This is a genomic window from Corynebacterium sp. H113 (genome assembly GCF_037572315.1).
Classification (GTDB): Bacteria; Actinomycetota; Actinomycetes; order Mycobacteriales; family Mycobacteriaceae; genus Corynebacterium.
Map to the genome: position 1 here is coordinate 230,687 of NZ_JBBHKZ010000001.1, position 46,807 is coordinate 277,493.

Here is a 46,807-nt window from a genome sequence, read left to right on the forward strand (position 1 = left end):
ACCAAAGTCCTTGGTGACATTCTGAATCTGGACGGCATACTGTGCATCGACTTCGCGCTGCAGCTCAGGAGTCAACATGAGGAAAATCCTTCGACTAGATGGTGGCTACGAAACTGCTTCGCAAGCGTCTGCCTTGGTGACCTTGCAGATTTCACGAATGGAATCGAAGTCAGAGTCGTTGACCTCGAGGTATCCCCACTCGATCTCTTCTGGCAGGGTGCAGTCTTCCTCAGACGTGCAGATTCCAGCTTCAACCAGCGCAGGCTTGTTTGCCTTTTCACGGAGCGCCTTGGTGATGATGTCTGCAGTTTCAGCATCGACAGTGTCGGTGTTGACAGCGATCGGGTCTTCGGTGATCGGGTCAGATTCCCAAATCGACTTCAGCGAGCCCTTGTCGACCTGGCCGGACTTCTCAAGCGTAGAGAGCATGGTGTCATGAGCGAATGCAACGTCACAGCCACCGTCGTTCAAGGTGATCAGCGAAGCATCGTGGCCACCGGCCATGATGGCATCCAGGTCGGAATCCATATTGATCTTCTCGTCCATCAGCCCCTTCATTGGCACGAGGTAGCCCGACGTCGAACCTGGGTCGACGAAGCAAACCTTCTTGCCCTTGAGGTCCTTCAGGGACTTGATGTCAGAATCCTTCTTGACGTAGGCGAGAGAGGTGTAAGCAGGAGCCTTAGATTCGTCGCTGGTCGGAGCCGCAATTGGACTAATTGGAACTCCGGAGTCCTTTGCGATGACGTACGAGAATGGGCCATACGAGGCGAGATCGATCTTGCCTGCGCGCTGTCCCTCGATGACCGCTGCGTAGTCAGAGGCGTTCTGGAACTCAACCTTCTTGCCAGTTTCCTTCTCAATCAGCTTGGCAAGGTTCTCGAAGTCAGACTGGAGGGACTGGGAGGATTCAGCGGGAACTGCAGCGAATGTGATGGTGTCATCTCCTGCAGCGTCATTGGAGCCGGAGCCACATGCAACGAGAAGTGGCGCGGTGATTGCGAGTGCGGCGAAAAACTTGGTGAACTTCATGATGGACCCTTCGTGGAGGCGGGGAGGGGGAGCGGAACAGCGAATAGTCGGTCGGTGGGCGTTCCATACAACAGTGATTCTTGCCTGGAACTTTTAACTTGTCTAGTCGAGTGGCGAGAATTCATATACAAGTAATCCGGTGTTCATTTAGGCTCTGGTTGGGATCTGCCCATTGAGGGCGAGATCGGCTACGCCAAACGACATCGTCATACCAATTCCAGACGTAACTACGAGGACAGTTGTCTGGGGGTCGGGTTGCTTTAGCACCAGGTTTGTTGAGCGGGAATCTGAATAGCGACCCTGCCAGCGCTGAATCACACGTGGATTCTTAATGCCGAAATATTCGGTGGCTTTATCAATGAGAAGTTGAGATTGCTCCTGGTCAATGAAAGGTTCGGGCGAAAGATCGTACTCGTGTGAGTCTCCGATAAAGAGGCCTTCTGTAATGCCCGTTGCCATCAAATTTGCGATGTGGCCGACCAGCTCGGGTTCCCGCTGGGCGAGCTCAGATTTGAGTGCGTCGATGCTGGTCATCGTGGAGAAACCGTCATAGCGGGCAAGGGATGTGCCCGTGAAGAGGGCAATGTCTGAGCGAATGCGTTCAGGTCGCTCAATGAGAGCCATTGTCAGGGTGCAGATGCGAACTTCATGCTCATCAGCTAGTTCAGGGAAGAGTTGAGTGAGGAAGTAATTTGGGCAGCAAATGACGCGCTCAGCTTCGAAGTCGCCGCGGTTTGTGTGTGCGATTCCGTGGGCGGTGCTGCGCACCTCGTGTCGCCAATTGAAGCTGACACCTTGCTCTTCGAGCCAGTTGGCGATACGTGGCGCTGCTTCGCGGGGGTTGACGCGCATGTCGAGCGGCAAATGGGCACCACCTAGGCATTGCAGTTCGGGGTTTCCGATTGCCCCAGCAACTGAGGTGGAATCCAGCAAGGTTACCTGTTCGGAACCACGGTGATCTGCGAATTCCTCAAGTACTTGCATTTCGGTTTGGGTCATTGCCGGGATGTAGGTTCCGGATTGAGCGGCCCACAGTCCAGTTTTCTCTGCCGCCTGGAGCCAGCCATTGCGGGAGGTCAGAGCGATATCCTGAACGTCGTCAGCCTGACCTGTAAAGCAGGCGTGGCCAAAATTCATGATGGAGGAGCCGACAGGGCGTTCGGATCGGTCAATCACGCGCACTGAAAGACCTTGATTGTGGGCTAGGAAGGCGGTTGCAAGTCCAATGATTCCGCCACCAATGACGATGAGATCTGTTTTCACATCTTCTATTGTGGCTACTTGTGTACCCGCATGTCTATACCTGACTAGACAAGTTGGTCAACTGTTAACCAAAATGTAACCTAGTTTGTCTGAGGTTTGATTAAGATAGTAGCGAGATAGGCCAGTTTGGCAAACAAATTCTTGGCCCCGGAAAGGCTTGTACAGAGTAGTGTCTAGACGTCAACAGCATCAGGAGATCGCCGCGCATCTGCGGAAACAGATACGTGCCGGTGAATTGGCTCCAGGCTCTGCCATTCCATCGGAGTCAGAGCTGTGCAGACAATTTGATTGTGCGCGGGGCACTATTCGGCAAGCGATCTCGACGTTAAGAAACGAAGGACTTGTTTCATCAGGGCAGGGCCGGCGCACCCGTGTGTTAGACACCGTCCCCACGCAGTCGTTCGATGGTGTTATCTCGTTTTCTCAATGGTGTCAGAATTCCGGTGTTGAGCCTGGTCAGCATACGCAATGGGTAACTCGACGGCGAGCTGGAGCTGAGCTCGCTGCACATCTTGAGATTTCGGATTCAGACCAGATCGTGTCGGTTTTTAGACTGCGATTGATGGATGGCGAGCCAGCAATGGTGGAGCGCCTTAATTACCCGCTCGAAGTTGGCCAACATGTTTTGACGTTTGATACCGATTCCGGTTCTATTTACCGTCACCTCACGGAGTCGGGAGTGGATATCTCATACGCCACGCGAACTATTGACGCTGTGGCTGCGAATACGGAGGACGCAGAGCTTCTTGGAGTGCAAGAGGGAACTCCTTTACTGCGAGTACGTCGTCGAGCGTTTGCTCTCGATGGCACTCCGGTCGAAGCATCTGACGATCGATACCTTTCTCATATGGCCAGCTTCACGGTCACGACTGTGCGAGGTAACCCATCTCCCATTTCGATGGTGACCGCTGGAGAAGAGTAGGGAGGCGGAACTTCGCGCCCTACTTTTCATATGCCTTTTGCTTTACGACGCCCGTCGCCCAAGCTGCCCGCCGAGACTTGGTAGGCCGTCTGCGATGTAGTAGCATCGGAGTCCGGATCCCATGTGGCGTCCATCTCGTGAACTCCCCCAGGGCAGGAATGCAGCAAGGGTCAGCGGGCTCTGGCGGGTACGTGGGGTCCCCTTTTTTGTTTGGGTCCCGTTTCTTCGGTTTCCGGCTTTCTTGGCCTGCTGTGTCAATAATGTGTCATTTGCTCTATCTTTTAGGGTGCAGTGGTTTTTATTTGACGCAGTTCATTCGCGCAGCTCGTCTAGCTACGAGCTCATCCAACTCGCGTCTTACTTTGAACCTCGCAGCCACGTACATGGCAATCCCGATTGTTAGAAGTTAAGGAAGCGTGACATGAAGCTCGATTCGTTTGATTCGCACGAACTCGCTGCTCAGAAGGATGAGCTGCTCAAGCAGTACGAGGACCTGAAAGCTCGAAATCTGAAGCTGAATCTCACGCGCGGTAAGCCTTCCGCAGAGCAGCTCGATTTCGCTAACGACGTGTTGTCCCTGCCTGGGGCGGACTTCACCACTGCTGCAGGCGAAGATGCCCGCAATTACGGCAACGCCGAGGGCATTATCGACATCCGTCAGATCTGGGCAGACCTCATGGGTCTTCCAGTCGAGAACGTGCTGGCAGGCGACGCTTCCAGCCTTAACATTCAGTTCGACCTGATTTCCTGGGCAATGCAGTTCGGCACCCAGGACTCGGAGCGCCCATGGGGCGAGGAACCAGTTCTGAAGTGGATTTGCCCGGTTCCTGGTTACGATCGTCACTTCTCCATTACTCAGCACTTCGGTTTCGAAATGATCACCGTGCCTTTGCTCGAGGATGGACCTGACATGGACATCGTCGAAAAGCTTGTTGCTGCGGACCCGCAGATCAAGGGCATGTGGAACGTTCCTGTGTTCTCGAACCCAACGGGTGTGACGTACTCGGAGGAGACCTGCCGCCGTCTCGCGGAGATGCCAACGGCTGCGCCTGATTTCCGCCTGATCTGGGACAATGCGTATGCGGTGCACACGCTTACCGACGAGTTCCCGGAGAACTACAACGTCATCAAGATGGCGGAGGAAGCCGGTAATCCGAATCGTTTCTGGGTGTTTACGTCGACGTCGAAGATTACGTTGGCGGGCGCGGGCGTGGCGTTTTACATGTCCTCGCGCGAGAACTTGGACGATTACCTGAAGCACTCGAATATTCGTGGCATTGGTCCGAACAAGATCAATCAGCTGGCTCATGCGAAGTTCTTTGGCGATGTGGAGGGTGTGAAGGCGCAGATGCGTCGTCATGCTGGGTCGCTGGCTCCGAAGTTCGAGAAGGTGTTGAGCATTCTGGATGAGCGCCTGTCTGCGTACGGAGTTGCCGAGTGGACGAAGCCTGCTGGTGGCTACTTCATTTCATTGGATGTCGTTGATGGCACGGCTGCTCGTGTCGTTGAGTTGGCGAAGGAAGCGGGCATTGCGCTGACGGGCTCGGGTTCGTCGTTCCCATTGAAGGACGATCCGAACGATCGCAATATCCGCTTGGCTCCATCGCTGCCTCCGATGGAGGAGTTGGAGGCTGCTATGGATGGCGTCGCTACCTGTGTGTTGTTGGCGGCTGCAGAAAAGCTGTCGGAATAGCGATTAGACTCGGCTCACAATGAATTTCGAAGAGACGAAGTACTGGTACGGTCAGATTTTCCCGGGTGACATGCAGCTTTCAGAGCATGCCGGGCGCGTTTTCGGCGTGGGTCGTTTCGATGTGTGGGGCGACGCGGCTCCAGTGCAGATCGCCGAGTTTTCGGTGAGCGACACTGATTCCGCCGTTGCTACCGCGAATTTGAGTCGAGTTGATTACGAGTTGCGCACGCCTGATCAGCAGGATGTGCGTGTGGAACTCGTGATGGTGGGGTCGAAGGAACTGCCGTTACACGAGATTCTTGCGACCGCTGCGGGCATGATTTCGGAAGCTCCGACGCAGTGGTATCCGCAGCCTGGTCGTGTTCTCACGCATGCGATCACTACGGCGGTGAGCGCGTTGCTCCATGCTGATGATGAAGTTCGTGGCAAGCATGGTTCTGGTGCCAGCGATGATGACGCGGTTGCACCTCTTACTCCCATGGCAGCTCCAGATGCTGCGCAGACTGGTGTCACCACACCACATTTGCTCTGCATCGTGCCGTCGCTGTGGAGCCAGGGTGCCCCGCAGGTGACTGAAGTTCCCGGCCAGGTGTCGATGAGCGTGGGTGATTCGAAGTCACCAGGTGGTCGCATTACGACGATGTCGCAGCTCATCCCCATCACCAACGATGAGGCCGAGTTCTTGGCTCACCATCCATCGGTGACAGCTGCGGAGGGTAGTGCGGAGGCTGATCCGTTAGCGAAAGCTGGCGTGTATTCGATGGCTGCGCAGGATTTGATGCACAAGTTTGTCGCTGCGGGCACTGACCTGCGCGACCTTACGCGTGAGAGTGTCACTGACCTATAACTGTTCGAGCAGTCTCGGTGAGCGTTCCACGCTAACCGGTAGGCTAGGCACGTGGCTCTGTACAGGAAGTATCGTCCGTCGACGTTTGCCGAGGTAGTAGGCCAGCAGCACGTTACCGAACCGCTGTCGCTGGCTCTGGAATCCCGCGATTCTCAAGGTCGGCCTGACCGTATCAATCACGCGTATCTGTTTTCAGGTCCGCGTGGTTGCGGTAAGACGTCGTCGGCACGCATTTTGGCTCGTAGTTTGAATTGCGAGCATGGCCCTACGCCCTCGCCCTGTGGCAAGTGTGCTTCTTGTCTTGCGTTGGCTGCTGGTGGCCCGGGCAATTTGGATGTCACGGAGCTGGATGCAGCGTCGCACAATGGCGTGGAAGATATGCGCGATTTGCGGGATACGGCGATTATTCAGCCGGCCGAGTCGCGGTATCGCATTTTTGTGATCGACGAGGCTCACATGATTACGTCGGCAGGTTTCAATGCCTTGCTGAAGATTGTGGAGGAGCCGCCGGAGCATTTGATCTTTATCTTTGCGACGACTGAGCCGGAAAGGGTGCTTCCTACGATTCGGTCGCGTACGCATCATTACCCGTTCCGTTTGTTAACCCCGAATGATATGCGTGGCTTGTTGCAGAGCGTAGTCGCGCACGAGGGTGTGCACGTAGCGGATGATGTGTATCCGCTGGTGATTAGTGCGGGTGGTGGTTCGCCACGTGACTCGCTGTCGGTGCTGGATCAGCTGGTGGCGGGTGCTGGCCCGGATGGTGTTACGTACGAGGTAGCGGCGCCGCTGCTTGGTGTGACAGAGGAGACGTTGCTGTCGGAGTCGGTCGATGCGTTGGCGTCGGGCGATCGTGCTGCGATTTTCGATGTCATTGATCGGGTTGTTCAGTCTGGTCAGGATCCGAAGCGGTATGCGGAGGACATGCTAAAGCGCGTCCGCGATCTGCTTGTGTTGTCGGCGCTTCCGTCTGCGCAGGAACAGGGGCTGGTGGACGTTCCGGCTGATCTGGTGCCTGTCCTTATCGAGCAGACGAAGGCAGTGCCTGTTGGCACGCTGACTCGGTTCGCCCAAGTACTGAACGATGGTTTGTCTCGTTTCCGGGGCGCTACCTCGCCGCGGCTGTTGCTTGAGGTGATGTGCGTGCGCATGTTGCTGCCTGCTGCCGAGGATTCGGTAGAGGCGCTATGGCAGCGTGTCGAGGCTCTGGAACGGGGAATTCCCGCCGGTGGTGGGGCAAGTGCGGGTGCATCTCCGGCTGCTTCACAGGCTGCAGGATTCGGCGCCAAGGAAGAGCCAGAATCTTCAATGCCATCGATGGATGATGTGCCGACTGTCGACGAAAACGGTCGACCATTGTCGGCGTTGCAGCGTGCTCGGTTAGCTCGTCAGCGTCAGCAAGGCGGCGCAGCGGAGACTCCTAAGCCAGCTGCCCAGCCAGCTCCTGAGCCGGTGCCAACTCCTGAGCCAAAGCCAGCGCAACCAGCCCAGACCGCTCAATCAGAGCAGCTGCGAAAGTTGGCGGAGGCTCGGGAAGCAACCAAGCGGATGCAAGAGTTGGCGCGCGAACAGGAGCGTGCCGAGCGCGAACGCATGGCAATGGAGCGCGAAGCCGCAACTCGTCGTGCCGATGCGGGCGAGGCTGCTGAAATTGTCACGGAAGCAGCAGCAGAAGTAGAGGCCGTCGCTCCAGTTCAGCCCGCGCTGACTATTGACGATATTCAGGAAACCTGGTCTGACATTCTGGCCGCAACGGATGGTGAACATGCCATGCCTGTTCGTGTTCTTGCAGCTCAGGCGCGCCCCCTATCATTGGATGAAGCCAATAATCTGTTGGTCATCGCGCATCACACGGGAGCGTTGGCGAATCGCCTCAACGCCCCTGAGTATGCAGCGACCTTGGCTCGCGCGATCCAGCAGCACCACCACATCGATGTCCGCGTGCAGTGCCAAGTTGGTACGCGAGCCCGCGATCATCAGGCACCATCGACGACTCCTCCTGACGACGAACCTTCAAGAACTCAACCCGCCGCCACGCGGGAAGTGATGCCGGAAGGACTGCGTCGTCAAGTAGAAGCAGTGCGGAAGCAAGCGGCGGCTGCTGAGGCGCAACCCGAGCAGAACCCGATGCCGGCGCAGTCGGCAACTCCAGCGCAGTCGGCGGAGAAAATGCCGCGGTATAAGCAGATTCTGGAGCGTCGGCGTCAGCAGGCGGAGGCAGAGCGGGCTCAGCAGGAGCAGAGTCATGAGGCGAGGTTGCGCAAGATCGCTGAGGCGAAGGCGCGCGCTGGGCAGCCAGCGGACGATGGAGTGCCGTTGCCACCAGAACCTGTCGATGACGTGCCACCTGATGATTACGGCTACGAACAGCCCGTCGCTGAGCCACCGGTAGAAACATCAGCTGGCGATGAGGAAGCCGAGATGATCGCAGCGGCTCAGAACCCTGGCCAGTTGGACCACCGCGACATGAAGGAAGTTGTCATGGAGCTGTTGGAGCGGGAGCTCGGCGCGAAACCGATGTAGCAAGCGCGCCCTCGCACCAAATCCGCGAGGGTCGCTAGAATCAGCAGTTAAAAGCAGCGAAAGTTAGGAATTACAGTGACTCAGCCAGATATGAACGCAATCCTTCAGCAGGCTCAGCAGATGCAGGCGCAGCTGCAGGCAGCTCAGCAGGAAATCGTTGCCACCACCATCGAGGGTGAAGCAGGCAATGGCTTGGTCAAGCTGGCTATGAAGGGCTCGGGCGAGGTCACCAACATCGCTATCGATCCGAAGATCGTTGATCCAGAAGATGTCGAGACCCTGCAGGATCTCGTACTCGCAGCGTTCCAGGACGCAACCTCGAAGGTACAGTCTCTGGCTGACGAGAAGATGGGTCCACTGTCTCAGGGCTTCGGCGGCCTGGGCGACATGGGCGGCATGTTCTAAAAAATTGTTTGAAGGACCATTACAGGACCTCATCGACGAGTTTTCTCGCCTGCCCGGAATTGGACCTAAAAGCGCCCAGCGCATCGCATTTCACCTGCTGAAAGCAGATCCCGAGGACATTTCGCGCCTCCAGTCTGCGCTCGGCCGGGTCCGCGAGGGCGTCCAGTTCTGTCGCATTTGTGGGAATATTTCCGAGGATGAGGTGTGTCGCTATTGTGGCGACCATCGTCGTGAGGCTGGTTTGGTGTGTGTCGTCGAGGAAGCCCGCGATATCCAAGCTATCGAGCGCACCGGTGAGTTCCACGGCCGCTACCACGTGCTCGGTGGCGCGCTTGATCCGCTTGGCGGCATCGGCCCCAATGAGCTCAATGTGCGCACGCTACTGCAGCGCATTGGCGGGGTACTTGACGACGTCGCGGTCGACGGCGAACCCGCGAAGAGGCCCGAGATTCATGAGGTCATCATCGCGACCGACCCGAACACTGAAGGCGAAGCAACTGCGACGTATCTTGCTCGTTTGTTGAAGGACTTTCCGGGTTTGAAGGTCACTCGGTTGGCATCTGGCATGCCACTTGGTGGCGACTTGGAGTTCGTCGACGAGCTGACATTGTCTCGCGCGTTAACCGGGCGATTGACTATTTAACGACGGGGCTTCCCGGGTCAGGGCTTTCAGGGGCAGTACCGTCAGTGCCCCCGCCATTCATGATGCCTTCTTCGCCGTACAAACCCAGCCGGATGGCTTCTTCGTCGGCGGCTGCGGCCTCTGCCTTCGACCGTGCAGGCGGGCGCAATTCGGCGATGGAGTATTGCCCACGCACAGCGTCAATATCGAGAAGATGCTCGAGTGCGCCCCGTCGAATAGCTGCCGAGGAGAGCTGCGAAGCTTCGGGCAGTCGCTCCATCCGGAACCAGTGAATCGCCTGCATCAGCATTTCAGCGGGGCCGAACTGGAAGCGTGTGAAGCGGAACCACAGTGCGGTGATTGTCCAGTCTGCAAGTGCGATGAGAGCGATGAAAACCATTGCTCGCCCCCATGCCTGGGTCGATGATCCGGAGATCCCCAGATGGTCGATGATGGCGTAGCCACTGGTCCCCAGCGGTACGCGGAAGACGTTCACTGCAATGAGTGCTGCCAGGTAGTTTGTCAGGGGCGCTTTGCCGAGCACTCCGACAGTGACCATCAGCATTTTCTTCAATGGGGTCGACATCGCCACCATGACGATGAATAGATACGTAGTGCACATTACGACGCCGGCAACCGTGTTGGCAGACAGGACGTCGGACGTGACTGTCGGTTGCAGACCTAGCTCGTAGTTCGACATGATCTGCCAGTACAGCGCGGCCAATGTCATCGGGATGAGCACCAGCAGCCCCATCGCTGGAATCCATGGCCTTGTTCGCACGAACCAGGGGATTCGGAGTAGCGCCAGGCCGAAACCCACCATTAAGAATCCGGCCATCGATAGTTCCACACTGCCGAATAGGGCTGCTGTAACTGCGAGGGGTGCGCCGATGATCGTAATGGCACGTCGTTGCCATTTCATTGGCAGTAGCAGAAGTGGAATCACAAAAAAGAGCCCGGAGATTGCGAAGCCGATCATGACATTGTCAGGCACGGCGACGGCTAGCGGAATTCCCAATGTAATCAGCATCAAGATGCCTCGGTAAAGCATTTGCTCAGGGAATTTTGCCGCTCGTCGAATTTGCATCCAGACGAAAGCTAATCCGGTTCCAAGAATGAGACCCAGGAGTGGGAAAACGCGGTTGAACACAAAGAGGTCAAGGAAGCGAATGACAACGTTTCCGTCGATATCGAAACTCAAGACATCCATGATGGTGCTCATTGCGATGCCAAAGCGCTCCAACGAGCTGGCACTTGCCTGAATCCATCCATCAGCATCTGATACATGTCCAACAACTCGGTCAACTTCAAGTCCCCACAGAGCTGGGAAGGTGCCAAAGAACAGCCCGAGGATGAGGAATCCCCGAAGTACCCATGCTTCTTCGAGCTGGTACGAGGAGTCGATCAGTGCTTTACCGTCGGAGTCGAGGAATGCACGACGATCCATCATCTCGACGAAAGCGGCCTTGAACCGGGCCCACCTGCCATGCAGGAGCCGCCCTGACGACTTTTCGTCGCCAGGGGAGGTAGAACCACCTGGTACATTCCGGTCCATGACTGCGCTCTTTAAGAGTGGTTGTCGTGTCACGACAACCAGGGGGTGAACAATGCCACTCAATTATCGCACCCGGAATACGCAAAAGGGTAACGGAAGTAAATAAGTGTCCGGGCGGGCAACCCCGAATGTACTTCGATGTGTCTACATCGTGCTTAGCGCTCGCTCTTTGGACGTGGCTTGGAGTGGATGCGTTCGTCGCGAAGCTTGTCCACGACAGCGAACTCAGGCAGATCGATCGCAGCGAGCTCAGTCAATTCAACGCCCATCGCACGCGCCAATAGAACATCCGCGAGTTCAGGATTGCGCGCGAGCACCGGCCCGTGCAGGTACGTGCAGATAATCGAATCCTGCACCGCGCCTTCCGCGCCACCGGCAGCCTTCAGCTTGGCAATATCCTCGCCCGGCTGCACCTCCGGCCCCTCATTGCCCACACCACGCACAACGGTGCCCAGTGGACGTGCGTCCTTACCTAGGACAGTGCGCCCCATGTGGTTTTCGAAGCCAGTAAGTGGTTGCTTTACGACGTCCCCAAAAGGCACCGTGCAAATCTCACCAATTGCACGTGTAGCGAGGGAATCGGTCTTGCAGTCAACGAGGCCTAGTCCGTCGATCTCTTTGCCTCCGGCGCGGAATGACTCGCCCAGAATCTGGAAACCGGCGCAGATGGCGAGGATGGGACGTCGTGAAGCAGCTGCCCGAGCAAGGCCGCCGTCTGCTAAAAGGTGCTCGGCCGCAATGGACTGAGCGACGTCTTCGCCACCGCCGATGGCGTAAATGTCGAGGCTATCTGGCACGGCTTCGCCGAGGCGGATTGGCACGATTTCTGCGTCGATATTGCGGGCTCGGGCGCGCTGGCGGAGGACGAGTGCGTTGCCGTCGTCGCCGTAGGTGCCCAGGACATCCGGGAGGATAAGGCCAATGCGGAGAGTGCTATCGGTGCTCATTACTTGGTCTCCTCGGAGTCGGCGCGAACAGTGTCGACGCGGTCAGAATTCAGGCGTTCGATGTCCTTCTTCAGATCGCGGAAGGCGGTGTAGTTGGCCAGAACTTCGACGCGGGTTGGGCGGGAAGGATCGACATCGGTGCAGGTACGAATGGCATCGAGTGGATCGGCGACCAACGTGTGCTTGATGCCCGCGTAGAGGAGACGAACGGAAAGATCCGTGCCGCGCTCACCGGAGGCAAGGACCGTAATATCGCCGAAGTCTTCAAACTTGACATCCCAGAGCCAGGAGAGGTCTTCGCCATCGGCTACGTGGCCGTTGACGGCGATGACGACTGCGTCGGAGGTGCGATCCACCATCGACAGAGCTTCCTGCCAACCTGCGGGATTTTTAGCTAGCAGCATTCGAACTTCCTTGTCGCCAGCTGCGCCAATTACTTCAGCGCCACCACGGGTCTGCGTTGCGCCCGGCACGGTAACAGTGGAGTAGCGGCCAGCAACGTTGTCTACCTGCTCAGTTGCATTCAGCGCGGTCAGCGCTTCCGCACCCATTTCCACAGCGCCAGCAATGGCGAGGGTGGCGTTGCCACGGTTCGCATTACCCGGCAGCGTGAGATTCAGTGGCATGACGTTGCCGTATGGGGACTTCACGCCTTCATCGGTAATTGACCAGGTTGGGGCGGGGCGGGAGAAGGTGGAGCCGTCGTCAAGCTTCTTAACGGCGTACCAGTTGTCGCCGTCGCGAATGATTGGACCGCCGGTGCGTGGGCACGAGGTGGCATCGTTGGTCCAGCCGCCACCGGCAGATACCCAGACGACGTTTGCGGCATCCCACGCAGCTGAGGCAATCAGTGGATCGTCGCAGTTAGCGATGATCGTTGCCTGCGGGTTCTCATTCACTGCCTTGCGCAGCGTTGCCTCAATCTTGTTGATCTCGCCAACACGATCCAGTTGGTCACGCGACAAGTTGAGCAGGACGATGACCTGTGGCTTCAAGTCCTGCGCAATGTGCGCGACGTGCAGTTCGTCGACCTCAAGCACAATGCTGTCGGCCTTTGGCTCGGCCAGGAGCGCAGAAATGACGCCGGCATCCATGTTGTCGCCGCCCTCATTCGTTGCGACGACCTGCCCTGCATCGCGCAGCGCCGCAGCAAACATGCGGGTCGTGGTGGACTTGCCGTTGGTACCGGTGATGATCGCAGCTGGGCGACCCTTGCCAAGCGAAGCCATGATGCGCGGATCGATCTTCTGGGCGATCAGACCACCGATCATGCCGCCGGCGCCACGGCCGGACTTACGGGAGGCCCACGTTGCAGCGTCGGCTGCTGACGTGGCCAGGCGAGAGCGAACCTTGGACCCGAGCCCAGAGGTTAGTCCCGAAAGGAAGTTGGGCTTACTGCCATTACTCATGGCAGCAAATTTTACGCCCACACACCCACAAATCGGTGAATTACCTGTTGTGGGTGTTTATGCCTCGCGTGCCAGACGTAGAAATGCTTCATCGCTGACCAGCGGAATGTCCTTGCGGTGCGCGTGCATTGCCTTGCCAGTCAGATCTTCCGGCTTGATATTCGCGGGGTGGTTGCACACCAGAATTGACGTTTCCCGAGTGACCTTCTCCGAATACGTCAGCCCAACCGCCAGCCCCGCTTCAATGAGCTCGTCTGGATTAATGACAACCTCTGGCGCCACCGCAAACTCCATGCCCACCTTCAGCTTGCCACCAGGCGTGTACTTGCCCGGATTATCTGCCTGAGCTGGCGATTCAATCGCATCAACCCGGACAGTACTGCGCTGCAGTCCGACTCGGTCGGCACGAAGTTGGTCAGTGGGGTAGGCGGCGAGCGTGGCGTCGTCGTCGAGTCCGCCTTGTGCTTTGAATAGCGCGATGGTGGTCTGAATATCGTCCAACGTTCGGTCGCGCTCCGCCACCTCGTTATTGGAGGTACTGGCCATCGGTGACGCGCACTCGATGCCGTAGGTGCTCGCGACACCGCGCAGGCGCGTATCCGGCAGCTCGACTCCCTGCCTGCGCCCAGTTTCGAGCGTATCCACGATGCGCACCGGCGTCGGAATCTTGCCCACGCGACCACGGCTGCGCCGTCCACGTCCCCGTCGGTTGCGGTTTGCTCGGTTTGCTTGACGACGGGCTTTTCGTGCCTCAGCAACCACAAAACCCCAGGTCATCGGCGCGTTATGGGTAATGAGGGTGCGGTCGTCCAGAATATCGTTGATTTTGGACAGGACGGTGCCGAACTTCGGGGACCCCTGTAGGTCTTCCGGGGTGAGTCCGTGCAGGTGAACTGGGCCGGGATCCTCGCCAGTGGTGAGAGAGGTGTGCCAGGTGTCGACAGTATTGCCGGCCGCGTCGAGCGTCGCGATGGCGATGCTGACCATTCGCCCCGTCTTCGGATGGATGCCGTTGGCTTGAATTGCCAGAACTGCGTAGGGGGCGCGTTTGACGGCACGGGCAGTCCGACCTTGTTCCTGCTGATCAGTCTTTTCCGGTTGTGTTGCGGTTGGGGCAGTTGTCTGTGTTGCTTGCTCCTGTGAGGCCTTCTGCGAGGCTCGAGCTGGGGCCTTAGTGGCGACAGTCTGCCGAGGCGAGCCACCTTTGGTGGTGGCGCGGCGGCGGGAGCGGCGTCGTCGTGAAGAACGGGCCTCCGCTTCCTTGCGCGCAGGGTTGGGAGCATCCGAGGTCATGAGTCCAAGCGTAACTGTTGAGGTGAGTGGTGAAAATGTTAGGTTCGCGAATGTGCGTGGCGCGACCGGCGATGCCAAAATCGGCCTGCTGATCGATCTGCGCTTTCAAATCGGTCCGGTAGCTCCACTGCAGCCCACTGACAAGTTGTAAAACCCCAGGTCGCGTCCGCCAGCTCGGGGCTGCACAAGAGACACTGAGCCGATTGGAAAGCGCAGACTGCGGTGTAGGACAGAGGACAGGGCGTTAGCGAGCACTGCCGTGGAAGCAGTCACCATACGACAAAACCGGCGCTTACCCGGTGAGAGGGGCGAAGGCGCCGGTGGGATTGTCCGTCGTTAAGCCAGAGCGCGGTTGATTGCCGACGTCACGGCCTTCAGCGATGCGTAAGTAATGGAACCAGCGATGCCGCAGCCCCAAACCTTCTGGCCATTGACCTCGGCGAGGACGTAGGCAGCGGCCTCGGCGTCATCGCCAGCGGTGCGAGCGTGCTGGACGTACTCCATGACCTCGACGTCCACGTTCAGAGACTCGAGAGCATTCGCGTATGCGGCCAGTGGGCCGTTGCCAATACCATCGATGACCTGCTCCTGACCGTTGTAAACGACGCGAGCCTTGACGCGGGTGTCGTCGGTCTCGACCTGTGGTGCGTCAACAGTGATTGCGATCTGCTCCAGTGGGTTCTCGCGGTCGAGGAACTCGCCCGAGAAGATATCCCACATTGCCTTGGAGTTGACCTCGCCACCCTCTGCGTCAGTGACAGCCTGAACAACGGAGGAGAACTCGACCTGCATTGCGCGAGGCATGTTCAGACCGTGATCGGTCTTCATGATGTACGCAACGCCACCCTTGCCGGACTGCGAGTTCACGCGAATGACGGCTTCGTAGGAACGGCCGACATCCTTTGGATCGATAGGCAGGTACGGAACCTCCCAGACGACCTTCTTGAATTCTTCGTCGGTGATGTCCTTCGTGTGGGCACCTGGGCGAACCTTCTCGGCCATTGCGTCGAGGCCCTTGTTCACAGCATCCTGGTGCGACCCCGAGAATGCGGTGAATACCAGGTCGCCACCGTATGGGTGGCGCTCAGGGACGCGCAGCTGGTTGCAGTACTCAACCGTGCGACGAATCTGGTCGATGTCCGAGAAGTCGATTTGTGGGTCGATGCCCTGGGTCAGCAGGTTCAGGCCGAGCGTGACCAGGCAAACATTTCCGGTGCGCTCGCCGTTGCCAAACAGGCAGCCTTCGATGCGGTCCGCGCCAGCCAGGAAGCCCAGCTCAGCGGTAGCGACGCCGGTGCCGCGGTCATTGTGAGGGTGCAGCGACAGGATGATGGAATCGCGACGCTCCAGATTGCGGTCCATCCACTCGATGGAGTCTGCGTAGACGTTCGGGGTGATCATCTCGACCGTCGATGGCAGGTTAATAATGATCGGGTTCTCTGGAGTTGGCTCCATCACGGCGGTGACGGCGTCGACAACTTCCTTCGCGTACTCGACCTCGGTGCCGGTGTAGGACTCAGGGGAGTACTCCCAGCGCCAGTTGGTGCCGGTGTAATCGGCGGCGATGGACTTGATCAGCTCGGCTGCGTCCGTAGCAATCTTCTTAATCGCGTCCTTGTCCTTACGGAACACAACCTCACGCTGCAGAATCGACGTGGAGTTGTAAAAGTGCACGATAACGTTCTTCGCGCCTTCGCAAGCCTCGAAAGTACGGCGAATCAGGTGCTCACGAGCCTGCACCAGAACCTGGATGGTGACGTCATCCGGGATCATGTTCTTCTCGATGATCTCACGCACAAAGTCAAAGTCCGTCTGCGACGCCGATGGGAAACCGACCTCGATCTCCTTGTAACCCATCTGAACCAGCAGCTCGAACATACGGCGCTTGCGCTCCGGGCTCATTGGGTCAATCAGCGCCTGGTTACCATCACGCAGGTCGACAGCACACCACTGTGGAGCCTTGGTAAAACGCTTGTTTGGCCACGTGCGGTCAGGCAGGTTGAAGTCCTGAACCTCAACGTCGTAAGCCTGGTAGCGGTTCGCAGGCATCTGAGAGTTGCGCTGTTTGTTCCATGCAGGCTGATCCGCTGGAATCTCGCCAGCTGGAGTCTGAATCTGCGATGGTGCGGAGATGAATGCGTCTGAAGGGGTCATTGGGTGCGTACCTTTCAATGTCAACTACTTCACGACGATAGTTGCTCGGGCCTAGAAAGTCGTTTCTCTAGGAGCTGAGATTTATGGCCGGAAAACCGGATGTCGCGAGAAGTTGGGCGGGCTATGTATGGATGCTCTTTATGAGTAGGCCGGCACACCAAACTCCGCGACGGGGAGCCAGCCTTGAGCATTTAGCATCGAGCCCCGCCGCGGCACAGAAGAAGGAGTGCACGCTGCATGTGATGGAGGATACACGACTACCCGGGGTGCTTGTCCACTTAGTGGGATTATGCGTCCATTTCTGGGGGTGTGGAGTAGTGAAATCGACGTGGGAGGGTGGGTGACCGGGTGCTTTCGAATGTGTGGTGTCACACTGGTTTGGTGAATTGTCGCGGTGCTGGTGAAACATCGTGATGGCGAAAAATAGAGGGAAGCAGGGGCGTGTGGCACAGACAGAAAGCGCGATGCTGAAAAAGAGAGCGCAGACCGTTCGAGCCGTTCCAGCTGCGAAGAGCGAAGCTACGCTGGTTATCGCGGGCTATGTCGCGACTAGGGCGTTCGCGTTGCTTGTCCTGTTCGCCATGATTTTCGCTGACGCGACAAAGGATGGCGATTCGGTACCCCGTAATATCTGGCCACTCGTCTGGGACGAACTCAACGCGTGGGATGCCGAATGGCTCGCTCGCATCGCCGAGCATGGCTACTTCGACATTCCCCCGGTAGGCGACGAACCCGTCTACTGGCAGTCCCTCGCCTTCTTCCCGGGAATGCCGTATCTCATGAAGGCTGTCTCCACCGTCACGACGCTGTCGCCCCAGGTCGCCGGCATCGTGATCTCCCTGGTCAGTGGCCTGGTCTTCGCGTTCTCGGCTGCAGCACTGGTGCGCCGCATGCCGTGGGTACGGGCGTCGGCCCTCTCGCCGGTCCTCGCCGCCCTCCTCGCGACGACCGCCCCCATGACCATCACCTTCCTCATGCCGTATACCGAGGCGCTTTTCCTTGCGTTGGTGGGATGGGGGCTGGTGGCGATCGTCGATAAGCGGTGGGCGAGCGCGGCTGCCTTGGTTTTTGCGGCGGGCCTGGTGCGCTCGACGGCGCTCGGGTTGTTCATTGTGTTGGCGATCGCGGTGCTGGCGACGGCGCGGCGGAATCCGCGGGCGTGGGCTGCGGTGGTTGTCGCACCGTTGGGTTGGGCGGGGTATTTGTGGTGGTCGTCGTCGCATTTGGCGGATGTTGGCGGGTACTTCGGCGCGCAGGAGCGCGGCTGGGATTCGCGGGTTGATGGGGGCGTGGCGACGATCGCCTGGCTCACCAGAACCCTCACCGAGGAGACGCACGTCGGCTATATCTTGACGACTGCAACCATCATCGCCGTCCCCCTCACCGCTGCGTGGGCATTCGTCGGGTGGGTGCGCGCGCTGGTCGGTGCTCGATTCGAGAGCGACAAATCGTCAGTCGAAGACCTCTGGGGGCGCGCGTGGCCAGTACTGCTGTTCTCGTGCCTGGCTATCGGCCAAATCCTAGTCAGTGACGGCCTGATGCATTCGCGCCCGCGCCTGTTTTTGTCAGGCGTGCTCTTGCTGATCGTGGTGCCTGCAGTGTTGCGGAACTTTACGACGCGCACGTCGGCATGGCTCATCGTCACCTGGGTGGTGGTGTCGACGTGGTTTAGCGCGTTTATGCTCGTGCCGTTTGAGTGGGCTATCTAGCTTTTAGCTCGCCTTAGCCCGAGCCAACTCGCTGCGCTTCGCCTTTCGTGGCGGGGGAGTGCCGTTGCCGGCGAGAGCGAGGGTGGAGCCGATCATGATGGCAGCCGCCAGGCCCATCCAGAGCCACGACCAGCCGTGTACCTGGAAGCGTTCGCCGAGAATGACATATCCCAGGGCGAAGGCGACAATCGGCTCGACAGCAGTCATGGACGGCAGTGACAGGCGCAATTCGCCGGCATTAAATGATGCTTGCTGCACCGCAACGCCGATCAGAGCCAACGTAATGAGTAGCCACAGCTCCCAGGATTTCGCCAGCTCCGTGGCTCCTTCCACCCAGAAAATATCCACGACGGCTTTCGACAGCACAGCGACATATCCGTACAACCAGCCAGTGTTGATACCAAGTAGCAGAGCTTTATGTTCGCTGAGCATAGTCGAGGCCAGCCAATAAATCACAGCAAAAACGACCACGCCGACGGCCAGGCTCGGGAGCCATCGTGAAAACTCAACGCGCACGTCACCCGGCTGTGGTCGCCCCAGCAGCACGACGACCGTCACCGCAATACTCAGCAGCAGCGCCCACGTCGTTTCGGACTTCGACACCCGCCTGCCCGCAATCAGCGATGCCAGTGGCAGCGTGAACATCAGGCTCATCACCAGCAGTGGCTGAACAAGCAACAGCGTGCCAAAGCCAAGTGCCGCGATTTGTAGGCCATAACCAATCATCGCGAGCGTGACGCCCGCCCACCAGGCCCAATTGCCAATGACGGTCCACACTCCGCCGAGGGTTGTTGCTCCGTCGGGGATCTTCGTCGCTAAGCGGTGGCGAATGACAGTGCCCCACGCAATAGTGAGCGCGGACCCGAGGCCGAGCAGAATTGCGAGGAATTGGTTATGCACGGTGTATGAGCCTACCTGTAGGAACGCTGAACTTTGCGACGTCCCCGCGCTAGCGCTACTCACGCGCAACCGTGTCCCGCCTGGTGGGATAACCCTCCCAAATAGGGGTGAAAATGGCGGGGCTTCGGAGCGTGCGAGTGGCGAAGTCTGCAATACCGGGCCGAAAACAGGGCATTTCAGCCTGTAAACGCGTGTTTAGCCCAGGGTGTGGCGTTTCGCCACAGGCTGCACTGTTGTATCGTTGCCAAAGACTCGTATGTTCTTATGCGGGCCAAACGTTGCAGTCTATTGGAGGTCACCGACCATGGCTTTGGTCGTACAGAAGTACGGTGGTTCGTCGCTGGAGAACGCGGAGCGTATCCGCAAGGTTGCGGAACGTATCGTCCAGACCAAGAAGCAGGGCAACGACGTAGTTGTTGTGTGCTCGGCTATGGGAGATACCACCGATGAGCTGCTGGATTTGGCTGCTCAGGTAAACCCGGTTCCGCCGGGCCGCGAAATGGACATGTTGCTGACTGCGGGTGAGCGCATTTCGAACGCGCTGGTTGCTATGGCTATTTCTAGCCTTGGTGCGACGGCGCAGTCGTTTACTGGCTCGCAGGCAGGCGTTATTACTACGGAGCGCCACGGCAATGCGCGCATTGTGGAGGTCACTCCAGGTCGTGTTCGGGAAGCTCTCGACGAGGGCCACATTTGCTTGGTTGCAGGTTTCCAGGGTGTTAACCGTGAGACGAAGGACGTGACCACGCTGGGTCGTGGCGGTTCGGATACGACTGCGGTGGCGCTTGCGGCTGCTCTCGACGCTGATGTGTGCGAGATTTATTCAGACGTGGATGGCGTGTACACCGCCGATCCGCGCATCGTTCCTAATGCCCAGCGCTTGGACAAGATTTCCTTCGAGGAAATGTTGGAAATGGCTGCTGTGGGCGCGAAAATTCTTCAGTTGCGTTGCGTCGAATATGCGCGCGCGTTCAATGTGCCGTTGCGGGTGCGTTCGTCGTATAGCAATGAATTGGGCACTCTTGTCGATGGATTTATGGAGGACATTCCAATGGAAGAAGCTGTTCTGACTGGTGTTGCACATGACCGTTCGGAGGCCAAGGTAACTGTCCTGGGCATTCACGATAAGGCTGGTCAGGCTGCGAAGATGTTCCGTGTTCTTGCGGATGCGGAGATCAACATCGACATGGTTCTGCAGAATGTGTCCAGCATTTCGGACAACCGCACGGATATTACGTTCACGTGCCCTCGCGAAGATGGTCCGCGCGCAATGGAGCTTCTGAAGAAGCTGCAGGAGCAGATGGGCTGGGAGAACGTGCTTTACGACGATCACGTCGGCAAGGTTTCTCTCGTAGGTGCTGGCATGAAGTCGCACCCAGGTGTCACTGCGACGTTCTGTGAGGCACTGGCCGATGAGAACATCAATATTGACCTGATTTCGACGTCCGAGATTCGTATCTCCGTCCTGATCAGCGACACCGACTTGGATGATGCTGTTCGTGCGCTGCACGAGGCATTCCAGCTCGGTGGCGAAGAAGAAGCTACCGTGTACGCCGGTACCGGCCGCTAAGCAAACGTTTAAGGAGTTCTTGTTATGACCACGATTGCTGTTGTTGGTGCTACTGGCCAGGTCGGTCAGGTTATGCGTACTCTGCTGGAGGAGCGTAACTTCCCGGCAGATAAGGTTCGTTTCTTCGCGTCTGCTCGCTCTGCTGGCAAGACTTTGCCGTTCCGTGGCGAGGACATCGTTGTGGAAGATGTCGCTGCGACCGCTGACGAGGATCTGAAAGACATTGATGTTGCTCTGTTTTCTGCAGGTGGCACCCTGTCGAAGGAGCAGGCTCCACGGTTTGCTGCTGCCGGTGTGACTGTGGTGGATAACTCGTCGGCATGGCGTAAGGACACCGAGGTGCCTCTCGTTGTGTCTGAGGTCAATCCGGGTGCTTTGCAGGATATTCCTAAGGGAATTGTTGCTAATCCGAACTGCACCACGATGGCTGCAATGCCAGTGCTGAAGCCACTGCACGTTGCGGGTAACTTGCAGCGTCTGCGAGTTTCTTCGTACCAGGCTGTGTCTGGTTCTGGTCTTGCTGGCGTGAATGCCCTGGCTGGTCAGGCTCGTGCGAATGCTGACATTCTGGAGCAGCTAGTGACCGATGGTTCTGCTTTGCAGGTAGACGATCTCGGCCCATACGTCGCGCCAATTGCTTTTAATGCTGTTCCGGTCGCTGGCAATTTCGTTGACGACGGAACGCTGGAAACCGATGAAGAGCAGAAGCTGCGCAACGAGTCTCGTCGTATCCTCGACATTCCTGAGCTGGCTGTTGCAGGTACCTGTGTTCGTATTCCAGTGTTCACGGGTCACACGTTGGTTGTGCACGCTGAGTTTGAGAAGACTGTTTCTGTTGAGGAAGCAACCAAGCTTCTGGAGGCTGCTCCAGGTGTGAAGGTTGTGGACGTGCCTAACCCAGTGGCTGCTGCTGGTGTCGACGAGTCGCTGGTTGGTCGCATTCGTGTTGACCAGTCGGTGCCGGAAGGCCGTGGCTTGGTCTTCGTCGTTTCTGGCGACAATCTGCGTAAGGGTGCAGCCCTGAACACGATCCAGATTGCTGAGCTTTTAGTGAAGTAACTGCGTCACCCGTTATGGGGTGAGTGGAAACGGAGTGAGGCCCCCGCCGTGAGGTGGGGGTCTTTTTGTGTCTAATGTCAGATTTTCTGATCTGAACTGGTGTTTTAGTTCGGTTTGGGTGTGGCTGCGAAGGGGGTGGGGTGCCGACTGGGAGGGAGATACGGCTCGTTTCGGTCGGTTGGTGGAGAAGAGTCAAGGGGTGGTCGAGGTCACATGTAACGCTTCATTACAGCCTGACGATTGTGTAAGTGGGTGCTGAAAGCTTCGCCCAACAGTGACGGGTTGTTTGCCACTGCGGGCGTACTAGAGCGAAACCAGCGTATCCATCCGGTGTATTGCGGAGGGGCTGGGCCGCGAGGTCTGTACCCAACCGATACAACCGTTCGATCAAGCGGGAAATATCCCCGCTCTACACTTGAAGGATTTAAAGTGAACAAGACATCACGTCTCGTGCGTTCCGCTACATTTGCCGCAATCGCAGGCCTGTCCCTAACCATGGGCGCTCCAGCAGCAATGGCTGCTCCAGCTGGTGAACAATCAAATGCAGCTTCTCAAGGTGACTCGACCATCACCCAGGACAAGGGTTCGTTGACGATCCACAAGTATGCTGACCCATCCACGCTGGGAAACCCAACGGGTAATGTCGATGATCTCGTGAGTGGCACCAAACTTGATGATGTGGAGTTCACGATCTACAAGATCAACGACATTGATCTGACGACAAACGAGGGACTGGCAGCTGCTGCAAACATTAATGTCAACGACTACCTCGTTAACGGCACTGCAGATCTCACAAAGGTGACCCAGCAGGGCGCTCCAGTTACCACTGCAAATGGTGGTCAGGCAGTATTCGATGCGCTTCCACTTGGTGCATACCTCGTAGTCGAAACCAAGGCTGCAGAAGGCTACAGCCCAGCTGCACCATTCATTGCTTTCGTACCAATGACACAAGGTAATGCTGAGGCTGGCGGAACCACGTGGAACTACGATGTTCACGCGTACCCAAAGAACTACCAGCAGAAGATGCCAGAGAAGACGGTAGAAGATGATATCAAGAATGTCGGCGATGTCATCACCTACAAGGTAACCGGCTATGCACAAACTATTGCAGACGGTCAATCTCGCACCATTTTCCGTATCGAGGACACCCTCGACGCTGCTCTTACTCCACCAGCGCCAGAAGACGTGACTGTTGATGGGTTCGTAGCTGGTACGGACTACACTGTGACGGTCGAGGGCCGGAAGGTGACCATCAACTTCACCCCAACAGGTCTGGCAAAGATTGAAAATGGCCAGGCAATCACTGCAACGATTCCAGCAACTGTTGCCGAGAAGACTGACGGCACCATCGAGAACACCGCCAAGGTTTTCGAGAATGATCCAAACACTAATCAGGAAACCGAGCCGAAGGACACTCCTACGGTAAAGACCTACTATGCGGGCATCCAGTTCACAAAGGTCAATGCTGGCGGCACGGTACTGGAGGGTGCAGAGTTCCAGGTATACGGCGCTACGACAGACCAGACCTGTGACGAGGCCATCAAGGTGGAGGATCAGCTTCAGAATGTGGGGCTAGACAATACGAGCCTGTTCACCTCCGGTGCAGACGGTGTCGTAACCATCGACGGCCTGCATGTTAATAACATTGCTGACTCCACTGAAGGCAAGGCGAACACTTACGCCAAGTACTGCCTCGTTGAGACCAAGGCTCCAGAGGGTTACGAGCTTCTTGCTGATCCAATCGAGTTCACTCTGGCTTCCACCGAAGCCGGCACCTTGAAGCCAATTACTGTTGGCGACAAGGGCGAAGGCAAGGTCGTGAACCTTGAAGACACCACTCCTAACCTGCCAATGACTGGTGGCGCCGGTGTTGGCATCCTCGCTGCAATCGGTGCAGCAATCGTTGCAGCTGGCGCATGGTTCGCACGCCGCAACTCCTCCAAGGCCTAATAGGTTGAGGAACCTCGAGTGCGACATTCTTGAATGACGCGCTCACTGGGGCGGATGCGTAGTATCCGCCCCGTACGAGGCCCCGAAACGATTTAGTTTCCGGGGCCTCGGGCATAACGCCCAAAATATTTAGACTTATATCAAAGAGCACAACCACGCTCCCCGCCAAGCAATTGGAGCAACAGTGGCTGACCAGCAAGTAGTAACCGCAACCGATACCACCGAAGTCGAATCGACAAAGAAGCCTGCCAATGACCGCAAGGCCATTCTTATCCCAGCGCTCCTGGTGATACTCGGTCTACTTGTCATGATCTACCCAGTCGTCTCCACACAGTGGAACAACCATCAACAGCAAGTCGCAGCAAAAGAGTACGACAAGCTTGAGAAGGAAATTCCACAGGATAAGAAGGACGAAGCCTGGGAGCGTGCTCACGAGTACAACAAGAATGACGGCACGGGTCCGATTCTTGACCCTTGGTTGGCGCGTATTTCGCCTGATAACGCGGAGTATGCAGCCTATCTGGATCAGCTGAATTTAACTGAATCAATGGGACGTCTTGTCGTGCCAAGTGCACAAGCCGATTTGCCGATCTACCACGGAACTGATGACAAGACCCTGCAAAACGGCATCGGACACCTCTACGGTTCCGATCTCCCAGTTGGTGGACTGGGTACGCACTCGGTGCTGACTGGCCACACGGGTCTTCCGAACGCAACCCTCTTCGACAACCTCAACAAGGTCAAGGAAGGCGATGCCTTCTACATCCAGGTTGCTGGCCACAAGCTGAAGTACGTGGTCGACCAGATCAAGGTTGTTCTGCCAAACGAGACGGACGAGCTCAAGGCAGTCGAGGGCAAGGACTACGTCACCCTCATCACCTGTACTCCATACGGCATCAACACTCACCGCCTCCTCGTTCGTGGGCACCAAGTTCCACTCGATCCTGAAGAAGCCAAGGTCTTGGACGACGGCGTCGGCATGGTCTGGCAATGGTGGATGTACGCGCTCATCGCAGTGGCAGTGGCTGTGCTCATCGGATTCCTATGGTGGCTCCGCAATGCCATCAAGGCGGCAAAGGCCGCAGCATTGAAGGCTGAACTTGACGACGAATCGTCGAAAAGCGAAGTCGAAGAAGAAACAGATAGCGACGTCGCAGGGACACCATCGACAGGTCGGCTATCGCAAGAGACTTTCGAAAACCGAACCGAAGATAGCGACAAGAACAATGACAACTATCAAGATCGATGGGAGGAGTGGCGATGAGTAACAACATTACGGCTGCGACACTCCGTAACATTTCTGCCAGCGCGGTAGCACTTTCATGCGCAGCGGGAATGTTGCTGGCGCCAGTTGCAATGGCGACAGAAGTAGTGGGGCAAACCACGGAGTCAGCGACGACCGTAGCCGATAGTGGGGTACGGTCCCTGTCCATTACTCTGACCCAGAACAACCCAAACGATGATCCCGTCGACCCTACGAAGCCTGCAGGTCCTGCGGCGGGTGTCACGATTCTTGTTCAGCGGTTGGCCGGTATCGACCCTGCGAATGCAGCTGATGTGCAAAAGGTTCGCGATACTCCGTTGACGGAGATCGCAGACTCCTGGCCGAAGGACGTCGAACAGCGTGCTCTCACGGACGAAGACGGTACTGCTTACTTCAGCGAGCTGGAGCCGGGCATCTACTACGTTACGTCGTTCGCACCTGACGACGGGAAGTCGTACAACCTTGTTGAGCCGTTCTTGGTTTCAATCCCGTTCCACAATGGGCAGGCAGGATCGAATCCTGGAGTGATCGTGGCGAAGCACTGCGTGTGCCCGCCAGCTCCAGGTGAGCCAGGCAAGCCGTGTGATCCAGACGATTCCACTCCGACTCCGAGCTCGACTTCGCGGCCGACCCCTAGCTCTCCGAAACCAGGTACCCCAGGGACACCAGGTAAGCCTGGCGGTCCGGGAACGCCAGGTTCGCCGAATGTGCCAGGCAAGCCGGGTTCCCCAGGCTCGCCTGGTTCACCGAGTGCTCCTGGGAAGCTGCCTATTACGGGTGTTCAACTAGTGGGACTACTAGCCGCAGCAGCATCAATGATTGGTGTTGGTTTCTTGCTTATCGCAAGTAAGCGCGAGAAGCCATTGAGCGAGAAAGCTAAGTAATGAACAGCAACTCTGAATCTCGAGGCGGCATGCAGCGTCTGGGTAGGATCGTTGCCGCTATTGTTTTAACGTTGGTGCTTGCCATTGGCATCGCCCCTTTGAATTCCATGACGCCAACTGCTCTTGCACAGGATGCTGTGCAAGACACGGTGACGACGGATGCGCCTGCACCTATTGAGTCTTCGACAGGCGTTGTGCCGGTTGAAGAATCGGCCGTAGAGTCTCCGGCTCCTGAGACGGCAGCTCCGGCTCCGACTGGGCCGTCTACTATCGACGAAGCGACAATCAAGGTTATCGGAGAAGATCCAGGTAACCGAGTCATTCAAGCAGAAGTAGTGGGTGGTGAAACCGGCCTCGGAATTATCACGTTCGAACGCAACGGTGCTGTTTCCGAATTTCTCGGACACGGTGGCGTTCTCATTGGTGATCGTGAAATCCCAGCGGAAGCTATTACCTCGGCTCGTGCCAACGGCGAACATGGTGATCTGATTACAATTGACACTGGCAACGATGTCGTCCCAGCTGGAACCCTCGTTCAGGTTGCTTACGCGACAGCCGACATGGATGCAAACGCACAATGGACGCTGAACAATTCATTGTCGGCTGCTGAGGAGCAGCCAACGACGGATAGTGCCAGGACAATGATGATGCCGATGGCCATGCCGATGGCGGCCACGGCTACTAGCTCAGTTGATGGAATGGATCGTCGGTGGATTCGCAGTACAGATCCGATTCGCACTCAGACCCCACAGCAGTCAACTGTCACTCCATATTATGCGTGGAATTCCACGTCCCGTACCGTACAGAAAATTTCTTCGACAGTAGTTGATGACGGCTATTTGCAGAAGGTGAGTGCGTGGTTTGAGAAGTACAATTCTGGCTCAACTACAGACAACTTGACCGGTCTAAAGGTCACGGTGATTCGCGATGGGCAAGTCATTGAGACGATCGACTACTCGAATCAGGATGTTTCAAGTTATCGACACTTTATCGGTGCCTTTTCAGTGGGATATGACATCCCGCTGACGACGGGTGTAGATGTTCTAGCTGGAGATATTGTTGAAGTAGAGTTTGGCTGGAGACATGCGCTTAAGACCTACCCAAGTAACCCGAAGATGGTTCTTACCGGTCACGTGAATGCCGTTCCGCAGGAATGTGTTCAACAGTCTAAGACCTTTACGACTTCGTCCGGTACAGTCACTGTTCCCCCAATGGGAGACGGAACTGCAGTTGTTTCTCAGCTGCCCCCTAGAGAGCTGACCCAGGAAGAAATTGATCGAGGCGATGTCGCTTATGTGACTGCAAGTTCCCCAAATAGTCAGGCGAGGTATAGTTCACAGCTGTATTACCAGCCGAATGCAGGCACTGGCTTTGTGGAGATTGGTGGCACCACCGGTTGGGTTGTCAACGCGCTGGCGTATAACACCAATGACAATTGGTTGTACGCGATTAGTCAGCCTCGATACGGTGTGAATACCACCACGGCAGACAAGATCGACAATTCGCAACAGTATGTCGCACTCGAAGATCCATGCTTTCCGGCTGGTCACCTTCTTCAAATCGACCCAGTGACTGGGCAGATCTACAACCTAGGAAAAGTCACGGGTGCCGGTCCCGAAGGCTATGGATTCGGCGGAGTCTATAATTCTCCATGGCCAAATGATCTCTGGGGCGGCATCAATGTTGGTTTCTTTGACAAGAACGGCCAATACTGGGTGACTAACGCATCGAAATCTGGCACTGGCGTACTTTACAAGGTTGATCTTGGTTCGGTATCGGCAACCACGAACAACTCCATGGTTGCCTTCGGCACTGATCAGTGGGATCGCCGTCATAATGGCGACTGGTGTGCGGAGGGGCCAACTCCAAGTACACGGACCCAATTCAATGCTTACTGGAATGAGGGCCTCCGGGGCTGTGCATCAGGACCGTCCACGGGCATTGTGCCTTGGCGAGTCACTGGTGAGGACTTCACCTACGCACCTGAGGGTACGGGAAACTACGCCTGGGCTATTCAAAATGGTTGGGGATCCTACGTTTCAGAGCGTACCTACATGGAACGCATCAACCTGGATACTGGTGTGGTTCAACGCTTTGACATCACAGGACTCACCAACCAATTCGGGCAAACTATTCCAACCAACCAATTCGGGGAAACTACTCCATCTGGCAAACAGTGGGGTAAGGCATGGTTCTACGGCAATGGCAATCTAGCTTTTGGTACTTCGAGCGGCTCAGCCGGTAGCGAAGTAGTCCAGATTCAGATCATCAACCCTGACTCGGCGACCCCGACCTTCAAGCTGATCTCCGTGGATGGCACTGCACCTACCAGCTACAATTCAAACGGTACGAGTTCGGTGAACCCGAATGCACCAAAGTACGTTGACCTGGAAATTCAAAAGTCGGTATTTAAGGCCGATGATGCAAACAAGAAACTGACTTGGCGAATCGAAGTAACTAACCTCGGTCCAAATACCAGTGCAGGCTTCTTGGTTGAAGACTTGGTTCCAACCCAGTACACCAATGTGGTGACATCGAATTTCCGTCGCATTGATGCCGGTGGTACAGAGTACCCACTGTCACAGGCTGCAGGCGACTTTGTACTTGCCCAGAAGGGAAACAACTTCCAAGTCAACTTCACATCACTTGCTGTGGGCGAGAGAGTCTACTTCGATGTGACAGCAACATACCCAACTGTTGCGGGCTGCTTCGAAAACTCTGCCAAGGTGACGGGTCTCGACCCTGAGCCGGTAGGTGACGCAAACGTCGGCGTCAATGTCGATAGCGATGAACAGTGTCGACCTACCATCGACAAGAACATCGTCGATGCTAACGGTGACGGCGCAATCACAGTTGACGATACGAAGCTGCCAGGCCCGGATGGTACTCGCGCAGTTCAGTACGACATTGTGGTCACCGGACCATTGAAGGGCACGGCACAGCCGTACACCCTCAAGGACCTGCCACTGTTCGCGAACCTGGTTGAAATTACTGGCGCAAAGATTGTGTCAACATCGGCAACAGGGACAACTGTCGGAAACCAGCCAAAGATTAGTGGCCGGACATTTGGGGTTCCAGTACCAGCTGGCGGATGGGATGTCATCACATCGAATGATGCGGCAACAATTCCTTCGGGAGCTACACATACCTACCGCATTGAGGTCTACTACAAGGTTATTGGTGACCTCAGCGCTGAAGGAGCACCAAAGGAATGTGCGACCCAGGGGCCAGGCGCGGGCCATGGCCTATACAACGAGGCCATTCTCAACCCTGGTGCCGGTGAACAGAAGGACGATGACTGCGGTCCAATCGGTGAAGATGACGATGTCACCCTTGCCATCGAGAAGATCGACTACGAGGGTAAGACCACAATCATCTCCGGTGCAGAGTTCACTATCTTCGGTGCGACTGCAGATGGCCAGTTGGATCAAAACAATGTTGTTACTCAGATGACTGGGCGCACTGAAGACGCAACAAAGCCTGGCTATCAGTACTACGTGGCGACACTACAGCCGGACACTTTCTACTACCTCGTAGAAACAAAGTCCCCAGCTGGATACTCGCTACTTGCACAGCCAGTACTGTTCAAGATTGTGAAGGACTCCACTGGCAACCAGACAATCGAGTTCTACAAGCCAGGCAACCCACCTGAGCTCCTGCCAGAAGGAGACGGATTGGTCTCCGTATTCAAGGGCGAACCGTCATCTGCAACTGTTGCCTACATGCAGGTAGCAGACGTGACAGTAGGAGACTTGCCAAAGACCGGTGGAAATGGCATCGGTATGGCATTCCTCCTCGGCTTGAGTCTCGTAGGTGCGGCGATCGCATACAGGCGGCGACTAGCTAGCTAGTACGTGAGGCTGCATAGCCAAAGGAAAGGGGTGTGACCCGGGATTTCTCCCGGGCCACACCCCTTTCATGGACTTTGAAACTGATTACTGAACCGACCTACGCCGTCTCCGACGCTCCAGCGCCACTGGCAGTGCCATCGGTCGAACCAGCTTGTGCAGCCTCCACTAGATCAGCACGAGCACGCGCCACGCGCGAACGAATCGTGCCCACACGGCAGCCAGCGATCTCCGCAGCCTCCGCATACGAATATCCCAAGACCTGCGTCAAAATAAGAGCCTCGCGCCGTTCTTCGGGGAGCTGCTCCATGAGCACCCGCGCGTCGGCAAGCTCGGCCCACGAATTCCCCGTCGTTGCATTAGCCGTCGCGGTTTCGACCTCGACCATCGATTTGCGGGGCCGAGCCATATCGTGCCGCACCGAATCCACCCACACACGACGAGCCAGAGACAGCAGCCACGTACGTGCAGTAGAACGACCGGCGAAGCGGGGCAGCGCAGACATAACCCGCAAATAGGTTTCCTGTGTTAGATCATCCGCACCATCGACACCGCCCAGGTGTGCGACCAGGCGCCATACGTCCTTCTGAGTGAGCCGCACAAACTCGGTCAATGCAGCACGATCACCGCGACCTGCTTTCAAAGCAAGCGCGGTGATGTAGTCATCGGTGCCGGTTCGAGAACCGCCGGTGCGAGTGGTGCTGGACATGGTAAAAGCCATAATAGCAGGTAAGAGGGCATAGATATCCATCGCGTCAGTTGATTTAATGCGAAAAGAAATTGCCAAAGGGATTGGTGGGGTTCAATTTCCCTTCGCGAAAGTTGAAGCGAGCGCGGCTCAGTTTCGTTATCGTCGAATTGTGGGGTAGGTGAATGGTGTAACCCTGGCACCTGCCCACAGCTAAAAGGTTTATCTAACTAAAAGTGGATGTTCTATAGACAGCCATTAATAAGTTCGCTATGGTTGGTGTCGAGCGACTGATAAGTCATCGTAAATAAAAATCCCGAACACATAGCATCACCCGCAACCTGAGGAGGAAGACATGACTTCCAATCCACAACAGCCAAGCCCTGAACAGGGCACCGCCAACTACACCGGACACAACGGCGCAACGACCCGTCTTAACGGCGCACCGGTTACGTCCGAGCAGCACTCCGTCACCACAGGGCAGCAGGGCGGCATTTCCCTGCACGACATGCACCTGCTGGAAAAGCTCGCCCACTTCAATCGCGAGCGCATCCCAGAGCGCGTAGTCCACGCTAAGGGCGCTGGTGCTTTCGGTGAGCTCGTCGTCACGCATGATGTCAGCAAGTACACCAAGGCAGCACTCTTCCAGCCAGACACCCACACCCCGATGCTGGCGCGCTTCTCGACGGTCGCAGGCGAGCAAGGATCCCCCGACGGTTGGCGTGACGTGCGCGGATTCTCCCTGCGCTTCTACACCGAAGAGGGAAATTACGACCTGGTTGGCAACAACACCCCAGTGTTCTTCATTCGTGATGGCATCAAGTTCCCGGATTTCATTCACTCGCAGAAGCGTCTGCCGGACACAGGCCTGCGCGACGCAAATATGCAGTGGGATTTCTGGACCGCGTCGCCGGAGTCCGCTCACCAGGTGACGTACCTGATGGGTGACCGCGGCATTCCGAAGAACTTCCGCCACATGGACGGCTTCGGCTCACACACCTACCAATGGATTAACGCAGCTGGCGAGCGCTTCTGGGTGAAGTACCACTTCAAGACCCGCCAGGGCTGGGACTTCCTTACCGACGACGAAGCCTCCGAGGTGATCGGCCAGAACACCGACCATGCTCGCCAGGATCTGTTCAAAGCTATCGAGCGCGGCGAATTCCCAATGTGGGACGTCAAGGTGCAGATCATGCCTTTCGACGAAGCTGCCACCTACAAGGTAAATCCATTCGACCTGACGAAGACATGGTCGCAGAAGGACTACCCACTACAGGATGTCGGCTACTTCATCTTGAACAAGAACCCGCAGAACTTCTTTGCGCAGATTGAGCAGGCGGCATTCGCTCCGTCGAATATCGTTCCGGGCATTGGCTACTCGCCGGACAAGATGCTGCTCGCGCGTGTGTTCTCTTACGCCGATGCGCATCGCTACCGCTTGGGCGTAAATCACGATCAGTTGCCGGTTAACCAGCCACGTTGCCCGGTCAACTCGTTCTCGCAGGACGGTACGGCGACCTACCACTTCTCGGATCCGTCACTGCCAGTTCATGGCTCGAACGGTGTGGGCCGCGGTCCGGTCGCAGATAGTGCGCAGGCTGCCTCTGCTGCGGGTTGCCCAGTTCATTCCGGTCATGCCGGCGTTGTCGATGGTGGCGACCTTGGCCAGTGGGAGTCCCACGGTGAAGAAATGTATCGTGGCGCTTACATTGAGCACCCTGAAGATGATGACTTCACTCAGCCTGGCGATCTCGTCCGCAATGTCATGGATGACGAGCAGCGTGACCGTTTGGCCGACAATATCTGTGGCGCAATGGAAGGCGTGACGCCTGAAGTTGAAGAGCGCGTCTACCAGTACTGGACCAACGTTGATGAATGGCTTGGTGCTGAAGTCCGCAAGCGCTTTGGCGAGAAGAAGGCATCGTAGTTTTCTGATAGTGCAATATTCTCCGGTACTGCCAACTCGGTCATAAATGAAAAACCCGGCTATCTGTCAGCAACAGTTGTGTTGGCAGATAACCGGGTTCTTTTGTGCGGGATTTACGCCTGCTCAGTGGTGCTTTCAGCGTCCGCTGGCGCTTCTGCTTCTGCAGGTGCTTCAGTCTCGGTTGGAGCACCTACCTCAGCTGGAGCTTCCGCATCTTCTGGGGCAGCTACTTCAGTAGGAGCTTCAGCTTCTGCTGGAGTCTCTGCCTCTGCTGGAATATCTGCGACGACGCCATTTCCAGCGTTGACATCAACGATGTCGGAGACTGCAGTGTCATGCGAATCGACAACAGTGATGTCGAATGCATCCTGGCCGAATGGCATGTTGATATCGCCCACGGTCGACGTGATGTTCACGTCTTCACCTGCGAAACTCTCCAAGGCAGGGAATGGGGATTCAACATTTACGACGACAGTCGGCCCATCAGGCATTGCCTCGAGGACCTGCACGATTGGAGTGACGTCCATGAAAACCTCTGATTCCTAAAAGCCGAAATTACTCAGCTGCGACGCCGTTGCCAGCGGTGACATCGAGGATGTCGGAAACTGCAACGTCATGGGAATCGGTAACGGAGATGTCGAATGCATCCTGGCCGAATGGCATGTTGATGTCGCCAACGGTGGAGGAGATGTTCAGGTCTTCGCCAGCGAAGGACTCGAGTGCTGGGAATGGGGTTTCGAAGGTGAAGTTAGGGGAATCTGGAAGAGCTTCGACGAGGCAAGCGATGTCGCAAATCTGCATTGTGAAAATCCTTACGTAGTGAGAGCACGAAAATCCTCTCGGGATCTTCATGCGGACAGGGCGTGGGGTCTGCACAGTGAACGGGTGTCACTATGTCGACTGCCGTCACCAACATTAAGGCTGCGCTCAGCGTCTTTTCAATCGCTAATGCGCGTAAGGCAAGTGCGCGGACTGTAAAAATGACAAGTGTGAAGCCCTCTTCAGGTTTGTGAAGAAATGGGCAATTTCCAGGGAAAATGGCGCGATAATTGTTTGTTTCACTGTCAACATTACGTCGGTTGGTATGTGAGCCCTTACCGCCTTGAGTTAGGGGTAGCTAACATATCCGCCCATCCGATAGGCGTGATGACATGCAACTATGAACGGAGGGTTAACGGGAAAGATTGTCGTTAAGTTGCGCGAAATATTTCAGTATTCGTAAATCGGCACAATTATTGTCACATTTTTCAATGATCTGTAAATGCGTTCCCGAATTTCGCGCCAAAAGGCTGGAATGCATTTTCGGGCCCTAAAGAATAATTATTAAGTGAAATATAAAGTTGCCCCTAAGTGGGGGTGAATCGTTACGGTATGGCACTAAGTGGAACGCTGTTAGCTTCACTTCAGTCCCATCCTTCTCATGGGACTCTTATTCGCGTGGTACTAACTTACTTCCGGCGCCCGCGCGAACCAGGCTTGTAATCCTCAGCAGACCCATCTCGTGCGCCAAGAACGGAGCGGCCAAGCATTTCTGAAGCGACGGTTGCAACAATGAGGACAGCAACGATCGCCAGCAGGCCGGTCAGAACTTTGCCCACAGACAGCGTGCCCGCATCAAATTCGACGACCATGTTCGCCAACACCAGTGCAGGAATACCGACAGTGATGCCGGCCGACAGCTGATTCAGCCTGCTCAACGCATCATGACTCCGCCACATCGCGACCACCGCGCCCAGCAAGTACACCGAACCGAGCAGCACCAGGAGCCCGAACAAGACGGTCAACGTAATCGAGCCAATGCTCATTGCTTTCTCTCTTCTTTCATTTCCTAGTACTGCTTATCGACGACCGCGCGAGATCACCCTCGACAAGCCCACAGTGGACAAGATGCCCAGGAGACCTGCCAACATGGCGATGTCGAATGTGATGGCGGTGTCGCGGATGAGGGCCGTCGTTAAGAAAACGCCGACCATGGGGTAGAAGGCTGCGTCGGAGAGCACCGCGCGGGATACGTTGCCACGGACGCGGAAAATGAGGATGACACCGAGCAAGAATGCCAGCGCGCAAATGCCGATGCCGATGCCGCTGATGACTGTGATTGCAGTTTCGTTCATCGGGAACCTCCGTCGGTGGTGATGTTGGCGTCGGCTTCGTGGTGCGCCGTGCCAGGAATGGGCAAACCGACCTTGAGCTCGCGGGCGGTGCCGACAATGGCATCTTCATCGACGGGCTCGTGCGGGTTGTATTCCTCAAAGAGGAACGCAGCCGGGCGGGGAATCGACTTCAGCGACGGCACCAGCTTCTCCTCCATGTCGTAGAGGGAATCGTAGAGTTCGTCCAGATCAGCGCCGAAGATCGCGTGAATAATGAAGAGGTACTTCGGGGTGAAATCGCTGTTGTCTGAAGTGCCAGCGTGAACCGCTGCACCCTGCTCAGCCGTGAGCTCACGCGTACCCGCAACCAGAGTGCCTGGAGTCATCGTGATCGACGTCGAGAAGCCCATCAGGCCCGCATCAGTAGTGACGCGAACCGGCAAGCCAATCAGCACTGGTTTCTGCTTCTGGCGTGGACGAAACGTATCGACAATCACGTCTGTCGCCGCCAGTAATACCTGCCATGCCAGCCATAGGGTGTAGCCGAGATTATGGAAGAGCTTGCTCATCTACTTGCTCCCGTCCGTGTTCTCTAATTGGTCATAACCAACAGTTTTGGCCGTATCGCCGACTGCCGCCTGCGTGTACCCCTCAATGTCGGTCAGTGATTCTGCCGCCGCACCCGTTGCGCTCGCCACGACGCCGGCACCGAGGAACATAGCCACGCTGACAAGCGCCAGGCTTAACGACGGCATCGTCAATGCGGGGCGCACCTTCAGGTTCTCATCAATGCCCTGCATAGGGCGTCCCCAGAACACTGCGCGCCAGAAACGAATCATCGACAACAGGGCGCCAATGCTGGCCACGATAATGACTGCGATGACGACGATGGAGCGAGCATCGCCAGCCGATGCTGCAGCAAAGACCACGCCGACCTTGCCCCAGACCCCGGAAAACGGTGGGAAACCGACGATAGAGAACGCCATGGCGGCAGCGACCCACGCGACGAGAGGGTCGCGACGGGCAATACCCGACAGCCGGGCGAGCGTGCCAGTGCCGTAGGTTTCCTCGATAGCGCCGGCAGCCATGATCAGTGAGCCAACGGTAATCATGTGGTGAACTGCGTAGAAGATGCCCGCTGCAAGAACCTTGTTGGCATCGCCATCCGTAAATGCGAGCACCACCAGGATGAATGGCATGCCGTTGACCATCTGGTACGCAAGCACTTCTCGCATGGTGTTTTCGGCAAGCCCTGCGAATGCGCCAACCAGCATCGATACCGCCATGACAGCGATAATTGGCCAATGCCAACGGGAGTCCATATCGATGATGACGACGTAAATGCGGAACAGCATGTACACCGCAACCTTCGTGTGGACTGCCGAGAACAGCGCCATCACTGCTGGGCTCGTTGCTGGGTAAGTGCGTGGCAGCCAGGTGTGCATCGGTGCGAGGCCAGCCTTCAAGCTCAACGCAATAACCACTAGACCCAGCGCGACCAAGCCGACGCCGCTTTCCTTAGCCATTCCAGCCAGGATTGCGATGTTCACGCTGCCGACAGCGCCGTAGACAAGCACGACACCAATCAGCAACACAGTGGACGTGAGCAGATTGACCAGGACGAACGAGCGTCCTGCAGCCAATCGATGCCACGTACCGGTGACAGCCATTAGACCGTAGGACGGCAACAGCATGACTTCCATGAACACAAAGAAGTTAAAGAGGTCAGCGGTCAGGAATGCGCCCGACATGCCCGACACCAGCATGAGCGTCAGGGAAGCAAAGAAGCGAGAGTCATTCTCGCCTGCATAGTGGGCAAACCACGACCCCACAGCAACCACCGTGGAGGCGACGCCCAGCATAAGCAGGGAGAAATTGTCCGCAACGAAAGGAATAGCGACACCGCCAGGGTAGGCGCCGACACCGTGACCGATCGCGCCGTCGGAAAGCACTCGCCCGAATAGCACAAAAGCTAAGACTGCCTGGATCGCAGGAACACCAATGCCCAATGCCACGCGCGCGGAGGCCCACGGCAGAATCGCTGCGATGGCTGCGAGAATCAGCGGACCACCGGCGAAGAGAGGGAGAAGGGCGGAGATGGTTTCGGTGCTCATTACTCGTCACCGCCTTGTGGCTGGCGAGTCGGGTAGGAGCGTTCCATAGCTGCATCGATGTTGGCGGCATCTGCATCTGTTGGAATATGCCGGACAGCCCGGCGGCCGGCGGTTGCGATCTGTGCCATTGCATCACGGTCCTCGTGGATACGGGTGTCGTCATCGCGCCCGAGGGCAGACATGGCCAGCATGAAAGCGGTGACGGCCATCGTGATCACAATTGCTGTCAGCACGAATGCCTGCGGTAGGGGATCAGCAGCAGTTGCCCGATCCATCGTGCCGACCAGTGGTTCGCTGCGCCAGGCACCCACGCCCGTCGCCAAGACGATCAAGTTAGTAGCGTGCGAAATTAATGTCATACCGATGACAGTGCGAAGCATGCCTCGCTGAAGCACCAAATAGGTGCCGCCAGCAGCAAGAATCGCAGCCATAAGCGCGATAATCATGATTGCACCTCCTTCTCGTTAGCGCCGGATGTAGCTGAGGCCGATGATGGGGCCGAAGCCGGAGTCTCCGCTTCATAACCCTGCGGCGGGACGACGACCAAACTCGTGCGGTGTGCAACACCGGGGCTCAGGTCGGCATCGGATTTCTCTGAACCTGGGCGGTCAGAACCACCGAGGTAATTCAGCGCCGCCGCAATAACACCCATCACCGCGAGGTAGACGCCGACATCGAACAGCAGCGCCGTCGTTAAGTGTTGACCCAGAACATGTGCATACAGAGGCGCAAGGAAAGAACCCTTGAAGTAGCCAATAAAACCGGTAACGATCGCCATGATCACGCCACCTGCGCTCAGTAGGAATGGTCCATAGCGGCCCATGACTGGCTCATCCTTGTCGCTGGACAGGTAGTGCAGCATCAACGTTGCAGCACCGATCAGCGCCGCGTTGAAGCCACCACCAGGCAGGTTGCCACCTCGGTACAGCACCACGAGAGATACTGCGAAGAGAAGCGGAACGAGCCACTTCATCAGCATGCGTGGGTACAAAGTATTGAGGCGTACCTCCGCCAGCTCACCTGGCTTATCCAACAGATGCGGCCAGCGTGGCATCGATGCGACAACCGCAGCAATCGCAATACCTGCCATGCCCAGCACGGAAAGTTCGCCCATCGTATCGAAGGCACGGAACTCAACGAGAATGACATTGACAATGTTCTTCTCGCCGGTCACAGCCTCGGTGTTATCCAGATACCACTGGCCAACCGCTGGAATTTGGCGTCGACCAGTGAGTGCCCACATGGCGGCGAACGTCGCAAAGCCAACGCCTGCAGCGACCACCACAGCCATGCTCTTGCGTTTCGACGACGTCTCCACGAAAGCTCGTGGCTGGTGGCGGAGCACCAGCATCATCAGCACAACAGTCAGAATCTCGACGAGGAACTGGGTCATCGCGACATCCGGCGCACCAAGCAGCATGATCTGCAACGTCACACCTGTGCCCGTCACACCCAGCAGCACGGCTGCCTGCAGACGATTCTTTGCCCGCACCGTCGCAATCACACCGATGATGACCACCGACAACGGAATCAGATCCGTCGGATGATCAATGCCCGGCACCTTCGGCGCAAGCTCGGCCCCGCCAACCGTGGAAAACCCACCAGAAATTGCAACAACCAGCGCGTACACCGCGATCATGCCCAGCAGCGGCAACAAGTGGCGAGACGGCGCATACGAATTCGCCATCTTTCCAAACAGCTTGCCGACGCTCCGACCAGCCGACGTACCCGCATTCAGCGCGTGCACACCCGTGAATGGGAACAGCTTTCGGCCGGTCAGCCAGGAGTACAGCGGAGTGCGCACCACGATCAGAGCGATGCCCAACGCAATGACAATCAAAGAAATAACCAGCGGAGTTGTCACGCCATGCCACAGTGCCAAATGCGACTCGGTGTATTCGGTGCCCGTTACATCCGTAACGGTGGCGATGGCGTTGAGGGGGCCGTCGAGAAGCGAGCCCGCAAAGAAAGCCACAGGCAACGACAGCACACCAGGTAGCGCGGCGGGGATCCACAGCGCAGCGGGTGCTTCGTGGACCTTCGAGACATCGCGCGGACCGTCAACGAACACTCCGAAGATCAATCGCGCCGAATAGGTGAAGGTCGCCAGCGCGCCGATTGCTGCGAAAGTCAGCAGCGCGATCACACCAGCGCCAGAGGTTGGAGCCTCGGTGAACGCCTCGAGCATGCCCTCCTTGGATAGGAATCCGAGGGTGGGCGGGATCGCAGCCATCGAGGCCGCGCCCAGCACCATCGACCCAAACGTCCACGGCATTCGCTTCCACAGTGGGCCAAGGCGACGCATATCGCGCGTACCCGCCTCATGGTCCACCACACCTGCCAGCATGAATAGCGACGACTTGAACATTGCGTGCGCAATCGTGTGCACAACAGCAGCGGTAATAGCGAAACGCGTGCCGACACCAATCGTCGCCACAATCCAACCCAGCTGCGACACCGTCGAGTAGGCGATCAGCTTCTTAATATCCGTCTGCTGAATCGCAAACACAGCCGCCGCGACAGCCGTTGCCATACCCAACACCAATAGCAACGACTGCCACATTGTCACGTGCGCAAATGCCGTGCTGAAGCGCATGAGCAGGTAAATACCTGCCTTCACGACGGCGGCCGCATGCAGAAACGCCGACACCGGCGTCGCAGCCGCCATCGCTTCCGGCAACCACGCATGGAACGGCAGCTGCGCTGCCTTCGTAAACGCAGCTAGGGCAACGAGCGTTGCGACGATCGTCGTTACTGCAGGTTTCGCCATCGTTCCCGTGCCCCAGATTGGGGAAGCGAGCAGCTCAGTGACGTTTGTCGTTCCCGTAGCCCACACTGCAATGCCCAACGCAGCTAGCAAGAACAAGCCACCGGTGAACGTGAGGATCAACGTTCGAATCGAACCATCCTCACCCGACGACCCCGACCTGGCGATAAGCAGGAACGACGCCATCGACACCAATTCCCAGGCGATGAAGAGAAGCACGACGTCGTCGGCAAGCACCAGCAGCACGACCGCGAGCATGAAAGCAGTCATGAGCAAGTAGAAACTCATCGTGCCATCGCGCTTGGGCAAGTACGCGGTGGAATAGATGAACACCACCGAGCCAACCAATAGCGCAAGCAGCGCGAACGTCAGCGAAAGGGGATCAAGTCGAAGCGCGAAATTCGCATCGATAGATTCCGGGAGCATGGCACTAGCCCAAGACGTACTCCACGTCACAGGAGTCGACTGACCCGACGGGCCTGCCGTTCCTGTTGTAGTTGGGAATACGTCCGGGGCGAGGCGAGCGAGCTGCACAACCGCCGCGATGAAAAATGCGACGATCGGCCAGCCCGCGTGACGGTCCAACAGCTTCACAAAAAGTGGAGTGAGGACAAGCGCACATGCAACCAAAGCGGGGACACTCAATAAAGTCACTGCTGGGTCGCTTTCCAGATAGACAAACGTGGTCAACGCGCACGAAGAAACTGGCCGAACCTAATACAGTCGCCGGCAGAAACCCCACGAAACGCGCTATGAAGACTGAAATCAACCTTATCAATCAGTAAGGAGCGCTTCACTGCCTGCTAAGGACGATGGGGGATTGAACGGCACGGCTCGACTGGGCATAGCGAGCGGAATTCTGTGGCTGGAAACCTCGGCTTGGCGCGGACTATTTATGCGCTGCGACCGGAAAAATACGGAAGGTTTCTTCGTTCTGGGATCGACCGAGGAGCGGTATCACGGAGTGCCGGGAAGTGTTGGGGAGTCACGGGGAACAACCGATTTTGTCGTCGCGCCGGGCGGTTTCCCGCGCGCGTATTAGATATATGACAAACCGAAAACTCTGCGGGCAAATATTGGCCAACTCTTAGTAGCCTTCATATTGATTCGCGGTGACTTTGAATTAATGCCATTCATCGCCGGATCCTTGTCGAAAGCCGGTGCCATCTCCCCACCATTGCGTCTACTTCGAAATACAGGAGCGCGAGATCAGCACTGAATTGCAGGTCGATCTCGACTCGTGCAGGCGCACTCAAAACCACTTGTCGACGGGGGTAGATTCACGCACAATCCGACAGAATTGACCGCAATTCGCGGTCATTCTGCGGCGAGGCGCAATGGGTGCGGTGCGCATATGCCGCGTGAAAAAGAACTTGGTCGGGGTAGCGGGATTTGAACCCACGGCCCCTTCGTCCCGAACGAAGTGCGCTACCAAGCTGCGCTATACCCCGGAGCCGTTCGCGCCAGGGACCAAAATCCACTGGAATTTACCCCAGTGCGTAACGAAAATAACTGTAGACCTCGTCAGCTCGGCTTCGCAAAGTGCCTGGTAGGGGCGGGGCGCTTTTGGGGATCGTCGTAAAGCTCTCGGTTCTTATTGAAAATGGCCCTACTTCGAGACAACCTCAATCAATGTCGCCGATGGACGGCAAAACAGGCGAACCGGCGCATACGGAGACGTACCAAGACCGTTGGACACGTGCATCCAGGTGCGCTCGGTCCAGCGCGCGAGACCGGATGCGCGTGAACGGTCGATGCCACAGTTGGTGACAATGGGGCGCTCGCCAGGAAGACAGACCTGGCCGCCGTGGGTGTGGCCACTCATGACAAGGTCATAGCCGTCGGCAGCGAACTGATCCAGGACATGTGGTTCCGGGGAGTGCGACAGGCCAACAGCGAGATCTGCATCCGGGTTGGGGAATCCGGCTACCTGGGCATAGTCGTCGAGGTTGTGGTGCGGATCGTCCACACCAGTGACCGCAAGCTTCACCCCACCAGCCATGAACTCGAGGCGCTGATGCGTGGCGTCCTGCCAGCCTCGCTCGATGAAGGCGGCGCGCATATCCTGCCACGGAAGCTCGACCTCAGAAGGCTTGCGCTTCTTACCCGTCAAGTATTTGAACGGATTAACTGGCTTCGGCGCAAAATAGTCATTTGTACCGAACACGAAGACACCAGGTCGATTCAGCAGCGGACCCAATGCCGACAACACCGATGGAACAGCGTCCATGCTACTCAAGTTGTCGCCCGTGTTGACAACGAGATCTGGATTCAGCGCATCCAGCGACGCAACCCACTTCTGCTTGAGCTTGTGCCTTGGCAACATGTGGAAATCGGACACATGCAAAATGCGGAAAGGCTCACGCTCCGTGCCGAACCCGGACCCGGTTGGCAACAGCGGCACTTCGACCTTCTTCAGGCGAAATGCGCGCAGCTCGACCTGATTCGCCCACAGGAACACCGACGCACCCAGCACCGCAGTGCCTGCCGCCATGAGCGCTGGACCAGCGAGCGGAGTATTCAGAATCTTCGAGTTCTTATCCACGAGAGACAGGGTACAGGGCGTCACGGATTAGCTACGGCACCCCGCGCACCCCTCCCATTCGGCGCCGCCACCCTTTTCGCACGGGCGCGAACGCAACTGCGTAACCTAAAAACATGAGTGAATTGAAGGCCAAGATCATTTCCGACATGACCGCTGCGATGAAGGCCCGCGACAAAGAAACCGTGGGCGCACTGCGCATGCTGAAGGCTGCAATCCAGACCGAAGAAGTCTCTGGAGCCAAGCATGAGCTCACCGACGCGGAGGTCCTGCGAGTCATCGAGCGTGAGATCAAGAAGCGTCGCGAATCCGCCGACATGTACGCTTCCAACAACCGCCCTGAGCTGGCCGAAGCCGAGCTTGCAGAAGCTGAGGTGTTCACCAAGTACCAGCCGGCTCAGCTTGACGACGACGCGCTGAACAGCCTCGTCGCCGATTCCATCAAGGAAGTCGCTGGAGATGACGCGCCAAACATGAAGATGATGGGGCAGGTCATGAAGTTGGCCAAGGAAAAAGCCGCCGGCCAGGCCGACGGCAAGCGTCTGTCCGACGCGGTCAAGGCTGCACTCCAGGGCTAGTCCCTCAGGGCTAGCTCTCTAGAACGGGATTCTTCCGATACCCGGAATATCAATTCCGCCACCAGTGCCCCCACCGGCACCGCCACCGCCACCGCCGGTAGTCGGTGGAGTTGGTAGGTCTGGAATCAGCTCTTCCAGCGATGGCATCTCAGAAGGAGATGGCACCGTCCACGTGCTCGTTGGACGTCGCGTGGTTGTACGTGGTGGAGCCGGCTTGGCCGAGCCATCAGATACGTAGATGGTCACCGTGCCACCCTTCAGCAACAGGCCAGGCACCTGCGTCGAGGTGACGATGCCACGTGGTTCGCCTGTTTGTGAAGCACGCTGAGATTCCACCTTAAAGCCCGCTTCCTCCAACTTCCGGCGAGCTTCTGGCTCTTGCATGCCAACAACGTTTGGCAACCTGGAAATAGATGTGCCTTGTAGGAAGTCGTCGTCAAGTTCGGGGATATTCATTCCGCCGTACTCGTCGACGATTGGGCGCATCGCACTGAACCATGTCCGAGCTGGTTCGCGACCACCGAAGAGATCGCCTTCCCAACACTGACGCAGCGGGGTCGTGCACAGCTGCGTGACAGTAGGGGAGTCGTTGTAGGTGTAAACCGCCGCGGCAAGACCATTCGTGAATCCCAAGAATGCGGCTGACTGGTGAGACTCGGTGGTACCCGTCTTCGCCGATACCTTGCCATCCCAGTTGAACTTTGCAGCCGCGTCCTTCGCAGTGCCGAACGTGGTGTCCTCGCTCATGGCGTTAGCGATAGCGCCGGCCACGCCAGGATCCACGGCGTCCTCGCACGGTGGGACTTCGAGCTCGACTGGCTCGCCATTGGAGTCCGTAATCGAGTCAATAGGAGACGGTTCGCACCAGCGACCGCCCGAAGCGAGGGTTGCGCCGACGTTGGAAAGCTCCAGCGCGTCGACCGGAGTTGGCCCCAGCACGAACGAGCCGAGAGTGTGCTCCGACACGTACTCCTGAACCGACGATTCACCGTCGAAGCTGCCTTCCTCCGTGTACGAACGCATGCCCAAACGAACTGCCATATCCATGACGCCGTCAACGCCAACTTGCTCCGACATCTGGATGAAAGGTGTATTCGGCGAGCGCGCCAGCGACTCGCGCAACGTCATCGACGACGGGAAGTTGCCTACATTTTCCACGCAGTACATGCCTTCTGGGCAACCGGCTGCGCCACCGCTGCCAAGACCCCACGCCTCGTAGCGACGAGGAACCCACAGCGACGTATCAATACCCATGCCGCGCTCGACCGCAGCCGTCGCCGCGAAGATCTTGAACACCGATCCCGCACCGTTGCCGACTGGTGTGTATGTCTGTGGCTGTACCGTCTGCTTTGCGTTGGCATCCAGACCGTAGACGCGTGACGACGCCATCGCAAGCACACGTCGAGTGTCCTTGCCAGGCTCCACAACATTCATGACCTCCGCAACGCCTTCCGCCTGCGGATCAGCCTGTTCGCGCAGGGCGCGCTGCGTATTCTCCTGCACCTTCGGATCCAGGGTTGTGCGAATGGTGTAGCCACCACGAGCCAGTTCCTCGCGGTCAATGCCATGCTCATTTAAATAGGACACTGTGTAGTCGCAGAAAAAGCCACGGTCGCCTGCGCTGATGCAGCCCTGAGGAAGGCTCTGTGGTTCCTCCAGGACACCGAGTGGCGCGTCTTTCGCAGCCTTTGCTTGTTCTGGCGTAATTGCGCCCGTGGATTCCATCGCCGACAGGACTTCGTTACGACGAGCCGTCGCTCCTTCTGGATTCGTATACGGATCCAGTCCCGTCGTTTGCTGTACCAGACCAGCTAACAATGCAGCCTGCTCGACCTTCAGCTCTGCGGCAGGGACACCGAAATAGGTCTGCGCGGCAACCTCGACACCGAAAGAACCATTGCCGAAAGGAACAACATTGAGGTACTTGGTCAGCACCTCATCCTTCGACATCGACCCTTCCAGATCCTGGGCAATGCGAATCTCTCGCAACTTACGGCCATAGTCAGTAGCCGTTGCAGCACGACGTTCTGCCTCTGTCTTCGAATTCACCAACAGAGTGTGGTTCTTGATCAGCTGCTGCTCCAGCGTGGATGCACCCTGGGCTACAGAACCTGACACGAAGTTCGTGACAGCCGCACGTGCCGTGCCCTGCCAGTCCACTCCTGAGTGCTCCCAGAAGCGGCGATCCTCGATAGCGACGATCGCCTGCTTCATTGGCTCAGAGATCTTTTCCGATGGCACATTCACACGACGTTGCTCGTACATCCACGCCATAGGCTCGCCATTACGATCCGTAATAGTCGTAATGGACGGTGCCGGCTCCGTAATGACCGATCGCGCTGACACTGCCAAGTCGTCTGCCGTCCGCGCCATCAAATAGCTCACGCCGCCCGCTGGAGGGAAAAGAGCGCTCGCCAAAACCAGGCCGGTCAGGATAACCGCTACGGCCAGTTTTAGTAGGTTCTTTCCGTTATTCACACGCATAACACTACTTGCCGTTCCGAAATGCCAAAAGGCAGAAGCGCCAGCGCAAGCATTTCCCCGTGCTCGCTTGACGACGGAGCGAACAATGTTGCGGTGCGTTAATGGCGCTTCGTTCGTCGGAAAGTATGTATGTCAGGTGAAACAAGCGGGGAGCGTTAAAGCCTGTTTAGTGACGTAGCTCACCCCCGAAACGGATGACAAAGCGAACCAGTTACCTGCATCTCTGTGTTCTGCATCACCCCTGGAGTGTGACGCAGTAGACACTTGCGAAGCGTTGTGAATAGACTTACAACAACAAATCAACACTTAACTAAGTGATTCCTACCCCTGAGACGAAGAGATCGGGTATAGGAGAAAGCTCAAGGAGGCCATCAATGACCGCCACGATTCCGGACAAGAACCGCACCGTTACTCAGCTCAGCCTGCGTGTAGCACCTAGTTCCGACGAGCGAGTGTTGGGTCCGGAGAGCTTTAGGGATCGTCAAGAGTGGGTTACCCAAGCTAAGTGCCGTGACATTGATCCAGATGAGCTGTTTGTCCGCGGTGCGGCTCAGCGCCAGGCAGCAGTTATCTGCCGGCACTGCCCAGTAGTTCTGCAGTGTCGTGCAGATGCACTGGACAACGAGGTTGAGTTCGGTGTGTGGGGTGGCCTGACCGAGCGTCAGCGACGCGCGATGTTGCGCGATCACCCAGAAATTACGTCGTGGGCTGAGCATTACGCAGCTCAGTACGAAGCACAGATGCAGAATAAGTAGTTTGGCAATATAACTGGTGATATAGCCTCTGAGCTCTTCAGCGCAGATCGGGATTGATGGTTTTCCCGGTCTGCGCTTTTGTTTCGGCTCGGTAGCTCCACTGCAGCCCGGCACGAGAAATCGTGACCTGGGCTTTTGCTGATTTGACCTGGGTCGCAATGGAGTTACCGAGCCGATTTGAAATGGCAGACGCGAACAAACCTCCACAGCGGCCACGAACACCACTACCCTTGGGACACATGACTACTTCTTGGGAATACGCAACCGTTCCACTGCTCACTCACGCAACCAAGCAAATCCTCGATACCTGGGGAGAAGATGGATGGGAGCTCGTTACCGTCCTGCCAGGGCCAACGGGTGAGCAGCACATTGCTTACATGAAGCGCGCTAAGGAGGCGTAACGCATGGCTGACACCATTAACTCTATTTCTGCACGCTTGGCTGAGCTCGGAATCGAGCTTCCAGCAGTAGCCGCCCCAGTTGCTGCCTATGTTCCGGCTGTACAGACCGGCAATATTGTCTACACCTCGGGTCAGCTGCCATTCGTTGACGGCGAGCTCACCCACGTCGGTCACGTCACCTCTGAAACACCAGACGCTGATGCAGGCGAAGCCACCGATGTCGTATCCGCCGACGACGCCAAGATCGCCGCTCGCACTGCCTGCCTCAACGCGCTAGCTGCCGTCGATGCGCTCGTGGGCATCGACAATGTTGTGCGCATTGTGAAGGTCACGGGCTTCGTGTCCTCGGCTGCAGGTTTCAACGGCCAGCCGGGCGTTATTAATGGTGCCTCCGAACTTCTCGGAGAGATCTTTGGCGACGCAGGTCAGCACGCTCGTTCGGCTGTTGGCGTAAATGAACTACCACTGAATACCCCAGTAGAAGTTGAGCTGATGGTAGAGGTTTCTGCGTAACGACGACCGTCGTCAAGCAGCACACGTCGAAGTGGGGGGGGGGGGGGGGGGGGTGTGTGAGAACCAGAGAGAGGAAACACCGGCGAAAAAAAGAGA

Annotated in this window: 39 protein-coding genes, 1 tRNA gene and 1 other RNA gene (1 of these 41 only partly in view); 20 read left to right on the top strand and 21 right to left on the bottom strand. The window is 57.1% G+C overall.

Annotated elements, in window-relative coordinates; all coding sequences use genetic code 11:
- The 3 genes from phnC to WG938_RS01040 all read right to left on the bottom strand — a co-directional run.
- A protein-coding gene (gene phnC / locus WG938_RS01030; RefSeq protein ID WP_339976661.1) for a phosphonate ABC transporter ATP-binding protein crosses the window boundary here: on the bottom strand, positions 1-78 show its start. Its footprint begins 738 nt before the window's first position; the window shows 78 of its 816 coding nt (coding positions 1-78); its start codon is at positions 76-78; the stop codon falls past the left edge of the window.
- A 27-nt stretch (positions 79-105) separates the two neighbouring features.
- The gene (locus WG938_RS01035; protein WP_339976663.1) at positions 106-1,032 is read right to left on the bottom strand and encodes a phosphate/phosphite/phosphonate ABC transporter substrate-binding protein; all 927 of its coding nucleotides are present in this window, start codon (positions 1,030-1,032) and stop codon (positions 106-108) included.
- Between the two features lie 147 nt (positions 1,033-1,179).
- Positions 1,180-2,295, bottom strand: a complete 1,116-nt coding sequence (locus WG938_RS01040; RefSeq protein ID WP_339976664.1) for a TIGR03364 family FAD-dependent oxidoreductase — start codon at positions 2,293-2,295, stop codon at positions 1,180-1,182.
- A gap of 169 nt (positions 2,296-2,464) precedes the next feature.
- Between WG938_RS01040 and WG938_RS01045 the strand changes: the two genes are divergently transcribed.
- From WG938_RS01045 to recR, 7 genes are all read left to right on the top strand, one after another.
- Positions 2,465-3,217, top strand: coding sequence for a GntR family transcriptional regulator (locus WG938_RS01045; RefSeq protein WP_339976665.1), 753 nt, complete (start codon positions 2,465-2,467; stop codon positions 3,215-3,217).
- Between the two features lie 111 nt (positions 3,218-3,328).
- Positions 3,329-3,423: signal recognition particle sRNA small type (gene ffs / locus WG938_RS01050), an RNA gene on the top strand.
- 215 nt (positions 3,424-3,638) lie between these two features.
- Positions 3,639-4,910, top strand: coding sequence for an aminotransferase class I/II-fold pyridoxal phosphate-dependent enzyme (locus WG938_RS01055; protein WP_339976666.1), 1,272 nt, complete (start codon positions 3,639-3,641; stop codon positions 4,908-4,910).
- Between the two features lie 19 nt (positions 4,911-4,929).
- Positions 4,930-5,757, top strand: a complete 828-nt coding sequence (locus tag WG938_RS01060) for a hypothetical protein (RefSeq protein WP_339976667.1) — start codon at positions 4,930-4,932, stop codon at positions 5,755-5,757.
- 51 nt (positions 5,758-5,808) lie between these two features.
- Positions 5,809-8,280: a DNA polymerase III subunit gamma and tau gene (locus WG938_RS01065; protein WP_339976668.1), complete on the top strand. Its 2,472-nt coding sequence runs from the start codon at positions 5,809-5,811 to the stop codon at positions 8,278-8,280.
- A 75-nt stretch (positions 8,281-8,355) separates the two neighbouring features.
- Positions 8,356-8,685, top strand: a complete 330-nt coding sequence (locus WG938_RS01070) for a YbaB/EbfC family nucleoid-associated protein (RefSeq protein WP_339976670.1) — start codon at positions 8,356-8,358, stop codon at positions 8,683-8,685.
- A gap of 4 nt (positions 8,686-8,689) precedes the next feature.
- Entirely contained in the window at positions 8,690-9,328 is a 639-nt protein-coding gene (gene recR / locus WG938_RS01075) for a recombination mediator RecR (RefSeq protein ID WP_339976672.1), read from the top strand.
- Here recR and WG938_RS01080 read toward each other — a convergent pair.
- The 4 genes from WG938_RS01080 to WG938_RS01095 form a co-directional block, all read right to left on the bottom strand.
- A complete protein-coding gene (locus tag WG938_RS01080; RefSeq protein ID WP_339976674.1) occupies positions 9,321-10,862 on the bottom strand; it encodes a hypothetical protein in 1,542 nt (513 codons plus the stop codon). The two genes, recR and WG938_RS01080, sit on opposite strands and share 8 nt — an antisense overlap.
- A gap of 155 nt (positions 10,863-11,017) precedes the next feature.
- Positions 11,018-11,809, bottom strand: coding sequence for a type 1 glutamine amidotransferase (locus tag WG938_RS01085; RefSeq protein ID WP_339976676.1), 792 nt, complete (start codon positions 11,807-11,809; stop codon positions 11,018-11,020).
- On the bottom strand, positions 11,809-13,218 hold the full coding sequence (locus tag WG938_RS01090; protein WP_339976678.1) for a MurT ligase domain-containing protein: 1,410 nt from the start codon (positions 13,216-13,218) through the stop codon (positions 11,809-11,811). The genes WG938_RS01085 and WG938_RS01090 overlap by 1 nt, the downstream gene beginning before the upstream one ends.
- Positions 13,219-13,275: 57 nt before the next feature.
- Positions 13,276-14,511 carry an exonuclease domain-containing protein gene (locus WG938_RS01095; protein ID WP_339976680.1) on the bottom strand — a complete coding sequence of 412 codons (1,236 nt, stop codon included), beginning with the start codon at positions 14,509-14,511 and terminating at the stop codon, positions 13,276-13,278.
- Between WG938_RS01095 and WG938_RS01100 the strand changes: the two genes are divergently transcribed.
- Entirely contained in the window at positions 14,510-14,662 is a 153-nt protein-coding gene (locus WG938_RS01100; protein WP_339976682.1) for a hypothetical protein, read from the top strand. The genes WG938_RS01095 and WG938_RS01100 overlap by 2 nt on opposite strands.
- Before the next feature lie 185 nt (positions 14,663-14,847).
- Here the strand turns inward: WG938_RS01100 and leuA are convergent, their stop codons facing one another.
- Entirely contained in the window at positions 14,848-16,665 is a 1,818-nt protein-coding gene (leuA, locus tag WG938_RS01105) for a 2-isopropylmalate synthase (RefSeq protein WP_339976684.1), read from the bottom strand.
- Positions 16,666-17,129: 464 nt separating this feature from the next.
- Here leuA and WG938_RS01110 point away from each other — a divergent pair, with 464 nt between their 5' ends.
- Positions 17,130-18,374, top strand: a complete 1,245-nt coding sequence (locus WG938_RS01110; RefSeq protein WP_339976686.1) for a mannosyltransferase family protein — start codon at positions 17,130-17,132, stop codon at positions 18,372-18,374.
- A gap of 3 nt (positions 18,375-18,377) precedes the next feature.
- Here the strand turns inward: WG938_RS01110 and WG938_RS01115 are convergent, their stop codons facing one another.
- Complete coding sequence (locus WG938_RS01115; RefSeq protein ID WP_339976688.1) at positions 18,378-19,274, bottom strand: DMT family transporter; 897 nt, start codon at positions 19,272-19,274, stop codon at positions 18,378-18,380.
- A gap of 304 nt (positions 19,275-19,578) precedes the next feature.
- Between WG938_RS01115 and WG938_RS01120 the strand changes: the two genes are divergently transcribed.
- The 6 genes from WG938_RS01120 to WG938_RS01145 all read left to right on the top strand — a co-directional run bounded on the left by WG938_RS01120 (position 19,579) and on the right by WG938_RS01145 (position 29,852).
- Positions 19,579-20,844, top strand: a complete 1,266-nt coding sequence (locus tag WG938_RS01120) for an aspartate kinase (RefSeq protein WP_339976690.1) — start codon at positions 19,579-19,581, stop codon at positions 20,842-20,844.
- 24 nt (positions 20,845-20,868) lie between these two features.
- On the top strand, positions 20,869-21,903 hold the full coding sequence (locus WG938_RS01125; RefSeq protein WP_339976692.1) for an aspartate-semialdehyde dehydrogenase: 1,035 nt from the start codon (positions 20,869-20,871) through the stop codon (positions 21,901-21,903).
- A 429-nt stretch (positions 21,904-22,332) separates the two neighbouring features.
- The gene (locus WG938_RS01130) at positions 22,333-23,853 is read left to right on the top strand and encodes a SpaH/EbpB family LPXTG-anchored major pilin (RefSeq protein WP_339976694.1); all 1,521 of its coding nucleotides are present in this window, start codon (positions 22,333-22,335) and stop codon (positions 23,851-23,853) included.
- 184 nt (positions 23,854-24,037) lie between these two features.
- Positions 24,038-25,117 carry a class C sortase gene (locus tag WG938_RS01135; RefSeq protein WP_339976696.1) on the top strand — a complete coding sequence of 360 codons (1,080 nt, stop codon included), beginning with the start codon at positions 24,038-24,040 and terminating at the stop codon, positions 25,115-25,117.
- The gene (locus tag WG938_RS01140) at positions 25,114-26,001 is read left to right on the top strand and encodes a hypothetical protein (RefSeq protein ID WP_339976698.1); all 888 of its coding nucleotides are present in this window, start codon (positions 25,114-25,116) and stop codon (positions 25,999-26,001) included. Before WG938_RS01135 ends, WG938_RS01140 begins: the two co-directional genes overlap by 4 nt.
- The gene (locus tag WG938_RS01145; RefSeq protein ID WP_339976700.1) at positions 26,001-29,852 is read left to right on the top strand and encodes a DUF6923 family protein; all 3,852 of its coding nucleotides are present in this window, start codon (positions 26,001-26,003) and stop codon (positions 29,850-29,852) included. Before WG938_RS01140 ends, WG938_RS01145 begins: the two co-directional genes overlap by 1 nt.
- Positions 29,853-29,949: 97 nt before the next feature.
- On the opposite strand, the gene WG938_RS01150 is transcribed toward WG938_RS01145, so the two are convergent.
- A complete protein-coding gene (locus WG938_RS01150) occupies positions 29,950-30,558 on the bottom strand; it encodes an RNA polymerase sigma factor (protein WP_339976702.1) in 609 nt (202 codons plus the stop codon).
- Positions 30,559-30,892: 334 nt separating this feature from the next.
- Between WG938_RS01150 and WG938_RS01155 the strand changes: the two genes are divergently transcribed.
- A complete protein-coding gene (locus tag WG938_RS01155; protein WP_339976704.1) occupies positions 30,893-32,464 on the top strand; it encodes a catalase in 1,572 nt (523 codons plus the stop codon).
- Between the two features lie 113 nt (positions 32,465-32,577).
- Here the strand turns inward: WG938_RS01155 and WG938_RS01160 are convergent, their stop codons facing one another.
- The 10 genes from WG938_RS01160 to WG938_RS01205 all read right to left on the bottom strand — a co-directional run bounded on the left by WG938_RS01160 (position 32,578) and on the right by WG938_RS01205 (position 41,932).
- A complete protein-coding gene (locus WG938_RS01160) occupies positions 32,578-32,991 on the bottom strand; it encodes a hypothetical protein (RefSeq protein ID WP_339976706.1) in 414 nt (137 codons plus the stop codon).
- Positions 32,992-33,019: 28 nt separating this feature from the next.
- Complete coding sequence (locus WG938_RS01165) at positions 33,020-33,265, bottom strand: hypothetical protein (protein WP_339976708.1); 246 nt, start codon at positions 33,263-33,265, stop codon at positions 33,020-33,022.
- A 647-nt stretch (positions 33,266-33,912) separates the two neighbouring features.
- On the bottom strand, positions 33,913-34,269 hold the full coding sequence (locus tag WG938_RS01170) for a monovalent cation/H(+) antiporter subunit G (RefSeq protein WP_339976710.1): 357 nt from the start codon (positions 34,267-34,269) through the stop codon (positions 33,913-33,915).
- Between the two features lie 33 nt (positions 34,270-34,302).
- Positions 34,303-34,578, bottom strand: a complete 276-nt coding sequence (locus WG938_RS01175; protein ID WP_339976712.1) for a monovalent cation/H+ antiporter complex subunit F — start codon at positions 34,576-34,578, stop codon at positions 34,303-34,305.
- The gene (locus WG938_RS01180; RefSeq protein WP_339976714.1) at positions 34,575-35,126 is read right to left on the bottom strand and encodes a Na+/H+ antiporter subunit E; all 552 of its coding nucleotides are present in this window, start codon (positions 35,124-35,126) and stop codon (positions 34,575-34,577) included. The genes WG938_RS01175 and WG938_RS01180 overlap by 4 nt, the downstream gene beginning before the upstream one ends.
- Complete coding sequence (locus tag WG938_RS01185; protein ID WP_445292870.1) at positions 35,127-36,656, bottom strand: monovalent cation/H+ antiporter subunit D family protein; 1,530 nt, start codon at positions 36,654-36,656, stop codon at positions 35,127-35,129.
- Between the two features lie 14 nt (positions 36,657-36,670).
- Positions 36,671-37,117, bottom strand: coding sequence for a cation:proton antiporter subunit C (locus tag WG938_RS01190; RefSeq protein WP_339976718.1), 447 nt, complete (start codon positions 37,115-37,117; stop codon positions 36,671-36,673).
- A complete protein-coding gene (locus WG938_RS01195) occupies positions 37,114-40,092 on the bottom strand; it encodes a DUF4040 family protein (protein WP_339976720.1) in 2,979 nt (992 codons plus the stop codon). The genes WG938_RS01190 and WG938_RS01195 overlap by 4 nt, the downstream gene beginning before the upstream one ends.
- Before the next feature lie 720 nt (positions 40,093-40,812).
- Positions 40,813-40,889 (bottom strand) — tRNA-Pro (locus WG938_RS01200).
- Positions 40,890-41,047: 158 nt separating this feature from the next.
- Positions 41,048-41,932: a metallophosphoesterase gene (locus WG938_RS01205; RefSeq protein ID WP_339976754.1), complete on the bottom strand. Its 885-nt coding sequence runs from the start codon at positions 41,930-41,932 to the stop codon at positions 41,048-41,050.
- A 164-nt stretch (positions 41,933-42,096) separates the two neighbouring features.
- Between WG938_RS01205 and WG938_RS01210 the strand changes: the two genes are divergently transcribed.
- Positions 42,097-42,558 carry a GatB/YqeY domain-containing protein gene (locus WG938_RS01210; protein WP_339976722.1) on the top strand — a complete coding sequence of 154 codons (462 nt, stop codon included), beginning with the start codon at positions 42,097-42,099 and terminating at the stop codon, positions 42,556-42,558.
- An 18-nt stretch (positions 42,559-42,576) separates the two neighbouring features.
- Here the strand turns inward: WG938_RS01210 and WG938_RS01215 are convergent, their stop codons facing one another.
- Positions 42,577-45,042: a transglycosylase domain-containing protein gene (locus WG938_RS01215; RefSeq protein ID WP_339976724.1), complete on the bottom strand. Its 2,466-nt coding sequence runs from the start codon at positions 45,040-45,042 to the stop codon at positions 42,577-42,579.
- 374 nt (positions 45,043-45,416) lie between these two features.
- Here WG938_RS01215 and WG938_RS01220 point away from each other — a divergent pair, with 374 nt between their 5' ends.
- The 3 genes from WG938_RS01220 to WG938_RS01230 all read left to right on the top strand — a co-directional run bounded on the left by WG938_RS01220 (position 45,417) and on the right by WG938_RS01230 (position 46,711).
- On the top strand, positions 45,417-45,797 hold the full coding sequence (locus WG938_RS01220) for a WhiB family transcriptional regulator (protein WP_339976726.1): 381 nt from the start codon (positions 45,417-45,419) through the stop codon (positions 45,795-45,797).
- A gap of 239 nt (positions 45,798-46,036) precedes the next feature.
- A complete protein-coding gene (locus WG938_RS01225) occupies positions 46,037-46,198 on the top strand; it encodes a hypothetical protein (protein ID WP_339976728.1) in 162 nt (53 codons plus the stop codon).
- Between the two features lie 3 nt (positions 46,199-46,201).
- On the top strand, positions 46,202-46,711 hold the full coding sequence (locus WG938_RS01230) for a RidA family protein (RefSeq protein WP_339976729.1): 510 nt from the start codon (positions 46,202-46,204) through the stop codon (positions 46,709-46,711).
- The last annotated feature ends 96 nt before the right edge of the window (positions 46,712-46,807 follow it).

Bases quoted from the DNA above. Each gene is read 5' to 3' on its own strand.
- WG938_RS01035 (WP_339976663.1), bottom strand. From the start codon at position 1,032: ATGAAGTTCACCAAGTTTTTCGCCGCACTCGCAATCACCGCGCCACTT.
- WG938_RS01055 (WP_339976666.1), top strand. From the start codon at position 3,639: ATGAAGCTCGATTCGTTTGATTCGCACGAACTCGCTGCTCAGAAGGAT.
- WG938_RS01060 (WP_339976667.1), top strand. From the start codon at position 4,930: ATGAATTTCGAAGAGACGAAGTACTGGTACGGTCAGATTTTCCCGGGT.
- WG938_RS01080 (WP_339976674.1), bottom strand. From the start codon at position 10,862: ATGGACCGGAATGTACCAGGTGGTTCTACCTCCCCTGGCGACGAAAAG.
- WG938_RS01085 (WP_339976676.1), bottom strand. From the start codon at position 11,809: ATGAGCACCGATAGCACTCTCCGCATTGGCCTTATCCTCCCGGATGTC.
- WG938_RS01090 (WP_339976678.1), bottom strand. From the start codon at position 13,218: ATGAGTAATGGCAGTAAGCCCAACTTCCTTTCGGGACTAACCTCTGGG.
- WG938_RS01100 (WP_339976682.1), top strand. From the start codon at position 14,510: ATGAGTCCAAGCGTAACTGTTGAGGTGAGTGGTGAAAATGTTAGGTTC.
- WG938_RS01095 (WP_339976680.1), bottom strand. From the start codon at position 14,511: ATGACCTCGGATGCTCCCAACCCTGCGCGCAAGGAAGCGGAGGCCCGT.
- leuA (WP_339976684.1), bottom strand. From the start codon at position 16,665: ATGACCCCTTCAGACGCATTCATCTCCGCACCATCGCAGATTCAGACT.
- WG938_RS01110 (WP_339976686.1), top strand. From the start codon at position 17,130: ATGCTGAAAAAGAGAGCGCAGACCGTTCGAGCCGTTCCAGCTGCGAAG.
- WG938_RS01120 (WP_339976690.1), top strand. From the start codon at position 19,579: ATGGCTTTGGTCGTACAGAAGTACGGTGGTTCGTCGCTGGAGAACGCG.
- WG938_RS01125 (WP_339976692.1), top strand. From the start codon at position 20,869: ATGACCACGATTGCTGTTGTTGGTGCTACTGGCCAGGTCGGTCAGGTT.
- WG938_RS01140 (WP_339976698.1), top strand. From the start codon at position 25,114: ATGAGTAACAACATTACGGCTGCGACACTCCGTAACATTTCTGCCAGC.
- WG938_RS01145 (WP_339976700.1), top strand. From the start codon at position 26,001: ATGAACAGCAACTCTGAATCTCGAGGCGGCATGCAGCGTCTGGGTAGG.
- WG938_RS01150 (WP_339976702.1), bottom strand. From the start codon at position 30,558: ATGTCCAGCACCACTCGCACCGGCGGTTCTCGAACCGGCACCGATGAC.
- WG938_RS01155 (WP_339976704.1), top strand. From the start codon at position 30,893: ATGACTTCCAATCCACAACAGCCAAGCCCTGAACAGGGCACCGCCAAC.
- WG938_RS01160 (WP_339976706.1), bottom strand. From the start codon at position 32,991: ATGGACGTCACTCCAATCGTGCAGGTCCTCGAGGCAATGCCTGATGGG.
- WG938_RS01165 (WP_339976708.1), bottom strand. From the start codon at position 33,265: ATGCAGATTTGCGACATCGCTTGCCTCGTCGAAGCTCTTCCAGATTCC.
- WG938_RS01170 (WP_339976710.1), bottom strand. From the start codon at position 34,269: ATGAGCATTGGCTCGATTACGTTGACCGTCTTGTTCGGGCTCCTGGTG.
- WG938_RS01175 (WP_339976712.1), bottom strand. From the start codon at position 34,578: ATGAACGAAACTGCAATCACAGTCATCAGCGGCATCGGCATCGGCATT.
- WG938_RS01180 (WP_339976714.1), bottom strand. From the start codon at position 35,126: ATGAGCAAGCTCTTCCATAATCTCGGCTACACCCTATGGCTGGCATGG.
- WG938_RS01190 (WP_339976718.1), bottom strand. From the start codon at position 37,117: ATGATTATCGCGCTTATGGCTGCGATTCTTGCTGCTGGCGGCACCTAT.
- WG938_RS01205 (WP_339976754.1), bottom strand. From the start codon at position 41,932: ATGGCGGCAGGCACTGCGGTGCTGGGTGCGTCGGTGTTCCTGTGGGCG.
- WG938_RS01210 (WP_339976722.1), top strand. From the start codon at position 42,097: ATGAGTGAATTGAAGGCCAAGATCATTTCCGACATGACCGCTGCGATG.
- WG938_RS01215 (WP_339976724.1), bottom strand. From the start codon at position 45,042: ATGCGTGTGAATAACGGAAAGAACCTACTAAAACTGGCCGTAGCGGTT.
- WG938_RS01220 (WP_339976726.1), top strand. From the start codon at position 45,417: ATGACCGCCACGATTCCGGACAAGAACCGCACCGTTACTCAGCTCAGC.
- WG938_RS01225 (WP_339976728.1), top strand. From the start codon at position 46,037: ATGACTACTTCTTGGGAATACGCAACCGTTCCACTGCTCACTCACGCA.
- WG938_RS01230 (WP_339976729.1), top strand. From the start codon at position 46,202: ATGGCTGACACCATTAACTCTATTTCTGCACGCTTGGCTGAGCTCGGA.